Raw genomic sequence first — 57,671 nt, 5'->3', positions numbered from 1 at the left:
TTAAGAAGCTGGGATTTCGCACGGCGGCGATGGCGCTCAGTGACCGTTCCGTGAGTATCGCGGATCCGGCGCTCTCGCAGGAAGAAAAATTAGCGATCATTCTCGGAACCGAGGGTGACGGGTTGGCGGCATCGACGATCGCGGCGTGCGATTACACCGTGAAAATCCCGATGTCACACGGCGTGGATTCGCTCAACGTGGCAGCAGCGAGTGCAGTGGCGTTCTGGCAGCTGGGCATGGGAAACAGGAAATAAAGTTCTGGCTGTGTGAGAAAAAATGGTTACTGTTCACGCATACGTGCCCAGTAATGGAATTTGCCGTGGCTTCGCATTTAAATACGGCAAATTCCTGCTGCCACCACGTTTTCTTACGGCACTTTCGGTTCCAAAAGTGCCTACCCGTGAACAGTTACAAAAAATGTACATTGTTTAAATGTGTTTCAAATGCCAGAAATGAGTGCGGAAATGGATGGAAAGAATCGTTTGGAGGAAGGAGAACATAGAATGAAGTGTCCAAAATGCGGACAGGAAGCAGTTGGAAATTTTTGCAGTAACTGCGGAACTCCGCTTGTAAATGATACAGTACGCCGAGAACAGGAAACGGTGGGAAGAAAGCAGGAAAATAGCTATGACGACGGTGATTCAGAACAGCGGAATCCAGCTCGGATGGAATCGGATGAGAAAAAGGCGGAATCCGGCTCTGGATCGAAACGAAACAGTCAGGAAAAGCGGAGCAGCCAGAGTCAGGACGCACAGAAGCGTGAGGAAGAGCGCCGCGATAATGAACGCTGCCAATCCCAGGCACAGGAGGATGCCCGCCGTGACCGTGAAGCGGCATCGCGCAGACGACAGGACGCGAGACGTTCTTCTTCCAGCGCGAAAGAGGATAAGCGGGATGCAAAACAGCAGAAGCAGATGGAAAAACGCCTTCATGCTCTGGAGTCGGAGCGGGAGCGCTCAGAGCGTCAGAAAAACCGGATGGAGCGCAGCCACCAGCGGGAACTGGAACGCCAGTCCCGGGAGGCAGAGCGCACCAGACGGGCGGCGGAGCGCAGTGAGGCGCATACGCAGAGTGACTCAAATGACGGTCCGTCCGTGCTGGATGTGACGGCAGCCGGAGTAACCGGCGTGGTTGTGCTGATGGCGCGCGTGATGCAGGCAGCCAGCTTTCTTCTGATGGCGGGAATCACCTGGGCGAATGCGAAGGCATTTCGGTATGGCGGCGACGATCTGGGCTATATCGGAACTATGATTACCGAGGAAAATTATGGTTTGGGGCTGTATGTAGGGATTGGCGTATTTCTGGTACTGATGGGCGCGATCTGGTGCCTGTGGATTCTGTCAGGCAAGCACGCGGGTGGTAAAGTACGGCTGCAAAAATACGATACGGGGCGCGGATTTATCCCGTTTATAATCATCCTTGTTCTTGTATTAGTAGCCGGTCCGGCAGCGTACCTGATGCCGAAGAATGCGGGCAGCTTACAGCCGATTGTGGACGGCGGCTATGCGGCGCTGGAGGCGATCAATGCGAACCACGGATTTCTGCTGTTCTGCAGCATCGGAGGCGCGATCCTTTCGTTTATCCGGAAAATGCTGCTGGTATAATTTTATAATTCATCTAATTGCCCGAACTGATAGCCCATTTCCTCCCATTTTGCCAGAAGTTCATCGAGAATCTGAGCGTTGGTCTGAGAAGTGCTGTGCAGAAGGACGATCGCGCCGGGGTGGATGCGCGTCAGAAGCTTGGAAAATGCTTCTTCTTTGGATGGCTGCTGATCCTGCATCCAGTCCACATAGGCGAGACTCCAGAAAAAGGTCTTGTAGCCGAGCTCCTTTGCCATCTGCAGGTTCGATTCACTGTATTTGCCCTGCGGCGGACGGTAATATTTTTTCATTGTCTGCCCGGTGACGGACTGGTAGAGTGTTTCCAGGGCAGTCAGCTCCTTTTCAAATGCTGCTTTGTCGGAAATGCGGGACATATCGGGATGGTGATACGTGTGGTTGGCGACGGTGTGACCCTCTGCGATCATCTGTTTTACCAGTTCAGGACTGGTTTCGAGATAGTTGCCGACGACGAAAAAGGTTGCCGGGACATGGTGTTTTTTCAGTGCTTCCAGAATGGCAGGTGTGCAGCCGTTTTCATATCCGGCGTCGAAGGTCAGATAGATGACGGGCTTGGAGGTATCGCCTACATAGAAAGCGTCAAAATTTTTTAAAGTGTCGGCGGAGGCATTGCCGACCGGTGTCTGCCCTGGACTGGGAAATCCAAGTCCCCAGTTTCCATCTGCGGAAACCGGAATCGAACCGGAATCAAAGGCAGGCGGGAGCGAGCCACAGGCGATAGCAGGCGCTGAAACCGTGTGCCCGGATGGACGGCGCAGGAAATGCGCGGCAGTCTGCCCGGCGAAGAAAGAGATGGCAAACAGGGCGGGAACCAGCAGCGGGGAAATGATGTGCCGGAAACGTGATGGAACAAAATGCATGGGAAAATGAATGAACATGATGTGACCTGAAAGATATATTTTCATAAGTATATGAAAGAAGGGGGAACATCATGTTTTTATTATAATTTGCTGTCCGTGAAATGCACCGAATCGGAAAAACCAAGCGGTACCATATAACAAATTTTATGTGCTGACATAACAAATTAATGCTTGTCATGCCCTTTGTACCTATGTTATTATTATAACGATGCTTAGATGAGATGCTCCGAACCCTTGAACAAGGGGAGCTGGATGAAAAGCAGATTATGAAATTATGATGAAATAAATAAGAGAAACAAGGAGGATGTTGAAGGATGAAGCCTTATAGCGAGATGACGAAAGAAGAACTTCTGGAGCTTAAGCGTGATCTGAGCGATCAGTACCGGGAGTTTCAGGGCAAGAATCTGACGCTGGATATGTCACGCGGTAAGCCAAGTGCAGAGCAGCTTGATTTATCGATGGGAATGATGGACGTACTGAGCAGCGACAGTGATCTGACCTGCGAAGATGGGACAGACTGCCGCAATTACGGCGGCCTGGACGGTATCAGCGAGGCGAAGGAGCTGTTAGCGGATATGATCGAGGTTCCGGCTGACAATATCATTATCTATGGAAACTCCAGCCTGAACGTAATGTACGACACCATCTCCCGTTCTATGACTCATGGCGTTATGGGAAATACCCCGTGGTGCAAGCTTGACAAGGTTAAATTCCTGTGCCCGGTACCGGGATATGACAGACATTTCTCCATTACTGAATATTTTGGTATCGAGATGATCAACATTCCGATGACCGCAGATGGTCCGGATATGGATCTGGTGGAGAAGTATGTGACCACCGACCCGACCGTAAAGGGAATCTGGTGTGTTCCAAAATACTCCAACCCGACCGGTAATTCCTATTCCGATCAGACTGTCCGCCGTCTGGCACGCATGCATCCGGCAGCTCCGGATTTCCGTATTTACTGGGACAATGCTTATGGCATCCACCATTTATACGATGATGAGCAGGATCATGTGCTGGAGATTCTGGCAGAATGTAAGAAAGCCGGCAACCCGGATATGGTTTACAAATTCTCTTCAACCTCCAAGATTACGTTCCCGGGTTCCGGCATTGCGGCAATCGCAACCTCCCACAATAACCTGGATGATATCAAGAAACAGTTAAAGATTCAGACTATCGGTCATGATAAAGTGAATCAGCTCCGCCACGTGCGTTTCTTCAAGGATATCCACGGCATGGTAGAGCACATGAGAAAGCATGCCAACATCCTGCGCCCGAAATTCGAGGCAGTTGAGAATATTCTCGACCGCGAGCTGGGCGGACTGGAGATCGGTACCTGGACAAAACCGCACGGCGGCTACTTCATTTCCTTTGATTCACTGAACGGCTGTGCGAAGGAGATCGTTGCGAAGTGCAAGAAAGCAGGCGTTGTCATGACCGGAGCCGGTGCAACTTATCCATATGGCAAGGATCCGGAGGATCGCAACATCCGTATTGCTCCATCTTATCCGCCGCTGCAGGATCTGATCACTGCAACCGAGCTGTTTGCACTCTGCGTCAAGCTGGTCAGTGTCAACAAGCTGTTAGAGGAAATGTAATATTAAACCAAGAAGTACAGGAATTGTATGGGTATGTCGAAGGACCGCTGCCCATACAATTCTTTTTTCGGAGAAAAAGTGATGATAAAGGAAAAGTTATCCCTGATCTGGGGAAAGTTTGTAAACAGGGAGACGATATCGTATCTGATATTCGGCGTTCTGACGACGCTGGTGGACTGGATTTCCTATGCGGTTTTCCGCCACAACGGCATGAACTACCGTATGGCGACGATCTGCTGTCAGGCGGCGGCGATCCTGTTTGCATATGTGACAAACAAGATCTGGGTATTCCGAAGCTACAATTTCCACCCTGTATATCTTCTTAAGGAAATGGCTTCGTTTTTCTCCTGCCGTATTCTCACATCGGTGTTCACGTATGTGGCGATGATCGTGATGGTAGACGGCATGGGAATCAAACAGGATATGATCTGTAAGATTGTGGTATCAGCGATCTCGCTGGTGCTGAATTATATTTGCAGTAAATTATTTATTTTCAAAAAGAAAGAATCCTCGAAATAGGGCTGTGTGGGGAAATGACAGCGGAAATGGATGCTGAAGACAGACCGGAAAAGCCGGAAAGAGTAGAGAAAACGCCGCCTGAACGGGATTCTGGATGGAGGGAAGATGGAGCAAAGAGAACGAGACGAAAGTTCCAGTAAACTGGAAGAAGCACTCAGGGAGCTTACGGGAGCGGAAACAACGGGGAAAATAGAGGAGTATGAGAACGAGCGGGAAGGTGCGGACGTGGATTCGGAGACTGCCTGTACAGATATGAGACGTGCTGAACGAATGCCGGCCTGGAGACAGGAAGAAGATGCCAGAAAATCTAAACTTTCAGAGTCCAGAGCAGATGTCGTTAATGAGTTGAATGATGATGACTGGGAGCAGGAAGAATTAGATGAATTAGATAAGTGGGATGAACCAGAGAAATCACCCCGCGGAATGGGCCGTCTGGCTGCGGTTTTCCGTCCGTCGGATGATCTCCTGGCGGCATTTTTCCTGCCGGTGGTGATTTTGATCCTGATTTTTGCATACCGCGGTATTTTTCCCTTTGGGCAGGAAAGCTTCCTGCGGACGGATATGTACCACCAGTATGCGCCGTTTTTCTCGGAATTCCGGCATAAGCTTTTAAGTGGCGAGAGCCTGCTTTACAGCTGGGATGTCGGCATGGGCGTAAACTTTGCCGCGCTCTATGCGTACTATCTGGCGAGCCCGTTCAACTGGCTGCTGCTGTTATGCCCGTCGTCCCTGATTATCGAATTTATGACCTACATGATCGTGTTCAAGAGCGGTCTGGCGGGGCTTTCGATGGCGTGGTATCTGAAAAAGCACACGGGTTCACAGAAGTTTGGAGCGTGCTATTTTGGCGTATTCTATGCGCTGTCCGGCTATATGGCGGCGTATAGCTGGAATATCATGTGGCTGGACTGCATCGTGCTGCTGCCGCTGATCCTGCACGGCCTGGAGCGGCTGGTGCGCGAAAAAAAAGGGCTTTTTTACTGCCTGATGCTGGGACTTTCAATCCTGTCCAACTACTATATATCAATTATGATATGCCTCTTCATGGTGATTTACTATGTGGCGCTCCTGTTTCTGGAGAAACGGCCGGGATGGAAAGATTGTCTGCACAGCTTTTTCCTGTTTGGTGTGTATTCGCTTCTGGCGGGTGCGCTGGCGGCTGCGGTGCTTCTTCCGGAGATTGCGGCGCTGCAGAGTACGGCGTCTGGCGATTTTAATTTTCCGACCACACTGGAAATCTACTTCCCGATCTTTGATATGATCGCGCGGCACATCGGAAATGTACAGGTGGAGACGGGACTCGACCATTGGCCGAACCTCTACTGCGGCGTGGCAGTCTACATTTTCATGGGGTTGTATTTTCTGAACCGCCGGATTGCGATCCGGGAAAAGGTTGTGTACGGTGTGCTGCTACTCTTTTTCTATGCCAGCTTTTCGTTCAACGTGCTGAATTTTATCTGGCATGGCTTCCATTACCCGAACAGCCTGCCGTGCCGCCAGTCGTTTATCTATATCGCGCTGGTGCTGACGATGTGTTTCCGGGCGTATCTATATCTGGATGAAATATCCAAACGGCAGTTTGCCGGGGTGACATCCGCCGCGATTGGCTACGTGATTCTGGCAGAAAAGCTGGTGACGGACGATGCGTTTGAACCAGTTGTCTGGTATGTGGCAGTGGTGCTTCTGCTGCTGTATCTGGGCGTCTTTTATTTCTATCAAAATAAAGAACATTTCGCGTTCACGGCGGCGCTTCTGGCGATGGCGCTGGTAAGTGTGGAGGCGCTTGCCAATATGGCGGCAACGAGCATTCCGACGACGAGCCGGACTGATTATGTGGCAGACAATCAGGATGTTGCAGCGGTGACAGAGCCGCTCAAAAAGACGGAATTTTACCGGATTGATAAAACGAATGCGCGCACGAAAAATGATGGCGCGTGGATGCATTTTCCATCCGTATCACTGTTTTCATCGGTGGCAAATGCCGGGGTGACGGATTTCTTCAAACAGATGGGCTGCGAAGGTTCGACGAACGCATACAGCATCGTGGGAAGTACGCCGCTGGTGGATTCGTTATTTTCAATCAAATATGCACTCTATGAGGGCAAGCAGGACAATCCGCGCCTGTCGCTCTATGCATTTTCAGGTGACACGTACCTCTATGAGAATCCGTGGACGCTGCCGCTCGGCTTTATCCTGCCGGACATAGTGGAAACGGGCTGGAAGCGCGATCTTTCTTCGCCGGCGGATGTCCAGAACGATTTATCGGATGTGCTGGGCGTGCCGGAGTGCCTGATTTTCACGGACGGGGAGGAGCAGGGGAATCGTTTTTCCTTTACAGCACCGGAAGATGGGGAGTATTATATAAGTGTCGCAAACCGTCAGATTGATTCGGTTAAACTGGATGTCGGCGGGGAGAGCCGCAGCATTGATACGTTGAAACGCGGGTATCTGGTGGAAACCGGATATGTGAAGGCAGGCACATTGATTCTGCTGGAGAGCAATGACAGTGCCGGAAGCATGGACGCGAGCGCGTACCGCTTTGACGAAGCCGGGCTGCGTGCGCTCTATGAGCGCCTCAACCAGCATCCATTTGAACTGGAAACATCGGGCGAGGAGGCGATGAAGGGCACGATCGACGCGGGCGAGGGCGGAACGCTGTTCCTCACGATCCCGTATGACGAGGGCTGGACGGTCACGGTGGATGGAAAAGAAGCTATCACGCGTCCGGTCTGGAAGGCATTTACCGGCGTGGAACTGACGGCGGGAACCCATACGGTGGAACTCAGATATTATCCGCAGGGACTGCATGAGGGACTGCTGATCAGCGGAGGTGCGCTGTTTGTGTTAGCGGTGATTGTGGCTTCTATGTATATAAGGAAGAAGAAGCAGGGGAAAACTTCTGCAAAAATGAGAAGAACGGTGGAAAAAGAGCCGGATGGCGATTTAAAACTGAGAAATTGAGATACAAAATTTATAGAAAAGAGGTTAAAATCATGAAAAAGCTGGAAGAATATGTAAGAAGCATTCCGGACTTCCCGGAGCCGGGGATCATTTTCCGCGATATTACTACGATTTTACAGGATGCAGACGGACTGCAGCTTGCGATCGACGGAATCCAGAAATCCTTAGAGGGCGTGGATTATGATATCGTGGTTGGTCCGGAGTCCCGCGGGTTTATTTTTGGCGTGCCGGTTGCATATGCGATGCACAAGGGATTCGTGCCGATCCGTAAGAAAGGCAAACTGCCGTGCAAGACGGTATCTGTAAGCTACGATCTGGAGTATGGCAGCGCGGTTCTGGAGATGCATGAGGATGCCATTAAACCGGGACAGAAGGTAGTTATCGTTGACGACCTGATCGCAACCGGCGGAACGACCGAGGCGATTGTCAAGCTCATCGAGAAGATGGGCGGCGAGGTTGTAAAAATCTGCTGCGTGATGGAGCTGGCAGGCTTAAAGGGACGCGAAAAACTGAACGGATATGCGGTGGATGCCCTAATTACCTATGAGGGGAAATAGATAACGGTTCACGGGTAGGCACTTTTGGAACCGAAAGTGCCGTAAGAAAACGTGGTGGCAGCAGGAATTTGCCGTATTGAAATGCGAAGCCACGGCAAATTCCGTTACTGGGCACGTATGCGTGAACAGTAACAAAATAGTTTGCCGTTGCATTTTTTGTCAAATATTCGTATAATAGGGGTATTCTATATAATATTTTATTTCATTTGCGTGAACCGCTTTCCGGATTCCGAACGGCAGGCGTTTCAGTTATCTACGGAAGGGTCAGGAGGCATATATGGGAAATTTGGATAAAATAAAAAAGCTGGATCAGGAAATTGAAGCGCCGGCGGATTTTACGAGTCCGGAGGTACTGTATAATGAGTTGATTGCCGCCATTCGCAAGTACCATCCGTCGGATGACATCAGCATGATTGAGAAAGCGTACCAGATCGCGTATGACGCACACAAGGATCAGAGGCGTAAATCAGGTGAACCGTATATCATCCACCCGCTCTGTGTGGCGATCATTCTGGCGGATCTGGAGCTGGATAAAGAGACTCTGGTGGCAGGTATCCTGCACGATGTCGTGGAAGATACGGTCATGACAGAGGAGGAGATCACGGCGATCTTTGGCGAGGAGGTAGCACTTTTAGTAGACGGCGTTACCAAGCTGACCCAGATCTCGTGGACGATCGATAAAGTAGAGATTCAGGCGGAAAACCTGCGTAAGATGTTCTTAGCGATGGCGAAGGACATCCGGGTTATCCTGATTAAGCTGGCAGACCGTTTGCACAATATGCGGACGCTTCAATATATGAAGCCGGAAAAACAGAAAGAAAAGGCGCGTGAAACGATGGATATCTACGCGCCTATTGCTGATCGTCTCGGTATTTCCAAGATCAAGACCGAGCTGGATGATTTGTCTCTCAAATATCTCCAGCCGGAGGTTTACAAAGAATTGTCCGAAAAACTGGCACTCCGTAAGGACACCAGGGAGGCGTTTATCCATAAGATTATGGATGAAGTCAAGAAACATATGGACGATGCGGGCATCGAAGCCAAGGTAGACGGCCGTGTGAAACATTTCTTCAGCATCTATAAAAAGATGGTAAACCAGGACAAGACGCTGGATCAGATCTATGATATTTTTGCGGTCCGGATTATCGTGGAGAGCGTGAAAGACTGTTATGCGGCGCTCGGTGTCATCCATGAGATGTACAAACCGATTCCGGGACGTTTTAAAGATTATATTGCCATGCCGAAACCGAATATGTACCAGTCGCTGCATACGACTCTGATCGGCAGCAGCGGACAGCCGTTTGAGATTCAGATCCGCACCTATGAGATGCACCGTACCGCTGAGTATGGTATCGCGGCACACTGGAAATATAAGGAGAGCGGCAGCAGCAAGGCGGCGATCGACAGCGCCGAGGCAAAGCTTTCCTGGCTGCGTGAGATCCTGGAATGGCAGCGGGATATGTCCGATAATAAAGAGTTCTTAAGTCTCTTAAAGAGCGATCTGGACCTCTTTACGGATGATGTATACTGCTTTACCCCGACGGGTGATGTCAAGAACCTGCCGAGCGGTTCCACCCCGATCGATTTTGCGTATTCGATCCACAGTGCGGTCGGCAACAAGATGGTTGGTGCCCGTGTCAACGGAAAACTGGTCAACATCGATTATGTCATTAAAAATGGTGACCGTGTCGAGATTATTACCTCCCAGAATTCCAAGGGACCGAGTCGCGACTGGCTGAAACTGGTTAAGAGCACACAGGCGAAGAATAAGATCAATCAGTGGTTCAAGAGCGAGCTGAAAGAGGACAATATCCTGCGCGGCCGTGCGCTTCTGGATAAATATTGTAAGGCGAAGGACATCAATTATTCAGAGTTAAATAAACCGGAATATATGGAAAAGGTCATGAAGCGCTATGCGTACCGTGACTGGGATTCCGTTCTGGCATCGATCGGACATGGCGCCCTCAAAGAGGGACAGGTCATCAACAAGATGCTGGATGAGCGCAACAAGAAGTTAAAGAAGGAAGTAACCGACACGACGATCCTCGATAACATGGCGTCGGATGGAAACAAGGTTCCGGTGATCGCAGCCGGGAAGTCGAAGAGCGGTATCGTTGTCAAGGGAATCCACGATCTGGCGGTTCGTTTTTCGAAGTGCTGCAGCCCGGTTCCGGGCGATGAGATCGTCGGATTTGTCACAAGGGGACGCGGTATCTCGATCCACCGGACAGACTGCATCAATGTGATGAATCTGCCGCAGGAAGAGCGTGAGCGCCTGATTGAAGCCGAGTGGCAACAGCCGGAAGCACAGACGGGCACGGAAAAATACTCCACCGAAATCAAGATCTATGCGAACAACCGCATCGGCATGTTTGTGGATATTTCCAAGGTATTTACCGAGCGCCAGATCGACATTACCTCGATGAATGTGCGTACAAGCAAGCAGGGCAAGGCGACGATCGTCATGACGTTCGATATTCACGGAATTGAGGAATTAAATAAATTATCTGATAAACTCAGACAGATTGAAGGAGTATTAGATATAGAGAGAACTGCCGGATAAGCGGTTCTCTCTATATTTCACAGGTACTTACACCCTGTGAAAGTTTCACATATTATTAGGAGGAAAAGATGGAGATAAAACGGCTGATCGTGGGAATGGTCCAGACGAACTGTTATATTGCGGTGCATCCGGAGACGAAGGAAGCTGTGATTGTTGATCCGGGCGATGAGGCGGCGCGGATTGAGGATGCACTGGCGCAGACCGGAGCGAAGGCCAAGGCGATTCTGCTGACTCATGGACATTTTGACCATGTGACGGCGATGGAAGAGCTGAGACGGGATCTGGGCGTGCCGGTTTATGCCTGTGAGCAGGAGCAGGCGGTCTTGGCGGATCCGGATAAGAACCTGTCCGTCCAGTTTCAGGGCGGCGGTCTGCATCTGAAAGCGGATATGCTTTTGAAGGATGGAGAGACGTTCGAGGCAGCGGGCTACACGTTCCAGATGCTTCATACACCGGGGCATACGGAAGGTTCCTGTTGTTATTATGTAAAATCAGAGAGGGTGCTGTTTTCGGGAGATACCTTATTTGAAGGTTCTTACGGACGCATCGATTTCCCGACTGGAAGCGGACGTCAGATGATTCATTCGGTGGCAGATATCCTTCTGAACCTGCCGGATGATACGAATGTATATCCGGGACACATGGGATATACGACGATCGCCGACGAAAAACAGTACAATCCGCTGGCGGGATACAGGGGGCGCGAAGCATGATAGCGATTTTGTTAAATGACGCGTCCTTTGAACAGGATATCCGTGAGCTCCTGATGGCATTTTATCCGGGCGAGACATTTACGCACAAGGAAGAGGAAGCCGGGGAGGCGGAGCTGATTGTGCGGGGAGTCCGGGACGGAAACTCGTTTTCACTGGATGTGGCGCCGGTGAAGAAAGAAGCCGTTCACTTTGCTTTGATTTATCCGGATTTTTCCAACCGTTTTGAGACGAAAAATGAGATCAAACAGACGTTATACCGTCTTTTGAGTGCCCAGACCGGCAGAGAGCTTCCGTGGGGAACGCTTACCGGCATCCGTCCGACGAAGATTGCGCTCACGAAGCTGTATGATGGATGGACGGACGAGCAGATCGAGACCTATATGCGCGAGACGTATTTCACCAGCAAGGAAAAGATCGATCTGAGCATCGACGTGGCGGAGCGCGAGAGACGCCTGCTGTCCACGATCGATTATGAGAATGGGTACAGCCTGTATGTGGGAATCCCGTTCTGTCCGACGACCTGCCTGTACTGTTCGTTTACGTCGTTTCCGATTGTGAAATGGGAAAAACGGATGGACCTCTACAAAGAGGCGCTTTTTAAGGAAATGGAATATGTGGCGGAGCAGATGAAGGATCGCCCGCTTTCGACCATCTATTTTGGAGGCGGCACACCGACCTCGTTAAATCCGCAGGATCTGGATGAGATCCTGACAAAGGTGGAAGAATTATTCCCGGTGGAACAGGCAGTTGAATTTACCGTTGAGTCGGGACGTCCGGACAGCATCACGCGCGAAAAGCTGCAGGTGCTCCGGAATCACGGCATTTCCCGTATTTCCATCAATCCGCAGACGATGAAGCAGGCGACACTTGACCTCATCGGACGCCGTCATACGGTGGAGGATGTGAAGGAAAAATTCCTGCTGGCGCGGGAGCTGGGATTTGACAATATCAATATGGATCTGATCGTGGGTCTGCCGGAGGAGACGATCGACGATGTCCGCCAGACAATGGAGGAGATCAAGGCACTCAGACCGGACAGCGTGACGGTGCATTCGCTGGCGATCAAGCGCGCGGCGCGCCTGAATATCTATAAGGAGCGCTACGGAAATCTGAAGATTGTCAATACACAGGAGATGATTGACCTGACCGCGCAGTATGCCGAGGAGATGGGGCTGAAACCGTACTATCTCTACCGCCAGAAAAATATGGCGGGCAATTTTGAAAATGTCGGTTATGCGGTTCCGGGCAAGGAATGTCTCTATAATATATTAATTATGGAAGAAAAACAGACGATTGCCGCCTGCGGTGCGGGAACGACCACCAAGGTTTATTTCCCGGCAGAAAACCGGATTGAGAGGGCGGAGAACGTCAAGGAAGTTGAGCAGTATATCGACCGGATCGATGAGATGATCGGGCGGAAAGAGAAGCTGCTTGGACGAAGAGAGTAAAAACGAAAAATTCACAGATACAGGGTGTCAGATGCAGAAAAACACTTTGTAACAGAGAAACATAAAAATCCAGTTTCCAGCATGGAAAAGTGAAGTTTTCTTTGCGCGGGAAATATGGTCGCAGAAAGACATAGAAGGAGTTTGACACATGGCTTTAAAGAAAAAACCAGTTACAGGCATGAAGGACATTCTTCCGGGTGAGATGGAGATCCGGGATTATGTGCTGAATATCATCAAAGATACCTACCGCGGATACGGCTTCTCGGCGATCGAGACTCCGTGCGTGGAGCACATTGAGAACCTGACCAGCAAGCAGGGCGGCGACAATGAGAAGCTGATCTTCAAGATTTTAAAGAGAGGCGAGAAGCTGAACGTCGAGGCAGCACAGACAGAGGCAGATGTCGTAGACGGTGGTCTCCGCTATGACTTAACTCTGCCGCTCAGCCGTTATTATGCAAACAATTCTGCTAATTTATCAGCGCCGTTCAAGGCGCTGCAGGTCGGAAGCGTATGGCGTGCCGATCGTCCGCAGAAGGGACGTTTCCGTCAGTTTGTACAGTGTGATATCGATATTTTAGGTGATGCGACAAACCTGGCTGAGATCGAGGAGATTCTGGCGCTTACCAAGGCGCTGAAGCGCATCTGCCCGGACAAGGCATACACTGTCCGTGTCAATGACCGTGCGATCTTAAAGGGCATGGCAGATTACAGCGGATTCCCGGAAAATGAGACCGATAAGGTATTTATCATTCTCGATAAGATGGATAAGATCGGTCTGGACGGTGTCCGCGAAGAGCTGCTTGCAGAAGGTTATGCGCCAGAGGCGGTTGAGAAATACACCGGACTTCTGGCAGAGATTCAGAACGATGCGGCAGGCGTCCGCGCGCTGGGCGAGAAGCTCTCCGGCGTGATGGATCCGGCAAAGGCAGAGAATCTGGCAACGATCATGGAGACAGTTAAAGCGGTTGCAGACATCGAATTCGGTCTTGAATTTGACCCGACGCTGGTGCGCGGCATGGGCTACTATACCGGAACGATTTTTGAGGTTTCCATGGAAGGCTTCGGCGGCTCCGTTGCAGGCGGCGGACGTTACGACAAGCTGATCGGCAAATTTACCGGCGTCGATACACCGGCGTGCGGATTCTCCATCGGTTTTGAGCGTATCATCACGATCCTGATGGATTCCGGTTTCAAAGTACCGGAGGCAGCCGGCAAGAAAGCATTCCTGTATGAGAAGGGCTTAAGTGCGGACCAGTTCCGTGCAGTTCTTAAGAAGGCACAGGAAGAACGTGCTAACGGCACCCGCGTGGCAGTCGCACAGATGAACAAGAACAAGAAATTCCAGAAGGAGCAGCTGGCGAAGGACGGCTACGAGGAGATCGTGGAATTTTACAAAGACAGTTTGAAGTGATTCAGTTTTTGAATTTTTCAGATAAAACTATAATAAACGGAGGAAATACTATCATGGCAGAATCTATGGCAGGACTGAAACGTTCCCATCGCTGTACCGAGCTGGGAACTGCCAATATCGGTGAGAAAGTAACCGTTATGGGCTGGGTTCAGAAGAGCAGAAATAAAGGCGGCATTATTTTCGTGGATCTGCGGGATCGTTCTGGTATCCTGCAGCTGATCTTCGAGGAAGCTGACTGCGGCGCTGAGAGCTTTGCAAAGGCAGAAAAGCTGAGAAGTGAGTTCGTTATCGCCGTAACCGGACGCGTAGAGGCACGTTCCGGTGCAGTAAATGAAAACTTAAAGACAGGTGCGATTGAGATCCGTGCGGATTACCTCCGCATTCTGGCAGAGTCTGAGACACCGCCGTTCCCGATCGAGGAGAACTCCAAAACCAAAGAGGATCTTCGCCTGAAATACCGTTACCTGGATCTGAGACGTCCGGATATCCAGAGAAACCTGATGACAAGAAGCCGCGTGGCTATCCTGACCCGTGCATTCTTAGCAGAGGAAGGCTTCCTTGAGATTGAGACTCCGACTCTGATTAAAAGTACTCCGGAGGGCGCGAGAGACTACCTGGTACCGAGCCGTGTACATCCGGGCAGCTTCTATGCACTGCCGCAGTCTCCGCAGCTGTTAAAACAGCTTCTGATGTGTTCTGGATATGACCGCTACTTCCAGCTGGCACGCTGCTATCGTGACGAGGACTTAAGAGCCGATCGTCAGCCTGAGTTTACCCAGATCGATATGGAGCTTTCCTTCGTTGACGTTGAGGACGTTCTGGATGTCAATGAGCGTCTGTTAAAGAAGCTCTTCAAGGAGATCTGCAATTACGATCTGCAGCTTCCGATCCAGCGTATGACCTGGCGCGAGGCAATGGATCGTTTCGGTTCAGATAAGCCGGATCTGCGTTTCGGCATGGAGCTGAAAAACGTATCGGATGTAGTAAAAGACTGCGAGTTTGTTGTATTTAAGAGTGCACTGGAAAATGGCGGCTCTGTCCGCGGTATCAACGCAGAAGGACAGGGCGCTATGCCGAGAAAGAAGATAGATGCGCTGGTTGAGTACGCAAAAGGCTTTGGTGCAAAAGGTCTTGCATATCTGGCAATCCATGAGGACGGTACCTACAAGTGCTCCTTCTCCAAGTTCATGAAGCCGGAAGAGCTGGATGCACTGGTGGCTGCTATGGGCGGTAAGCCGGGCGATCTGCTTCTGTTCGCAGCTGACAAGGATAAAGTTGTATTTGATGTACTTGGAAACTTACGTCTGGAGATCGCTAGACAGCTTGACCTCTTAAAGAAGGATGATTTCAAGTTCCTGTGGGTAACCGAGTTCCCGCTGCTTGAATATTCAGAGGAAGAGGATCGCTACGTAGCTATGCACCATCCATTTACCATGCCGATGGAAGAGGATCTTCCGCTGATCGATACCGATCCGGGCAAGGTACGTGCAAAAGCATACGATATCGTCCTGAACGGTACCGAGATGGGCGGCGGTTCTGTCCGTATCCATCAGGCAGACATCCAGGAGAAGATGTTTGAGGTTCTTGGATTCACGAAGGAGAAAGCACAGGAGCAGTTCGGCTTCCTGTTAGACGCATTCAAATACGGAGTACCGCCGCACGCTGGTCTGGCTTACGGTATGGACCGTATGGTTATGCTGATGGTCGGCGCAGACAGCATCCGCGACGTCATCGCATTCCCGAAGGTAAAAGATGCTTCCTGCCTGATGATGGAAGCACCGTCTCAGGTTGATCCGAAACAGCTTGAAGATCTTTCCATTGGTGTGGTCGAGAACAATGAAGCGGAGAAGACCGAAGAATAAAATATAAGATATGGAACAGCCTGGAAAGACTGTGAAATAGAAAGCAAACAGGGCTGGATGAGAAATGCAGAGAAATACTGGATTTTGTCGGACAGTCCTGTTTTGCGTGTGAGATGAAAAAGTTCCATTTGTCTTTGGCAACTGAATATATAAATTGCTTGCATTGGGGAGCCCAGGAGGATGGAAAAGGACTCTCTTTTCTATATGTGGTAGAAACTATGAATCTTTTGTGAACCTATGGAATCTCCCACCCGAATCTGCTAAAATACAGACAGATTGAGAATGTAATCAGGATATGACAGCGTGGAAAAAGGTTCTGTCATACACGGCAGAGTAAAATAAATGAGGTGAAGATTTTATGGATAAGATTAAAATACTGGTCGTGGACGATGAGGCGAGGATGCGGAAGCTGGTGAAGGACTTCCTTTCGATTAAAGGGTATCAGGTGCTGGAAGCCGGGGACGGCGAGGAGGCGGTGGATCTGTTTTTCCAGCAGAAGGACATTGCGCTGATTCTTCTGGATGTGATGATGCCGAAGATGGACGGCTGGGAGGTTGTGAAGACGATCCGCAAGTATTCGCAGGTGCCGATCATCATGCTGACGGCGAGAGGCGAGGAGAGCGACGAGCTGCAGGGCTTTAATCTGGGCGTGGATGAGTATATTTCCAAACCGTTCAGTCCGAAGATCCTGGTCGCACGTGTGGAGGCGATCCTGCGCCGCAGCAACGGCGGCAGCCAGGATGTGATCGATGTGGGCGGCATCCACATTGATAAGACGGCACATCAGGTCAGCGTGGATGGAAAACCGGTGGATTTAAGCTACAAGGAATTTGAGCTGATGACGTATTTTGCAGAGAATCAGGGAATTGCGCTTTCGAGAGAAAAAATTCTGAATAATGTATGGAATTATGATTATTTCGGCGATGCACGGACGATCGATACGCACGTGAAGAAGCTTCGGAGTAAGCTGGGCGAGAAAGGCGAGTACATCAAGACGATCTGGGGCATGGGCTACAAATTTGAGGTAAGCGAATGAAACGTTCGGTCCGATGGAAATTTACAATCATATTTGCCGGGTTGATGACGGTTGCAATCGCGCTTATCTGGTGTATCAATAACTGGTTTCTGTCCGGATATTACCAGAATTATAAGATTCATACGCTGGAAAAGGGATATCGGGCGATTGACGCGATTATCCAGGATGAGGTTCGGAATGGCGAGAGTTCGCTGGAGGACGCACAGGCGGAGCTGAATTCGGGTTGGAAAGAGTACCAGAAGTCGAAAGATGGAAGTCCTGATATGGACAGTGCGGATGGCGGTTCGGCTCAGTCTGGTAAAAATGGAACCGGTGATAGGGCTGGCGATGAGACACAGGATGCGCTGGGTGAATATGCGGAAGGTGACACGGTGGTGCTGGAGGATGACTCGGAGGATGCATCGGCGGATGCACTGGATGGGGAGGAAGCTTCGAGCGGCGGTGTCCGGCTGGCAAATGTGATCCGCGAGCTGCGTGACCGGTCGAATATTTCCCTGCTTTTATATGACAGCGAGAGTGACCAGACACTCGTCTCCTCGGCGCGGGATGTGGAAGTCATGCGTGACCGGGTGCGGCGCTATATCGTCGGTCATGCGGGGGCGAAGCGGGATGTATTGCGGGAATATGACAACTACATGATTCAGAAGACGTTTGACCCGCTCAGCAAGACGTTTTATCTGGAAAGCTGGGGATTTTTCTCGGATAATGCGACCATTTTCATCATGACGATGCCGATGGAGAGCATCCATGAGAGCGCGGCTATCTCAAACCGGTTTCTGATGTTTGTTGGAATCGTGGTAATTCTGGCGGGAAGTATTCTGATTTATTTTATTACCCGGCACATTACGATGCCGATCAAACGGCTGTCGGAGCTGTCGGAAAAGATGTCGAACCTGGATTTTGATGCCCGCTATGAGACAAGCCGCCGCTCGACGGAGGAAATTGATACGCTTGGAAACAGCATGAATGTGCTTTCGGAGCGCCTCAAGACAACGATCGGGGAACTGAAAGAGGCGAATGCACAGCTTAAAAAGGATATTGACGAGAAAGTGCAGATCGATGAGATGCGTAAGGAGTTCATTGCGAATGTGTCGCATGAGTTAAAGACGCCGATCGCGCTGATTCAGGGCTATGCGGAAGGACTCGTCGAGGGCATGGCGGAGGACAAGGAGAACCGCGATTATTACTGCGGCGTTATCATGGACGAGGCTGGGAAAATGAATCGGATGGTGCGCCAGCTTCTGACCTTGACGGCGCTGGAATTTGGGGGAGAACGGCTGTCTGTGGAGCGGTTTGACCTGACGGAGCTGATTGCCAGTGTGATTTCTTCTTCCGGTGTGCTGCTTAAGCAGAATGAGCTGACTGTGGATTTTGACGGGAAAGAACCGGTCTACGTCATGGGCGATGAATTTAAAATAGAGGAAGTCATCACCAATTATCTGACGAACGCGATTCATCATGTGGGCGGCGGGGAGAAGAAGATTCAGATCCGGATTGACCACCGGCGCGATGGAAAAGAGGTCTGCGTGGAAGTGTTTAACACGGGAAATCCGATCCCGGACGAAGCGCTTCCGAACCTCTGGACGAAGTTTTACAAGGTAGATAAAGCGAGAACGCGGGAATATGGCGGCAGCGGCATCGGGCTTTCGATCGTCAAGGCGATCATGGAGATGCACCATAAGGCGTGCGGTGTGAAGAACCATGAGAACGGTGTGGAGTTCTGGTTTACGCTGGACACGGCTGGTGAAAAATGAAAATAAAATTTTGCCAGAGACAGAATCTTAGAATTATGAAATATGTTTCAGAATCGTGATTTGCATTATATATGAGATGATATAAAAAACACTTGAAAATACAGGGCATTTCGGCAGCCTGGGGCAAAAATATTTTGTCCCAATATGGTTGAAATTCCCTGTATTTTTGCGCTTTTTTGTCGGAAATTAAAATCTTAAATAAATATAAAAGATCCGTCATTTCCTTGACAACGAAAAGAAAATATAATAACAATGTAATAAGATTTAATAATTATGTAACATTTCGAACGATAGATAACACCACAGCGATTGGGACTCGATTCTTTTGTTTCAGCAATATCTGCGGGAATCACAAAATCTAATTAAGGAGTTTTGAAGCATGAATTTAAATAGAACAAAGAAACTTTTCAGTATGGTATGCGTGTGCTCAATGCTGACCATTGGCAGCGCGCAGGTAGCTTTTGCGGGGCCGTCTACAGGTTATGAAAGCGACATGGTGGCAACCGTGGCAGCAGACCTTTCGATCTATGCGGATGAGGATGAAAACTCAGAAGTAGTAGCGATGGCTGAAAAGGGCGAGTCCTATGACGTAGTTGGAAAGGCAGATGACAGCTGGATCAAGGTAGCGGCCGGTGAGATGGAAGGCTATTTGAAGGTTCAGAGTAGCGTTATGCTCAGCAAGGCAGAGGAAGCAGCTGCAGTCGCAGATGCATTTGTCGCAGAGCAGAGCAATCTCTCGACCAGAGAGCAGTTAGTCAATTATGCACTGCAGTTTGTAGGTGGACGTTATAAATTTGGCGGCAGCGACCCGCACACAGGTGTTGACTGTTCTGGTTTTACGAAATATGTGATGCAGCACGGTGCCGGTGTGAGCCTGAACCGTTCTTCAGCTTCCCAGTCCAAGCAGGGTACAGCAATCAGCGCTGACCAGATGCAGCCGGGCGACCTGATTTTCTACGGAAGCGGAAGAGGTATCAACCATGTAGCGATGTATATCGGCGACGGCAAAGTGGTACATGCTTCAACTGAAAGGACCGGCATCAAGACTTCCCCATGGAACTACCGCACACCGGTTAAGATTGTGAACGTGCTGGGTTAAGAATGAATTTACGAAACATCTGCATGGAACCTTTTTATGAAAAAAGGGTTGGATGCAGATGTTTTTTGATTTCATAGGAAATTGCGTCCTATGAAACAAAAAATTATTTCTGGCATAAAAAGTAAGAATTACCCTGCATACTTTCGCAGTAAAATTCCATACTAAGACCTGTAACAAGAAAGTGACGGTTAAGCGGCTGTTCACAGGAAGCCGGAACCGACACGTAGAAAACCTGACAGGGCAGGAATTTAGGAGGAATGACTTATGTCAAGCAAAAACAGTTACAGCAACTATGATAACAGTGCCGAGAAAAACAGCACCAAAAATGCATCCAAGAACAGCTCTAATTATGGTTCCAACCAGAGCCAGAACCGCATGCAGAACCAGAGCCAGAACCGTTCCAGGAATAGCTCTAAAAACCAGTATCAGGACAAGACAGAGGATGATTACAGCGATTGTGACTGATGAGACAGGCAGATAAGAGAAAAAATAGTGAATGCCGGGAATGCGGAATATCCACCGTTTCCCGGCATTTGTTCGTTTTCTAGCCAATGGAAGAGGCTGCCGCATCTCCTCTGACACCTGTCCGCCGGACAAAGCATATATTAATATTACATAGAGTTAAAAAAGAAATCGGGTTCTGTCAGAAACCGTTTTTGTATAAAATGAGGAGGGATGACGGATGTATCAGACCATACCGGTGCGGCATCTGGACGCGTGGCTGGAGCAAGGGTACACGGGACGGCTGATTGACCTTCGGACGCCGGAAGAATATAATGTGTCTCACCTCTGCGAGGCGGAAAATATTCCATTTTTATGGCTTCAGGATAACCGGCAGACACTTACAGGTGAACGTCCGCTTCTGTTTTACTGTGCGCGGGGGAGTGAAAGCCTTCTGGTGTGCGGCTGGTATGACCGGATGGGATATGAGGTTTATAATCTGGGCGGCGGTTACCGCTTTTATCAGGGAAAGTATCAGTGCAGCCTGAGATAGACACTTTTGCCGCGGCTTTTCATTGACAGATGCAGACCAGTCAACTAGAATAAAAATGGTGAAGACTGTAATGAAAATAAAAGGGTTCTTTGCATGAAATGATTTGGCAATGAATCCACAGAGAGATAAGAGGAAAAAAGATTGGAACGATATGAACTGATTGCTCCCTGTCATTTTGGACTGGAAGCAGTGTTAAAAAAAGAGGTAGTGGATCTGGGCTATGAGGTTACCGAGGTGGAAAATGGCCGCGTAACCTTTATCGGCGATGCGGAGGCGATCTGCCGTGCGAATATTTTTCTGCGGACGGCGGAGCGCGTCCTTTTAAAAGTGGGAAGCTTCAAGGCAGTGACCTTTGACGAGCTGTTTGAGGCGACCCGTGCGATTCCATGGGAGAAATATCTTCCGAAGGACGGTAAATGCTGGGTTAAAAAGGCGTCGTCTATTTCGAGTAAGCTGTTCAGCCCGTCAGATATCCAGAAAATTATGAAAAAGGCGATTGCCCGTCATATGCAGGAATATTACGATCTGGACCGGATGCCGGAGACGGGCAATGAATATCCGCTGCGCGTCTTTTTCTATAAGGATCAGGTGACAGTCGGTATCGATACGAGCGGCGAGTCGCTGCACAAGCGCGGTTACCGTCAGATGACGAGTAAGGCGCCGATCACGGAAACACTGGCAGCGGCGCTGATTCTTCTGACTCCGTGGAAAGCGGACCGGATTCTGGTCGATCCGTTCTGCGGAAGCGGTACTTTCCCAATCGAGGCGGCGATGATCGCGGCAAATATGGCACCGGGCATGAACCGTTCCTTCCTGTCGGAGAGCTGGACAAACCTGATTCCGAAGAAATGCTGGTACGACGCGATCGATGAAGCGACCGAGATGGTGGATGATACCGTAAAGGTAGACATTCAGGGCTACGATATTGACGGCGAGGTAATCAAGGCGGCGCGGGAAAATGCGGAGAGAGCCGGAGTGGATCACATGATTCATTTCCAGGAGCGCCCGGTGGCGCAGCTGAGCCATCCGAAGAAATATGGCTTTATTATCACAAACCCGCCTTACGGCGAGCGTATCGAGGAGAAAAAGAACCTTCCAGCGCTCTATAAGACGATCGGTGAACGGTTTAAGGCGCTGGATTCCTGGTCGATGTACCTGATTACCGCGTATGAGGACGCAGAGCGCTATATTGGCAGGAAAGCGGACAAGAACCGGAAAATCTACAATGGTATGATGAAGACGTATTATTATCAGTTTATGGGTCCGAAGCCGCCGAGAAGAAAAACGGGGGATCAGGTTGAAGCGTAATGTTTTCTATGGGGCGCTTCTGGTGCTTCTGCTGGGATTTCTGGTACGCGAGAACCGTCTGATTCATATTCCGAAACAGGTGGAAAAGACGGAGGAGAGCGCCGAGTGGCAGCCGGAGTGGTATGAGCAGATGGCCGAGGAGATTAATGACAGCCCGATCACGCTGGAAGTCGATGGAACAATGGTCGATCCGCAGCTTGGAAGCTTGAGAATGTCGCAGGACGGGCAGTTTATGATACCGTATGGGATGCTGCCGGAGGCGCTTTCCTGTGCGGCGCTTCTCTACGATGGAAACCGGCTTGTGATGGAGCGCGGCAATACTCATGCGGAGATGACGGTCGGAAGCCCGGAACTTTTGCTTGGGGAGGAGAGCCAGACGATTGCAGCACCCCCAGAGTGGGAAAATGGAATCCTGTATGTGCCGCTTGAGGCGGTGACGGAGGTATTTTCCTATGAAGAAAATTGGGATGCAGAGAACCGGAAAATGGAACTGACCGGGTCAGAGGATCCAGCCACGTTTTTGCCGGAATCCTATGATTACCGGAAGGCTGGCCGGGCACCGGCGGTTAAAAACCAGGGGAGTCTCGGAACGTGCTGGGCATTTGCATCGGTGATGGCGCTGGAAAGTCGTGTCCGGCCGGAGTGGAATGTCAGCTTTTCGGAGGATCATATGTCCCTCAGGAACAGCTTCCATTTTTCACAGAATGCCGGGGGCGAGTATACGATGTCGATGGCGTATCTGCTGGCGTGGCAGGGGCCGGTGCTGGAAGAAGAGGATCCATACGGCGACGGATATTCGCCTGACGGTTTAAGACCTGCTTGTCATGTGCAGGAGATACAGGTGTTGCCGGAGAAGGATTATGAGGCGGTTAAACGGGCGGTTTATCTGTACGGAGGCGTTCAGAGCTCCCTGTATACGGCGATGGTCAGTGACCGCGACGACACGCATTATTACCGGAAAGAGACAGGGGCGTACTGGTATAATGGCGATGAGAAGCCAAATCATGACGTTGTGATCATCGGCTGGGATGACCACTATTCGAGAGACAATTTTAACCAGCCGCCGGAGGGGGATGGCGCGTTTATCTGTGCCAACAGCTGGGGCGGCGAATTTGGGGACGATGGGTATTTTTACGTGTCCTACTATGATACAAATATTGGGATCCACAACATTCTCTATTCCGGAATCGAGTCGGCAGATAATTACGACCACATTTACCAGGCAGATCTGTGCGGCTGGGTCGGGCAGCTCGGTTACGGAAAAGAATCGGCATTTTTTGCCAATATTTATACGGCAGAGGAGAAAGAAGAGCTGGAGGCAGTCGGCTTCTATGCAACCGGGGAAAATACATCGTATCAGGTATATACCGTGACGGACGCCGAGGGCAGCTCCCAGTTCGGGCGACGCAGAAAGGTGGCTTCCGGGGAGGTTGCGAACGCCGGATATTATACGGTTTTGCTGGATAAGACGATGACGCTGGAGGCAGGCGAACGGTTTGCCGTGATTGTCGAGATCACGACGCCGGGAGCGATTCATCCGGTGGCGATCGAGTACAGTTCGCCGGATAAGGGACTGACGGTCGATTTAAGCGACGGTGAAGGCTATATCAGTTACCGCGGTTCCTCCTGGGAGCGCGTGGAGACGGAGCAAAACTGCAATGTGTGTTTGAAAGCGTATACAAGAAATGTGGATTCCTAGAATTGATTGCTGGTACGGATGTGAAGGTATGGCGGAAGCTGTTTTTGAAGAACGGTGATTCGGAATGGCGGGATATGAAAAGCCATGCTGTTTGAGGATAAAGGAGCGAGGAAAAGTGAGCGAGAAAATTATATTTGCGACGGGAAATGCGGGAAAGCTGAAAGAGATCCGTGAGATTTTAAAGGATTTAAACCGTGAGATTGTTACGATGCGCGAGGCTGGATTTGAAGGCGAGATCGAGGAAAATGGAACCACCTTTCGCGAGAATGCAGAGATCAAGGCGAAGGCAGTCTGGGAGAAGACGGGCGGCATTGTGCTGGCAGATGATTCTGGACTGGTGATCGATTATTTAAACGGCGAGCCGGGCGTTTATTCAGCGCGGTATTTAGGGGACACACCGTATGAGGAAAAGAACCGGATTTTGATTGAGCGCGTGAAGGATGCAAAAGGAAAAGAGCGGAGCGCCCGTTTTATGTGCAATATCGCGGCAGTGCTGCCGGATGGAAGAGTGCTTCACACAGAAGCGGCGATGGAGGGCGAGATTGCAAAGGAAGCGGCTGGAAACGGCGGATTTGGATATGATCCGATTCTCTGGCTGCCGGAGTACGGCAAAACGTCAGCAGAGCTCACGATGGAGGAGAAAAACCGTATCAGCCACCGGGGCAAGGCGCTGGAGCGGATGAAGGATGCGCTGAAGGAGGCGCTTGGCGAGTGATGAAAAAAATATTAATTACAAGCGACACCCACCGTCGGGATGGTAATCTGCTGGAAGTCATCCAGAATGAAGCACCGTTTGACATGTTCATTCATCTGGGTGACGCCGAGGGAAGTGAGGACATGATTACGTCGTGGTGTAAGGAGCAGAACCCGGACTGCGAGGTCTATATGGTGCTGGGAAATAATGATTTTTTCTCCCATCTGGACCGCGAGAAGGAGATTTCGATTGGAAAATACCGCGCATTTCTGACCCACGGTCATTTTTATAGCGTATCGGTTGGGACGGAGCGTCTGATCGATGAGGCACAGGATCGCGGCGTGCAGATTGCGATGTTTGGACATACCCACAAGCCGTATCTGGAGCGGCGCGGGGATCTGACTGTGTTGAATCCGGGCAGTCTTTCGTTTCCGCGCCAGGAGGGCAGACGCCCGAGCTACATGCTCATGGATCTGGATGACGAGGGCGAGGCGCATTTTACGACCTGCTATTTGTAGAGGTCTGTTACTGGGCACATATGCGTGAACAGAAACCGAAAAAGCAAATATCCGCATATTGACGCATTTTCGGTAAATTGTTATAATGAGAGAGATTGTGAAAAAGGTACTTATCAATGATTCAATCGACCCAATAAAGATGCCGGGGACGGAGGTTTCGTTTCCGAGGCAGGAGTATGACATGAAACTGGAAGCTTTAATTCAAAATATGACGGATCAGATCAAAGAGGCGCAGCTAAAACTTGGTTATGCCAGGGAGACGATGCGCCTTTATTATCCGCTTTCTTCCCTGAATGCGATGCTGGAGATGCAGGAGACGGATATCCGGGAGCTGGCGAAGAAGATACGGCATGAGCTGGAGGCGAAGAAGGAGAAAATGGGAGATACCCAGATTCGGATCCACGCCGATCGGATCGTCTTTACGATCCCGCCGGATTTTGTGGAGTATGTCCATGAGCAGGTTCCGGAACCGCCGTTTTTAAAGGAGCTGATCCAGTTGTTTCGGGAAAAGCACGCCTGCACAAAGGAAGAGATTACCGCTGTGTTTGAAAAATTCGGCGCGTATGAGTGTCGGCAGATGCCGGACGGCATGGATTTTGATTATGTCATTTATTTTACAGACAGCAGCATCGATGCATATGATTACTGCATCCGTGAGGAGATGGGGCACACGATTTACCACCGATTTGCACGGGCTGATTTTGAGGCATTGATGACGATTCAATAAAAAGGAGATTAGACGGATGGAAAACGAGACAAAGCAGACAAATACGAATGAACAGGAGCCGGATATCTTCGCACAGAAGTTAAGAGAGGCAGATTCCTTATATGCCATTCTTTCTGGATGTACGAAAGAGCCGTATGTATACTGTGATCCGGAAACAATGGATGATGCCATCCTGCTGTTTACGGACGAAGAGGGCGCAAAGGCAGGCGCACAGAAGCTGGCAGGGCAGCAGATTCCGGTAGGAATCGCGAAGGTAGACAGAAAGAGCCTTCTGCTTTTCTATACCAGCCTTTACACGATGGGTGTCAATGCTATCCAGGTACACGTGGGCGAGGAGCAGAAGATGATTCAGCTGACCGAGTTTGTAAGACGCAAAGACCCGGAGGAGAGCAAGAATGGAAAAGTCTGGGTGGAGAACCCGGAGCTGCACCTGACGATGCTTTACTATATGCAGGATCTGCGCCGTCAGCCAAATCAGGAGATTACGCCGGAATTAAACGATTTACAGGAGGAGATCGGCGCGCACTTCACGAAGGGCCGCTATATCGTGCCGCTTCCAGAGGAAGGAAATGGCATTCCGCTGGTTAAATTAAAGAGCGGAGATATTTTCCAGCCGATCTTTACGGATGTGATCGAGTTCCAGCGTTTCAACCGTGAGAAGAAATTCCGCCCGGTTGTCGTAGATGCGCTCAAGCTGGCTCAGGTACTCCCGGAGGAGGCAAAGGGCATCGTTCTCAATCCGCTGGGCGTTAATATGCCGCTGACCGTACAGAAAGTAAAGAAGCAGCCGGAAGCACCGGTCCAGAAGCCGGTATCCGTAGAGGCACAGATCGACGCAGCTATCCGCGAGGTTCAGGCAGAGGCTGGACGGGAGTAGGAAAGGAAAGAGTATATGTATCAGGCAGCAGACGCAAGATATGATGGAATGACCTACAACCGCTGCGGCAGCAGCGGACTCAGACTCCCGGCAGTTTCGCTGGGATTCTGGCATAATTTTGGCAGCACCGGCGTCTATGAGACAATGCGGAAGCTGTGTTTTACCGCCTTTGACAATGGTGTCACGCACTTTGACCTTGCCAACAATTATGGACCGGAGCCGGGAAGTGCTGAGGAAAATCTGGGACGGATTGTAAAGGAAAATTTCATGCCATATCGAGACGAGCTGATCATCAGCACGAAAGCCGGATACGAGATGTGGAACGGCCCTTATGGAAACTGGGGCAGCCGCAAATACCTGCTCGCAAGCCTCGATCAGAGCCTTACACGCCTGGGACTTCCGTATGTAGACATTTTCTACCATCACCGGATGGACCCGGAGACGCCGCTTGAGGAGACGATGGGAGCACTCGATCAGGCAGTTAAGAGCGGAAAAGCTCTCTATGCAGGACTTTCCAACTACAATGGACAAAAAATGCAGGAGGCCGCTGCGATCCTGCGTGATCTGAAATGCCCGTTCGTCATCAATCAGAACCGCTACAGCATCTTTGACCGCACGATCGAAAACAACGGCTTAAAAGAAGCCGCTGTCAAAGAAAAGAAAGGTCTGATTGCATTCAGCCCGCTTGCACAGGGAACCTTAACCGACCGTTATCTGTACGGCATCCCAGCCGACAGCCGCGTCATGACCGACGGTAGATTTCTCAAAAAAGACCAGCTCACCGAAGAAAAAATCAGCCAGATCCGCGCCCTCAACGAGATGGCCGGACAGAGAGGCGAAAAACTCTCCCAGATGGCGCTCAAATGGGTCATGAAGGATCCTGTGGTAACCAGCGTTCTCATCGGTGCGTCCAAACCGGAGCAGATATTAGATAATCTGAAAATGTTGGATGGGGCACCGTTGAGCGAGGAAGAGCTGCTTAAAATTGATCAAATTTGTGGAATAAAATAAACAGAAAACGCCCAGCGGCGCAATTATGCGTACCCGCTGGGCGTTTCCGTCCGTGTTGGCAAACCATATCTATTTAACCGCCACAACCACCCTATTCGGCAGGCAAACCAGCGACTCCCCACTTTTTGAAACAGTTCCCTGCTTCACACAGAGCTTGTCCGGGCAGTCTGCCTCTTCGATCCGGGCACATCCATCTTGAATCACCAGATGATTTTGTCCCCCCTGATACCCATCGATCCAGGTGTCTATCTCCTCATCCAGCCGGTAGGTGGCGACGGTTGTTCCATCGACACTGACATCGACGGTAAAAGCATCCTTCTGGCGCTGCAAGCGCACAACCAGAAAACCGATGAGTATGACGGCAAGAAGAACCAGAATCAAAACAAAATCATTTCTATTTTTCTTTGATTTCATCAATAAATGCCTCCGCTCCATCCGAGTAAATCAGTTCATAATCATCCGTGATAAAATAAGCATAAATGCCATCCATCGAATTGATGAGTTCCAGACCCTTATCCAGTCCCATCGAGAAACAGGTCGTGCTGAGTACATCGCCGTCCACTGAACGCGGGGAGACGATCGTCACGGCAACCAGTCCGTTCTGGTACGGATAGCCTGTTTTCGGGTTTAACAGGTGATGGTAATTGACACCGTTTTCCTCAAAATGGCGCTCATAGACGCCGGAGGAGACAACGGACATGTCATCAATATTCAGATCGGCAAAGACCGTTGCATAGTCGGCAAACGGTTTCTGCAGCCCGATGCGGAACGGCTGGTGGTTTGTGCGTTCACCGACACAGAGTACGTTGCCGCCCAGGTTGATGATGGCGCTTTCGACGCCGGATTCGGTCAGATAGTCTTTCATGCGGTCGGCAATGTAGCCCTTGGCGATGGAGCCGAGGTCAATCGTCGTGTCCGGGGAGAGGAAGGTTAAAGTGTTTCCGTCAAGTTTCACATTTTTCCAGTTGACGCGTTCTGCCGCCGCTGTTATGTCATCCTCCGCCGGGATCACGTGCTCGTCGCTGGTAAAATTCCAGAGAGAACTGAGCGGTTCGATCGTCAGGTCGTAGGCACCATGGGAAACCTCACTGTAATGCAGTCCTTCAGAAATCATCGCCGCCATATCGTCGGAGACAGTAAAAGTCGTCTCGTCGGTGCTGCGGTGGTTTAACTTGTAAAGCTCGCTGCCCTCGATCGTCTTGCTGAAACGGTTTTCGTACTCCTGGCACATGTCCACACAGTGGTCAAGGATCGCTTCATCCTGCGAATCATAGAGTGTGATATTGACAAATGTATTCAGCAGAAACGCGGAACGGCTGATCGGCTCCCGGCGGGATTTGCTGAAAAGAAGCGCCGCGCCGCAGCCAAAAAATACGACGGCAAGAAGTGTCAGAAGCGCGGATAAATCCTTTTTTTTCATAAAGAGCTCCATTCTTAAAAATATCGAAAATTCGGTTTGAAACTATGTTTGCAAAAATGTCTGCAACTACTCTAACAAAGGTTGATAGGAAAGTCAAGATTACGGCCCAGAAACTAAACGCATCGGCAGCCAGAACGTTACTGGGCACGTATGCGTGAACAGTAACGCCAGAACTGTATCGTACGGAATTTTCAGTTCAGAAAATTCCTATCTGTGAACCGTTACGCGCTTTACAAAACTAAAAATTTTTACTAATATATTATAGAGGTATACAGAGGAGGAAGAAATGCAGAAAAAAGGACGAGCAGGCACATCCAGAGCCGGAAAAATCGCTTTATATGGAATGATGACAGCACTGGCATTTCTGCTGAGCTATGTCGAGACCCTGATACCGATCAACCTGGGCGTTCCGGGAGTCAAGCTGGGACTGGCGAATCTGGCGTCGATCGTGAGCCTGTATCTGCTGGGAGCCGGTGCGGCAGCGGCGATTGCATTGGTGCGTATCGTGTTGGTAGGATTTACGTTTGGAAACCTGTCGATGATGCTGTATAGTCTGGCAGGTGCTGCGGTCAGCCTTCTTCTGATGGTGCTGTTCCGCCGGTTGGACTGGTTCGGCGTGACCGGTGTCAGCATCCTGGGTGGTGCGGGACACAACATCGGGCAGCTTATCGTGGCGGCGCTGGTGGTGGAAAATGCGAGTCTGTTCTACTATCTTCCGGTGCTTCTGGCAGCCGGAACGGCAGCGGGGGCGCTGATTGGGCTTCTCGGAGGAATCCTGGTAAACCGCTTAAAATGTCTGGATTTGACAAAATTTATGTAAATGGCAGCCACAAGAGTAAGAGGATGTACAGTGACTGTTCATATGCAGGCATTTTTGGAACCGAAAATGCCATGAGATAAGGTGGCGCAATGGTATACGGGCAGCTAAAGTTATAATGATAAAAGGATAAGAATGAAACAGCAAGGTTGTTTTTCAGTCAGGAGGATGGGGTATGGCAGTATATGAAGCAATCAGAAATTTAGTACAGTACGGAGTCAATACGGGGCTTCTTCAGGAGTCGGATCGCATTTACGCGACGAATCAGATTCTCGAGGTTCTGGAACTGGATGAATATGAAGAACCACAGGGCGCATGCAGGGAGGTTTCACTGGAAGAAACGTTGGATGCCCTGCTTGATTATGCACATGAGACGGGCGTTTTGAAGGAGGACGGCGTGGTGTACCGCGATCTGTTCGACACGAAGCTGATGAACTGCCTGATGCCGCGCCCGAGCGAGGTGATTGGACAGTTCTGGAAATTGTATGAGGAATCGCCGGAGGCGGCAACCAATTATTATTACAAATTGAGCCAGGATTCCAATTACATCCGCCGTTACCGTGTTTCCAAGGATATGAAATGGAAAACGGATACAAAATACGGGGAGCTGGACATCACGGTTAATTTATCCAAGCCGGAGAAAGATCCGAAGGCAATCGCGGCAGCCAAACTGGCAAAGCAGAGCGGTTATCCGAAATGCCTCTTATGCAAGGAAAATGAAGGCTATGCCGGACGTGTCAACCATCCGGCGCGCAATAACCACCGCATTATCCCGATCACGGTCAATGACAGCCAGTGGGGCTTCCAGTATTCGCCGTATGTGTATTACAATGAGCACTGCATCGTGTTCAACGGTGTGCACACGCCGATGAAGATCGAACGGGCAACGTTTGTCAAATTGTTTGATTTTGTGAAATTGTTCCCGCACTATTTCCTGGGGTCCAATGCGGATCTGCCGATCGTCGGCGGTTCGATTTTAAGTCACGACCATTTCCAGGGCGGACATTACACGTTTGCGATGGCAAAAGCGCCGATTGAACAGAAATTTGAGATGGAAGGCTTCGAGGATGTGGAAGCCGGAATCGTTAAATGGCCGATGTCAGTTCTGCGGACTCGTTCCAAGAATTCGGACCGCCTGATTGATCTTGGCGAAAAAGTGCTGTGTGCATGGCGCAGCTATACGGATGAGGATGCCTTTATTTATGCCGAGACGGACGGAGAACCGCACAACACGATCACGCCGATTGCCAGAAAGAATGGCGATTTCTATGAGCTGGATCTGGTGCTCCGCAATAACATCACGACGGATGAGTATCCGCTTGGTGTTTACCATCCGCACGCGAAGCTGCATCACATCAAGAAAGAAAATATCGGTCTGATCGAGGTCATGGGTCTGGCGGTGCTCCCGTCCAGATTGAAACAGGAGCTTGCCGATCTGGCGGAGGCGATCCTTTCCGGAGGCGATATCCGTTCCAATCCGGAGCTTGAAAAGCATGCGGACTGGGTGGATGAGTTCCTGCCGAAGTATGAGCATATAACAAGTGAAAATATAAACGAAATCCTGCAAAAAGAGGTAGGTCTTGTCTTTGAGCAGGTACTGGAAGACGCGGGTGTATATAAGTGTACGCCGGAAGGCAGGGAGGCATTTGCCCGGTTCCTGCGCTCAGTGGGCTTCCGATAAAGAGGAGATAATGGAGAGAGATTTATTTTTAAGAAAATATCGGATCGAACAGGAAGACTTTGACGCGGCGGGCGTTTCCTGGGAGGAATTGACTGCGATCGCGGATCATTATGCGACGATCGAGGGAAAGCTGCGGGAGATTGGCAAGGATTTTGTAGATAAGTATCTGTATGATATTGAAAAAGCGGGGATCCATTCCTACCGTTACCGTACCAAGGCACCGGGGCATCTGCTGGAGAAGATCATCCGCAAGAAAAAAGAGCAGCCGGAGAAATTTGCCCAGCTGGGAGTTGATAATTACTGGAAATACGTGACGGACCTTATCGGTATCCGTGTATTCTTCCTGTACCGTGAGGATTGGCGTCATTTCCATGAATACATCACATCGGCGTTTGAAAATGCTCCGGAGCAGTATGTGAAAGACCGTGAGCGCGATTTTGACAACGATGAGACACACTGCTATATTGCAGAGCGTCCGAAGGTATACCGCCGAAACGGGGACAGCCGGATCTACGATGAAAATGTGATCGAAATCAAGTCAGGCGGTATCTACCGTTCCCTTCATTACATCATCAAATACCGCGGTTACTACGTCGAGATTCAGGCGAGAACGCTGTTCGAGGAGGGATGGAGTGAGGTTGACCACGACATTGTTTATCCGTACCACAAGGACGACGTGATGCTGCGCGATTTCTCCCGTCTGTTAAACCGGCTCTCCGGCATGGCGGATGAAATGAGCTCGTATTTCCGCCGGATGAAGGTGGAGAAGGAGTTTGAAGAGGTCCTGCTCGGAGAAGATAAGGAAGACAAAGAGGCGAAGCTGCTCGCAAGTATGCGGGAGCTGCTGGGGAAAGAAGAACGATAAGGAATAGGGAAAAGATAACTGGATCAAAAAACAGGCATTGGAATGCTTGCTATCCACACAGTGGTGGATGAAGAGCATTTCAATGCCTGTTTTATGGAGCTATACTTATAGATCCAGCTTCAAATCGCCTTCCTTGATCCATCCAGCTTTCCGGCAAAGTGCGCCGAAGAACAGGGTCAAAACAGCCGGAAGCACGAAGCAGATGAGCAGGATGCCCGGCCACATCATCGAATTTCCACTTCCCTGCATGGCGGTGTAGATGCCGATCGGTCCGACGAGACCGCAGGTTCCCATGCCGGAACCGGCTGGAATATTTTCCAGATGGAAGACCATCGTGGAGAGCGGACCGGTGACCATCGAGGCGAGTGTCGGTGGAATCCAGATTTTCGGGTTCCGGACGATATTTCCCATCTGGAGCATCGAGGTTCCGAGTCCCTGTGCCAGAAGACCACCCCATTTATTTTCACAGAAGCTTAAAACGGCAAATCCGACCATCTGCGCGCAGCAGCCTGCGGTGGCGGCACCGCCTGCCAGACCGTCGAGGCTTAACATGATGCAGATTGCCGCACTGCTGATCGGAAGCGTCAGGGCGATGCCGATCAGGGCAGAAACCAGAATACCCATGAAAAGCGGCTGCATGACGGTCGCTGTCTTCACCAGATTTCCGAAAGCGGTCATGAATGCAGAGACGCCCGGACCGACAAACTGTGCGGCCAGGATACCGGAGATGATGGTGACGCCCGGGGTGACGAGAATATCAACCGGTGTCTCTTTGGAGACGATTTTTCCAAGCTCGGCTGCGATGATGGTGGCAACGAGCGCGCCGACCGGACCGCCGAGTTCATTGCCCGCGATGCCGACGGTAGCGGCGGAGAAAAGGACGAGCGTCGGTGCCTTTAAGGCGTAGGCAATCGAGACGCCGAGCGCCGCACCGGTCGCGCTCTTGGCGTAGCCTGCGATCGTAGTAAAAATTACAACGCCTGTTTTTTCCCCCAGCGTGCCGAAAATGGTACCGATCAGAAGAGAAGCAAACAGACCAAATGCCATCGCGCCCAGCGCATCGATGAGATACGTCTGAACGGAGATGACAACCTGCTTCCGTTTCAGAAAAGCTTTCACACGTTCCATATTGATAGAACCTCCCAGAGTAAAATAATTGTGAACGGAATGAATCGTTTCAGCCATTCCGGTCAAATCCATGACAGTCAAATAAATGGCTTACACCTGTCTTGACAGGTGTAATGGACGTTTGTATTTTAACACGAAATGGAGAAAATACAAGAGAAAATATAGAAAAAAGTAAAAAAGTTATGGTACAATAAAAAATAATTGACGAGGTGTTTTCGAAAAAGTATGTTCGATCCGAGGGGAGGTATTTCATGCAGAGACGAATTTGTCCGATTTGCGACCATCCGATCAAGTATGGTCATTATTGTTCTTTTTGTAAACAGTGGATCCGGAATCCTAACTATGTCAATGCAACTTATTATCTGAATGAGCGCCACCCGGCGCATGAGACGGACTGTGAGTACCACAATGCGGGATCTGCCTCGTGGGAAACGAGTGCAAGGGCAGGCACAGATGCCATCCGCACGCTTGCGGACCGGGCGAAGGCATATTCCCAGACGCAGAAAGCAGCAGGCGCAGGCAGACAGGCATCTGTCCGGACACAGAACCAGAACAGTATGTCGTATCAGACAACGCAGAGACGAAGCGCGGTGCAGCAAGGGAAAAATCAGAAAAAGAAGGGGAAAATGAGCCTTGTGCTGGTGATTTTACTGATTTTGTTTGCTTTGTCTGGAATTAATTATCTGTATCGTATGTTTATGTATTTTATTTGGTTCCTATAGATTTTACCTATGACAAGGTATAGAAAATCAATCCAGAAGATAGCTGCCGGAAGTCTGGCGTTCATTGGGAAAATATGGTATACTGGGCAAAAATCATATAGAATACATAGGCAATAGAGGTCCGGGGCGGAACCGGACGAAATGATGAGAACAGGAGATAAATACGATGAAGATTAAGGATATTTTAGCCAAAGGACAGCCGACGCTTTCGTTTGAAGTGTTCCCGCCGAAGGAGGAGAGCAACTTCGCTTCCGTTGAGAAAGCGGCGCTTGAGATTGCAAAGTTAAATCCGTCATTTATGAGCGTGACCTACGGAGCAGGCGGCGGCACAAGCCAGTATACGGTCCAGATCGCATCGGATATCCAGAGCACCTGCCAGGTGCCGGCGCTGTCACATCTGACCTGTGTCTCCTCGACCCGTGAGAAGGTGCACAGTGTCCTGCGCGAGATTCAGGCACACGGAATTGAGAATGTCCTGGCACTTCGCGGCGATATTCCGAAAGACGGCAAGGTAGAAAAAGATTATCAGTATGCATCCCAGCTGATCCGCGAGATCCGTGAGACCTGCCCGGATCTGTGCATCGGCGCAGCCTGCTATCCGGAGGGACATGTGGAATCGGTCAACAAGACGGTGGATATCGGGCATCTGAAAGAAAAAGTGGAAGCGGGCTGTGATTTTGTGACGACCCAGATGTTCTTTGACAATAATATCCTTTATAATTACCTGTACCGTATCCGAGAAAAAGGAATCACGGTTCCGGTTGTCGCAGGCATCATGCCGGTGACAAACATAAGTCAGATCAAGCGCATCTGCAGCATGTCCGGCACCTACCTTCCGGCACGCTTCAAGGCGATCGTAGATCGTTTTGGTGATAACCCGGCAGCGATGAAGCAGGCAGGTATCGCCTATGCAACTGAGCAGATCATCGATCTGATTGCGAACCATGTAAATGGAATCCATGTATATTCGATGAATAAACCGGATGTAGCGGCGCAGATTAAGAACAACCTGTCGGAGATTCTGTAATGGCGGAAGTCAATCGAAGAGAAATATATCGGTATTTAGGAATTAAAGGGCAGCAGGAGCCGGATCTGCAGACGAAAGCTCTGGTGGAGGACTGTCTGGAAGAATTAGAGCGGTCCGTCAACTGCCGGAGCTTTTACAGACGATATCCGCTGACGCTGCTGCCAGATTCAGAACTTGATTTTACGTGTTTTAAAGTAAAAAGCCGGGCGCTCAGCCGCAATTTAAAGGACTGCCAGGAGGTCATCCTTTTTGCGGCGACGCTGGGTGCTGGTGTGGATCTGCTTCTGCGCCGATACAGCCGTCTTTCGATGAGCCGGGCGGTTGTCCTGCAGGCGTGCGCGGCGGCACGGATTGAGAGTTACTGCAATGAAATCAATGACAAATTAAAAGCGGAGGCAGCAGAAGAAGGACTCTATCTGCGTCCCCGCTTTTCGCCAGGTTATGGAGATCTGCCGCTTTCGTGCCAGCCGGATTTCTGCCGGGTACTGGAAGCGGAAAAGACGGTGGGGATCACATTGACGGAAAGTTTTTTGATGATGCCGTCTAAGTCGGTGACGGCGGTCATCGGAGTATCGAAGATAGCGGCGGGCTGTGTGAGAGAGGGCTGTGAGGTCTGTTCAAACAAAAACTGCCTGTACCGGAGAGATAAATAAGTAAGAAACCAAAAACAGAGAGGAAGCTGACATGGGTATACGGGAAGATTGGAACGATAAAATACTGATATTTGACGGAGGAATGGGAAGTCTTTTGCAGGGAGCCGGGCTGAAACCGGGCGAACTGCCGGAAACCTGGAATATCAAGCATCCGGAGGTTCTGGTAAAGATCCATGAGGATTATCTGAACGCGGGCGCAAATATTATTTTATCGAATACATTCGGCGCGAACCGCCTGAAATACAATGAGACAGCCGAGTTTAATCTGGATGAGATCGTGGATGCGGCGATGAAAAATGCCCGGACAGCGGTAGAACACTGCGGCCGTGGTTATGTAGCGCTGGATCTGGGACCGACCGGACGCCTTTTAAAGCCAATGGGCGATCTGGACTTTGAGGAGGCGGTCTCCATCTATACCGAGGTGGTAAAGGCAGGCGTGCGCGGTGGCGCGGATCTGATTCTGATCGAGACGATGAGCGACACGTATGAACTCAAGGCAGCGGTTCTGGCGGCAAAGGAAAATTCCGATCTTCCAATCTTTGCAACCACAATTTTCGATGGAAAAGGCAAACTTTTAACCGGCGGAACACCGAAGTCCGTTGTGGCACTTTTGGAAGGTCTGGGCGTGGATGCGCTCGGAATCAATTGTGGATTAGGTCCGGTTCAGATGAAGCCGATTGTGGAAGAACTCCTTCGGTATGCGTCGATCCCGGTGGTTGTCAATCCAAATGCGGGACTTCCGCGAAGCGAGGGAGGAAAGACCGTATATGATATTGATCCGCCAGAATTTGTCGAGGAAATGAAAGGAATGCTGGAGATGGGCGTTTCGGCAGTCGGGGGCTGCTGTGGTACGACCCCGGAGCACATCCGTCTGCTGGCAGAGATGTGTAAGGGCAGAACGAGAAAGCCGATCGAGCCGAAAAATGACACTCTCATCACTTCCTACGCGTCGGTAGTTGAGATGGGAACCGATCCGGTCATTATTGGCGAGCGCATCAATCCGACCGGAAAATCAAAATTCAAACAGGCGCTGCGCGATCACAACCTGGAATATATCCTGCGCGAGGCGATCACCCAGCAGGAAAATGGCGCTGCAGTGCTTGACGTCAACGTGGGACTGCCGGAGATCGATGAAGTGGCGATGATGCGCGAGGTCGTACAGGAATTGCAGGCGGTGACCGAGCTTCCGCTGCAGATTGATACGACTGACACAGAGGCGATGGAACAGGCGCTGCGTATTTACAATGGAAAGGCACTGATTAACTCTGTCAATGGCAAACAGGAGGTCATGGACGCTGTATTTCCGCTGGTAAAACATTACGGCGGCACGGTGGTTGCGCTGACGATCGACGAGGAAGGCATTCCGGCGACGGCGGACGGACGTATGGCGATTGCGCGGAAAATCTGTGCGGAGGCGGAAAAGTATGGCATCCAGAAAAAAGACATCGTGATCGATGCGCTCTGTATGACGATCAGCTCCGAGCCGACCGGCGCGCTGGTGACACTGGAGACGGTGCGCCGTGTCCGCCAGGAACTTGGCTGCAATACGATTCTCGGTGTTTCCAATATTTCCTTCGGATTACCGCAGCGTGAGATTGTCAACTCCAATTTCTTTACGATGGCGATGCAGAGCGGTCTGACCGCGGCGATCATCAATCCAAATTCGGCGGCAATGATGCGTTCTTATTATAGTTACCGGGCTCTGGCAGCACTGGATGAACACTGCGGCGATTATATTGAGCAGGCAGCGCGGCTGGCGATTCCAAAGGCAGGTGTGGGCGGAGCTTCCGGCGCAGGTGCAGCAGGCAGCGCAGGTTCGGGTGCCCCGGCGGCAGGTGCAGCTGGAGCTTCCGGCAGTGCGGACACTGGCAGCCAGGCATCCGGTCCGGAGCATCAGCTTACGGTCAGTGTGGAGAGAGGTTTAAAAGAGCAGGCGGCATCGGCAGCCGGGGAACTCTTAAAGACCATGGATTCCCTGACCGTCATCAATTCCTGCATGATCCCGGCACTCGATAAGGTCGGAAAGGGTTTTGAGGCAGGCACCGTCTTTCTGCCGCAGCTTCTGATGAGTGCGGAGGCGGCAAAATCGGCGTTTGAGGTCATCAAAAACCAGATGGAGTCCTCCGGGGAAGCAGGAGAGAAGAAGGACAAGATCGTGCTGGCGACCGTCAAGGGCGATATTCATGACATTGGAAAAAATATCGTAAAAGTATTATTGGAGAATTACAGCTATGATGTGCTGGATTTAGGTAAGGACGTAGCTCCGGAGTCGATCGTGGAAGAGACGATCAAGAACCATGTAAGACTGGTCGGTCTGTCCGCCCTGATGACGACCACCGTGCCGAGCATGGAGGAGACGATCAAGCAGCTCCGCAAGGAAGCACCGTGGGCGAAAGTCATGGTCGGCGGCGCGGTTCTGACCCAGGAATACGCGGATATGATCGGAGCAGATGCGTATTGCCGCGATGCGATGGCGTCTGTTAATTATGCGCAGCAGGTGCTGGTCTAACGCTTGACAGTCTGCCTTACTTAGACTAAAATTAGGGTAATTAAAACTAAGAATGGACGAGGGAGGGACAGCTATGGTATCGAAGAAAGTGAAAGTGGTTAATCCATCGGGACTTCACCTGCGGCCGGCTGGCGTGCTTTCGCAGACCGCGATGAAATTTAAGAGCCGGACTCTAATTGAGTGCGGGGAGAAACATATTGTGGCAAAGAGCGTGCTGAACGTGATGGCAGCGGGTATCAAGTGCGGCACCGAGATCACGGTTGCCTGCGACGGACCGGATGAGGAAGAAGCGCTGAAGACGATTACCGAGGCGATCGAGAGCGGACTCGGAGAAGAACTGGAACAGTAAGGTATCAGCCATTGCCTGCACAGTGTGCGGACGGTGACACACATATCAGAACCAGAGGGGGATATCGCAGAACCGCAGAAATTGCAGTTGTGCAGGTATCCCTTTTTAGATGGAAAAGAGGGGTTTTTATGGAACTGAAAATTTACGAGCACAAAGCGCAGTATTATGAAACCGACCAGATGGGAATCATTCATCATGCAAATTACCTACACTGGTTTGAGGAAGCGCGGATCGACATGATGGAGCAGATGGGAATGGGATATGACATCATGGAAAAACAGGGGATCATAAGCCCGGTGCTGTCGGTTCACTGCGATTATAAGAGCATGGCGCGGTTTGGCGAGACGGTGCAGGTGCTGGTTCAGATGAAGGAGTACAACGGCATCCGCATGACGCTGGAATACACGGTTCTTGACAAGGAAACGGGCGCAATCCGCTGCGTGGGCGAGAGCCGCCATTGTTTCCTGACCCGCGACGGAAAGCCGGTTTCCCTGAAACGCAACTATATCGAGATGGATCGTGCGTTTAGGGAATACAGCGAACAGAGCCAAAAAGAAGAGTAAATGCTGACTGGTTCGAACATGGACTGCCAGAGGAGTCTTGGTGTAACTGTTCACGGGTAGGCACTTTTGGAACCGAAAGTGCCGTAAGAAAACGTGGTGGCAGCAGGAATTTGCCGTATTTAAATGCGAAGCCACGGCAAATTCCGTTACTGGGCACGTATGCGTGAACAGTAACGTCCTGGTGCGGAAATGACAGATGCGTTTATAAAGTGCTTGAAAAGCGGGAAAATTGTGGTATGATGTAAAAGATAAAAAAAGAAACGCAGAGTAGGAATACAGGCGTTAAGTGCCGGTTGAACAGGGAGTTGTCAGCCGGACGAAGAGACCCTCCGGGGTTTCGCGGTCAGTATTCCGCATCCCGCTGCATCGTTGATACAATCTATCTCCTGATGTGGTTCGAGAGATCTGCAGAAAAGGAGGTATTTTTTTATGAAAAAATTTGCAGTATGTTATCAGGCATCCTTTCAGGAACTGAAACACGTGAAAACACTCACGACTGCCGCCATGCTGATGGCTGTCTCCGTTGTTCTGGGATACTTCACGATTGAGGCTGGTCCGTATTTGAAAATCGGATTCGGCGGTGTGGTCAACCAGTTTGTCTACTACCTCTTCGGTCCGGTGGCTGGAGCGGTCTATGGCGGAGTCCTGGACCTGGTCAAATATGTCGTAAAGCCGACGGGGGCATTTTTTCCAGGATTTACGCTGAATGCGATGCTGGGCGGCGTGCTGTATGGCACAATTCTGTATCGGAAACCGCTTACCTTCCGCCGGGCGCTCTGGGCGGATCTGGTGGTGGCGCTGATCTGCAACATATTTTTGAACACACTCTGGCTTAGCATGATGTCTGGAAAAGCAATGATGGTGCTTCTGCCGATGCGTGTGCTTAAGAATCTCATCAAGTGGCCGGTGGATGCAGCACTCTTTTATCTGATTGCAAAACGGATGGAGAGTCTTGGGCTTGTGCGGATGATCCGTAAATTCCAGGCGGAGTGATGCTGGAGGATTCGTTTTGAGCAAAAGGAAACATACATGGACAGCGAAAGTCTGCGGGCACGGTGGCTGCATGCCATGAAAGGAACCGTTTATGAAAAAATGCATCATGCATGATGGAGGAAAACAGATGAGAGAAAAAGCAGTTTCGCGGAGCCGGGAACATTCGAAGGATGTGGCGCTTTGCGGTTTGTTTGCGGCGCTGGTCGCCGTGGGGGCATTTATCAAGGTTGTCATTCCGACCGGCGCAGATACCATGAACTTCACCTTGCAGTGGTTTTTCGTGATGCTGGCAGCATTTCTGCTGGGCTCTAGACGGGCATTTACCAGTGTGGGTGTCTATTTGCTGATTGGACTTGCGGGCGTCCCGATCTTTGCACGCGGCGGCGGTCCGGCGTATCTGCTGCGCCCGACCTTTGGTTTTCTGCTGGGATTTCTCCTTGCGGCGTGGGTCATGGGAAAGGTCTGTGAATGTTTGAATTCCTGGAAAATGGGAGCGCTGATGACGGCGGCGACGGCTGGATATGTGGTATATTATGGAATGGGAATGGTTTATTTCTATCTGATTACCCATCTCGTAACCCTGCAGCCGATCGGCTGGAAAGCGATTGTGCTGGTTTACTGCCTGCCGGAGATGCCGGCGGATTATATTCTCTGCATTCTGGCGGCGATCATGGCAAGACGGCTGCGCCCGATGGTACAGGCGTATCTGTAGAGAGAAACGAATAGGATATAAAAAAAGACAGACAGTCTGAATGCGGTGTAGCAAACGGGCTGTCTGTTTTTGTCTCATAGAAAACGTTACTGTTCACGCATACGTGCCCAGTAACGGCACATTCTTTTGTAACGCTGCCAGTTGTGTTTGCCTCTATCATTTTTGCAGAAAATATGATAAGATGTACGGAGATTACGACAGGGGAAGGTTTGAGCGTTACAGGTTTTGGTTTTGGAAACCGTCTGAGAGGATGCAAAAACGAAAACCAGCGAACTGTCAGAATCCAACCTGATAAAAAGGAGAAGTATGTATGAGTGAGAATTGCAGTCATAATTGTTCAAGCTGCGGCGAAACGTGTGCCAGCCGGACGATGGAGAGTTTCCGGGTGCCGTTAAATCCGCAGAGTTCAGTTAAAAAAGTAATTGGTGTAGTCAGCGGCAAGGGCGGCGTCGGAAAATCCCTGGTGACATCCCTGATGGCATGTAAGATGCGTGCGAGAAACAACCGCGTTGGCATTCTCGATGCAGATATTACCGGACCGTCGATCCCGAAGGCATTTGGCATTCACGGCATGGTAGGTGTGACAGGGGATCAGCTGATGCTGCCGCGCACGACCTCGACGGGGATAGAGATCCTTTCTTCGAACCTGATTCTGGAGCATGAGACGGATCCGGTAATTTGGCGTGGACCGGTTGTGGGCGGCGTGATTAAGCAGTTCTGGAGCGAGGCACTCTGGAAGGACATTGATTATATGTTTGTCGATATGCCTCCGGGAACCGGCGATGTGCCGCTGACTGTATTTCAGTCCCTGCCGCTGGCAGGTATTATCATTGTGACTTCCCCGCAGGAGCTGGTTTCGATGATCGTGGCAAAAGCGGTCAACATGGCGAAGAAGATGGATATTCCGATTCTGGGACTGGTTGAAAACATGAGTTATCTGGAATGTCCGGACTGCGGAAAGAAGATTTCTGTGTTCGGTGAAAGCCATATCGAGGAGACGGCAGACGAGTATGAGATTCCGGTGCTTGCGAAGATTCCGATCGATCCGTCGATTGCGTCCAAGGTGGACGAGGGGCTGGTTGAGTATGTGGAATCCCCATGGCTGGATGCGGCGGCTGACGCAGTTGAGAAGGCATAAAAGAATTATATAGAAGAGGTGGAAGAATACAAATGAATATTGCTCAGAATCCTAACAGCGAGCTGAGCCATTTCGCGGTCAATACGCCTCAGGTATTTGAGATTCCTGAGACATTCCGGGAGACGGCAAGGCAGTTTCAGGAAGCGATGATGCAGTACAGCTGCGCGATTCGAGAGTTTAAGACGAAGCTGGAAGTGCTCAACGATGAGCTTTCCATGCGGAATGCAAGAAACCCGATCGAGATGATCAAGGCGAGAGTGAAGAAGCCGAAGAGTATTGTAGAAAAACTGCAGCGGCGCGGACTTCCGCTTTCGATCGAATCGATGGAGTCCAACCTGGATGATATAGCGGGTGTCCGTGTGATATGTTCGTTTGTGGACGATATTTACGAGATCAGCCGGATGCTGGAACGCCAGGATGATGTGACCATCATTGCGATCAAGGATTATATCAAGGCGCCGAAGGAAAACGGCTACCGCAGCTACCACATGATCGTGGAAGTACCGGTATTCTTTTCAAGCAGTAAGAAAAATATCCGTGTGGAAGTCCAGATCCGCACGATCGCCATGGATTTCTGGGCGAGTCTGGATCACCAGCTCAAGTATAAAAAGCAGCTGGATGCCCAGGAAGCCGCAGAGATCGGTGCGGAGCTGAAAAAGTGTGCGGATGTCATCGCGGAGACGGATTGCAAGATGTTAAGCATCCGTCAGAAGATTGAGGAAAAACATCCGACGCAGGAAGAATAGTTGTGATGTAAACGAATAGCCTATGTATCAGGGGATTTTTGCCTGCTGGCTCATGTTTTCGTACGGTCAGCGCAGTAAATGCGCAGACCTGCTGAACAGTTACCTTTAATACATAAAATAGGACAGGGTTTCGGTAATTCGGAATCCTGCTTTTTTATAGATCGAGAGTGCCGGATAATTGTCACTGCTGACGTGAAGAACAATTCGGGTGCAGCCGCGCGCGATCAGATCGTTTAAGACCAGATAGAAAGCAGCTTCACCGATTCCCAGCCCGCGGCAGAGGTCATGGACCCGGAAACCATAGAAACAGGTATGAAATGTGCCGGGAACGTCCGGGACGGGCTGCATACGCGCCATGCACACGGCAGCCGGAGAGCACATCGGATCCGGCGGAGTCTCTAAAAATTCATAGGTCAGAATTGTAACGGCCGGATCTGGATCATCGGCGCTGTGGAAGCAGTCCCAGCAACTGTCGGGATCAACACTTTCGTTGACGTCGCCTTCCGGTGCAGAAGTGCAGGTAAAGGTAAGCGGGCGTTTTTCAATCATGGGAGAGTCAAAGCGATCGGTCGCCGGGTCAAAGTCCCATTTCATCTGATATTCCTGATCGACGCGGTCAGCGTGAATGGCTTTCATCGTGGCAGCCGTATCAGTGGATTCCGGGTCAACCGGAAATAGAATATCGTGCTCACCGGAGATGTCGCAGGCTTTTTCTAAGAGTGCGGAAAAATATCCGCGTCGGCGCAGGGATGGATGGGTGAAGGCGATGCATTCGACAGGTTCCTCGTCCGAAGAGCCATCCGGTGGAAGGATCATTCCCATGACGGCTGCAAGTGTTTCTGATTCATCCAGAAGAAGCAGGAAACAATTTCCGTCTTCAAATGGAAAAGAAATGTGGATCGGCTGCGTCTTCTGGCATTCATTCAACAGTGCCAGGATCTGTTCTGCCTGTCTGGCAGATAGTGAGTTTGTCTGAATTAAATTCATAACTTCTAATCCTTCCTTTCTTGCGATACAAAGTGTACCAGCCACAAAAAGCAGCTGAGAAGATAAGTCTTTCATAGAGATAAACGTATTTGCGGATAAAAGCTTCACGTTTTTTGGATCGAAAATATCTGGATTTTACGAATCGGAAAAGCTTACCTGTATCGTATAAAAAAGACGCAAAAAATTCAAGGAAATTGACAGAATTTATGCTAATTTTCATATTGTCCTATAAATTTGAGAGTGATAGAATAGAGGCATTAATACGAAAGGTGAAGACATCATGAAGTACTTGAAAGAAGTGACAATTATTTTTGGCATCACAATGCTGGGAGAGTTTTTGAACTATCTGCTTCCGTTTCCGGTTCCGTCCGGCGTATATGGATTGTTCATTCTTCTGCTTCTGCTTTGCACAGGAGCATTACATACAGAAGATGTGGCGGAAGTGGGAGATTTCTTCCTGGATACGATGCCGATTATGTTTATACCGGCAGGTGTGGGTCTGCTTGACAGCGTGCAGGAGGCGGAGTCCATCCTGGTGCCGCTGACAGTGATTACTGTGATTTCGACGGTATTTGTTATGGTTGCGACCGGGTGCGTGGCGCAGAGCATCATCCGCAGAAAGAATAAAGGAGGCGCGAAAGCATGAATGGACTGATTCATTCTTCTCTTTATTTTGGAATGCTGGTCAGCGTCGGCGCGTATATGTTGGGCGTTTGGCTGAAAAAGAAGACCGGCTGGGCAATTTTAAATCCGCTGCTGGTTGCAATTATAGTTGTGATTGCATTTTTATCTGTTTTTCATATAGAATATAAGGAGTATAACCGCGGTGCGGTGTATCTGAGCTATTTCCTGACACCGGCAACGGTCTGTCTGGCGATTCCGCTGTATAAGCAGCTGGAGCTTTTGCGCCAGCACCTGATTGCGGTTGCTTCTGCAATCGTGGCAGGGGTAGCGGGAAGTGTCGGCAGTATCTATGTGATGTGCCGTTTCTTTCGACTGGAGCATACGCACTATGTGACATTGCTTCCAAAGTCCATTACGACGGCGATTGGCATGGGCGTCAGCGAGGAAGCGGGAGGTATCGTGACGCTGACGGTTATCAGCATTATAATTACAGGAATTTTGGGAAATATTATAGCCGACTGGCTGTTTCAGATATTTAAAATTGAAGAGCCCATCGCGAAAGGTCTGGCACTTGGAACGGCAGCCCATGCGATTGGAACGGCAAAGGCGCTGGAATTAGGCGAGATCGAGGGTGCGATGAGCAGCTTGTCAATTGCGGTCGCCGGTCTTTTGACCGTAGTGGTAGTACCACTGATGTCGGGACTGATTTAAAGGTGGTGCTGAAACGGTCGGAATTTGCTGCGTGTGACTGTGAAGGTACTGAATTTTTAATGGATTTTTGCGTGTGACTGTGAAGGTACTGAACAGTTACGAAATTGGAATGTACGTAGAGAGGCAGAGAAAAAGATACTGCGGGTCATGCGCATGATAACGGTAGCAAAAAGATAGGAGGGGAGCAGGTATGATGAATTTGTATGAGGCGATAGGATGTCGCCATTCAGTTCGAAAATACACCGATCGGGAGGTCACGGAGAAGCTGCGTGGGCAGATCCTGTCCTATTTTGATAAGACCTCCCGGTTAAATGACCGGATCCGGGTTGAGGCAGTGATATTCGACAATACAAAGAAAAAAGCCGATGTCCACGGACTCTGGAAGGTGGATGCTCCCTACTATCTGGCGATCTATTCGGACCAGGAGGAAGGCTGCGAGCGCAATGCCGGTTATCTGATGGAGCAGATGGTGCTCTATATGACGGCAAAAGGGCTTGGAACCTGCTATTTGGGCAGCGTGCAGCCGGCGCAGAAGGTGCGCGGCGGCAAACGTTGCCTGATGATGGTCGCATTCGGCTACCCGGAGGGCAAGCTCTACCGTGAAAGCCCGCTGGCAAAGCGCCTCCCGCTCAATGAACTCTGTATTTTCAAGGAAGAAGCCGGAGAGCAGATGAAGACGATTCTCCGTGCGGCGCGTCTCGCACCGTCCGCGATGAACACCCAGCCGTGGCGCTTCATCGTCTATTCCGACCGAATCTATGTGTTCGCCCTAAAAACCCGCTTTCCGGGCAAGAGCTTCCATGCGATGCGCGAATTCAGCATCGGCATCATGCTCTCCCACATTATGCTCGCCGCCGAAGAACTATGGATGGAACTTCAGACGGAGACGGAGGAACATTTTGCGGCTAAAAGTTACAAAAATGGAGATTATGTGGCGACGTTGACGCTGCATTAGATGCATTGATTCATTGTATTAAATGTTGAAATAGTTTATATTTAAGCAAGAAAAACTAATTTTACAATTTTAAAACCAATTATTCAAAGAAACGATACACTCAAGAAAAAAGCGCGCCAGCCGTCCGATGCCGTGACAGCTGGCGCGCTTCTTTCGGGGCAATCAAAAGGGCATAAGCAAAAACCCTTTTTTCCTTGCTCCGTGCCCTTGAAAGCGCCCTCTACTTATGATAAAATAAGTTGATTATTTATGAGAGATACTCTGGAGGAGAACGTGATGGTTAGTAAATTGATTGAGAAGATTCAGAAGACAAAGGCACCGATCTGTGTAGGACTGGATCCGATGCTTGGATATATTCCGGAGCACGTGAAGGAAAAAGCATTTGCGGAGTTCGGAGAGACCCTGGAAGGAGCGGCAGAGGCGATCTGGCAGTTTAACTGTGCGATCGTGGATGCGACGGCTGATCTGATTCCGGCGGTCAAACCGCAGATTGCGATGTATGAGCAGTTTGGCATCGAAGGCCTGAAAGCGTATGACCGGACTGTCAAATACTGCCAGCAGAAGGGCTTAATTGTCATTGGAGACATCAAGCGCGGCGACATCGGTTCCACATCGGCTGCCTACGCAACCGGTCATCTCGGCAGCGTGAAGGTTGGAAATACGACCTGTTCCGCGTTCAATACCGAGTATGTGACGGTCAATCCGTATCTGGGAACCGACGGCGTGAAACCATTTGTGGACGAGTGCAACGCATCCGACCGCGGTATCTTTGTACTGGTAAAGACTTCTAACCCATCCAGCGGCGAGTTCCAGGATCGTCTGGTGGACGGTCGCCCGCTTTATGAGCTGGTAGCGGAGAAGGTCGTTGAGTGGGGGGAGGCTTCCATGGATGGCGACTACAGTAATGTAGGCGCAGTTGTGGGCGCAACTTACCCGGAGATGAGCAAGATTCTGCGTAAGCTGATGCCGAAGACTTACTTTCTGGTTCCGGGTTATGGCGCACAGGGCGGTACGGCAGAAGACTTAAAATACTGCTTCAACGAGGATGGACTGGGCGCGATCGTCAATTCTTCCCGCGGTATCATCGCGGCATACAAGAAAGACGCATACGCCAAATTCGGTCCGGAGCATTTTGCGGACGCATCGAGACAGGCTGTCATCGATATGATTGCGGACATCGGACGTGTACTGTAAGGAGGAGCTCATGGCACAGAAGAAAGAGACAGCAGTTGTATATAGTCAGGAAGAACTGGCACCTGGCATTTTCAGTATGTGGATCGTGACGGACATAGCGGACGAGGCAAGACCGGGACAGTTTATCTCGGTCTACAGCCAGGACGGTTCCAGACTTCTTCCGCGCCCGATCAGTATCTGCGAGGCAGATCCGGATGAAGGACGCCTGCGGATCGTATACCGGATTTCCGGTAAAGGAACGGATGAATTTTCCAAATATGTTTCCGGAGACCCGATCGACATCATGGGACCTCTGGGAAATGGTTTCCCGCAGGAGGGCGAAAATGTATTTCTGATCGGCGGCGGTATCGGTGTTCCGCCGATGCTTGAGATGGCGAAACAGTTAAACTGCGAAAAACAGATCATTTTAGGATACCGGGATGAAAATCTCTTCCTCCGGGATGAATTTGAGGCATATGGAGAAGTCTTTGTGGCGACCGAGGACGGAAGCGTCGGCACGAAGGGCAATGTCCTGGACGCGATCCGGGAGCAGAACCTGACGGCGGATGTGATCTACGCCTGCGGACCAACCCCGATGCTGCGCGCCATCAAGGAGTATGCGGCAGAAAAGGGAATCAAGTGCTATATTTCCCTGGAGGAGAAGATGGCATGTGGAATCGGCGCCTGTCTGGCATGTGTCTGCCAGTCGAAGGATGTAGACCACCACAGCAATGTACACAACAAGCGGATCTGCAAGGATGGTCCCGTATTTTTAGCCGAGGAGGTAGAATTATGAGACAGATGGCAGTCAATCTTGCGGGTGTAGAGCTTAAAAACCCGGTCATGACGGCATCCGGAACCTTTGGTTCAGGGGCAGAGTACGGCGAGATGGTTGATCTGAACAAGCTCGGCGCGGTTGTGACCAAGGGTGTGGCAAATGTGCCGTGGCCAGGCAATCCGACCCCGCGTATTGCGGAGGTGTACGGCGGCATGATCAACGCGATCGGCTTACAGAATCCGGGGTATGATTTATTTGCATCGAGGGATATCCCGTTTTTACGTCAGTATGATACGAAGATTATCGTCAATGTATGTGGAAAAACGACGGAAGATTACGTCGATGTAGTGGAAAAACTGGCGAGCCAGCCGGTCGATATGCTGGAGATCAACATTTCCTGCCCGAACGTCAAGGAGGGCGGCATCGCATTTGGACAGGATCCGAAAGCAGTGGAGACGATCACCCGCGAGGTAAAACGCCATGCGAAACAGCCGATTATCATGAAGCTCAGCCCGAATGTTACCGACATCACGGAGATGGCGAAGGCAGCCGAGGCAGGCGGTGCGGATGTGCTGTCCCTGATCAACACACTGACTGGCATGAAGATCGATATCAACCGGAGAACCTTTGCGGTAGCCAACCGTACCGGCGGTCTGTCCGGCCCGGCAGTGAAACCAGTGGCAGTCCGCATGGTTTACCAGGTGGCGCAGGCGGTCAAGCTTCCGATCATCGGCATGGGCGGTATCATGAATGCGGACGATGCGATCGAATTTATTCTGGCAGGCGCAAGCGCGGTGGCAGTCGGTACGGCGAATTTCCATAATCCGTATGCGACGGAGGAGATCGTGAAGGGCATCGACGCCTACATGGAAAAATATGGCATTGAAGATATACATGAACTGATTGGTGCGGTTCGGTAAGATAGGAGAGTATGATGGAACAGTATAAGCAGGAATTTATCAATTTCATGGTAGAGAGCGAAGTGCTCAAGTTTGGCGAATTTACCTTAAAGAGCGGACGTAAATCTCCGTTCTTCATGAACGCGGGTGCATATGTAACCGGTACGCAGCTGCGCCGTCTGGGCGAGTATTACGCCAAGGCGATTCATGACAACTATGGTCTGGATTTCGATGTCCTGTTTGGACCGGCTTATAAGGGAATCCCGCTGGCAGTTGCCACCTCGATGGCGATCAGTGAGCTGTACGGCAAAGAAGTACGTTACTGCTCCAACCGGAAAGAGGTCAAGGATCACGGCGATACCGGCATCCTTCTGGGAAGCAAGTTAAAGGATGGCGACCGCGTCGTTATCATCGAGGATGTAACCACTTCCGGTAAATCCATCGAGGAGACCTTCCCGATCCTCAAATCCCAGGCAGATGTGGAGATCAAAGGCCTGATGGTATCTTTAAACCGTATGGAGCGCGGCAAGGGAGAAAAGTGTGCGCTGGATGAGATCAAGGAACTGTACGGCTTCCCGACCGCAGCGATCGTATCGATGTCAGATGTCGTAGAGTGCCTGTACAACAAGGAGTGCCAGGGAAAGGTCGTGATCGATGATACACTGAAAGCAGCGATCGACGCATATTATGAGCAGTACGGTGCAAAATAGAGATTTGGTTCACGGAGCGGCATGCTTGAAATGGGAAATGCCATGCGACGGAGTGTAAGAAGGAGCGGATCGATATGGAAAAGATCTACAAAACGATGCAGGGAACCGGTGTGATTAATATCGTGATTGGAAGTGTGATCATCACGGTAGGGCTGGCAGCCGGTGTGATGGCGATCGTCAGCGGTGCGTTTTTACTGAAACGCAAATCAGATATTACATTCTAAAAATTGGATTTGAAACAGGGCAGATATGCCCAGTCGAAAGAGAAAAACCGTATGACCGGGGACGGTGTACGGTTTTTCTCATTTCTGGCAGTTTATGTGGGGAATTATGTGGAAACGGACAAAAACGCATCAGAAGGTGTGCTGGATATTCTTTGTCGCATACCTGGTGCTTCTTATATATTTTATGTTTTTTTCGGACGGATTCGGGCGCGCGCCGCATGTGGAGTATGCCTATAATCTCGTTTTATTTAAGGAAATCAAACGGTTTTATATTTATCGTGATATAGTGGGGACGGAAGCGTTCCTGTTAAATACGGCTGGCAACGTGGTGTGCTTCATGCCGTTTGGATTTTTCCTGCCGATCATCAGTTCGAGATTTGGAAAATGGTACCTGATGTTGATTCTGAGCTTCCTTCTGACTTTGAGCATCGAGACGATTCAGCTCGTATTCAAGGTGGGAAGTTTTGATGTGGATGATATGTTTTTAAATACGTTAGGTGGAATTGCTGGCTACCTCTGCCAGTGGATTACACGTGCAATTGGGAGGTGTCTGCATGGGACGTCAAACAGATAACCGGATTTCTTATATCCGCAAGCCGATGGCAGAACACGGCTATCTCTGCCTGGGACTGGCGGGAGTCGGTCTGCTGCTGTGCGTGGCAGGGATGGCATTCAGTGTCCGCAGCCAGGGCAATACGCCGGTCGGCGCGCTGTCGATGTGCTTTTCGAGCATATTATTTTCCGTGGCGTCGCTGATGTACGGATGGAAATCATTTAAAGAAGAAGAAAAAAATTATATATTCGCGAAAATTGGTACGATTTTGTCGGGGCTTCTGGTCATCTGGTGGATTGTGACGATTTTGATTGGCATCCGGGGCTAAGAATGAATGGTTTTTATGCGTGGCTTGCCTGGAATGCCGGACCAATGGAACGCCGGTAAGAGCCTTTGCGGCGGGCGTGGTTTGAAAGTGAAATTTGGCGATGGCAGAAGGAGGGAAATATCTGAACATGAAATATTGGGAACTTTTGAAAGAAGAAAATGAGGCGGTTGCGGAGCGCCATGAACTCGCGATGGAGCGCATCGGCCATATGAAAGAAGAAGCGACGGTTGGTGAGCCATACCGGGCATTTTTTGAGCGCACCGTCCAGTTTATCGAGCTGATAGAAGAAACCTTCCAGAAACAGATGGATGGGACGCTGGCGGCAATGAGCCAGAAAGAGGCAGCAGAATTTAACCGGACGCTTTATGCGGATATACTTCCAGGGGCGTATGGGAAGAGCTTTGCGAACCCGGACTATGCGGCAAAAGAGCTGGGAGAGAACTATGGTCCGTGGCTGTCATTTCTCTATACGGAGATCCGCAGTGCGATCGTTTACGCCTATGAGAGCCGTCTGGTGGATGTGACGGTGTTGGAGGAACTGTTTATTGAGGTTTACAACCTGTTTGAGGGCGGTACTCCGGAGGTGGCGGAGCTTCGCGAGCCGCTCTACTATTTTGTCAGTGATTATTGTGACAGGATGCTTCCGTGGAGGGTGCGTGAGACGCTGGATCCGTCGCTGGATTTTGGAAAATCGATCATCATGGACAGTGATTTAAACGATCTGCGTTATCTGTACCGGTTTGGCGAATATATCTCGGAGACAGAGCTTGCGACGGCACGTTTTATGAATGAGCTGCCGGAGGAGACGGTACGCCGGATGGCAGATACCTACACAGAAGGCTACCGTAAGGGATTTGCGGCGACCGGACGCAGCTATGAGGGCAAGAAAACGGTGCAGATCCGTTACCACATCGGATTTGAGCGCATGATCCGGATGGCAGTGGAAAATTTCCGCGAACTCGGTCTGGAGCCGATCATTGCCCGCGCCTCCATCGGCACGGTGAACCGGATGGCGGCGCGCACGAACGGTTACTATGGCACACCGGCGAACCGCCAGTACGAGTATGATCACCGCTACGACAATGCGGTTTACCTGGACAAGGCCTTTCGTGAGCGGAAACTGTCTATTTTGAAGGTGGCATATGAGACATACAAGGATCTGGCGTCGGTATATGCCGGTCCGGCAGTTGTGGAAACCTTCGGCGAGGCTGGATTTGAGCCGGTCAATGCAGCAGCAGCCTTTTCTTTAAGTGAAAAACAGGAGAAACTGCTGTTATCCTACAGCAATGAGGCGATGCAGATTGTGGACGCGTATATTCCGGGAACGGAGACGAGCTTCACAATCATTGCATTCCCGCTTCCGGAGATCGGAGCGGAGTTTGAGGCGGTTTTCAAGGAGACGATCCGCATCAATACGCTGGACTATGAGCTGTACCGCGACATCCAGCAGATCATGATCAACGAACTGGATCAGGCATCGCAAGTCCACATCAGCGGACGCGGCGGCAACCGCACCGATCTGACCGTACAGCTTCACACGCTTGCTGAGCCGACGAAACAGTCGAATTTCGAAAACTGCGTGGCGGATGTAAATATTCCGGTTGGAGAAGTCTTTACCTCCCCGCAGCTTGCTGGGACAAACGGGCTTCTGCATGTCGGCAGCGTCTATATCGGGGAATTTCAGTTCAAAGATCTGGAAATCCGGTTTGAAAATGGTATCGCTGTCTCCTATACCTGCAAAAACTTTGAGACGGAAGAGGAAAATAAGGCGTTAGTGAAACAGATGATCCTAAAAAACCATGAGACGCTGCCGATGGGCGAGTTTGCGATTGGCACCAACACAACTGCGTATGAGGTAGCGCTGCGCTATGGCATTCTCGACAAATTCCCGATTCTGATTGCCGAGAAGATGGGACCGCACTTTGCGGTAGGCGATACCTGCTACAGCTGGATGGAGGACTGCCCGGTCTTCAACCCGGATGGACGCGAGATGGTGGCGCGTGAGAATGAGATTTCAGCAAAACGCAAAGAAAACCCGCAGGAGGCATATTTTGGCTGCCATACGGACATTACAATCCCGTACTCCGAGCTGGATACGATCGAGGCGATTCATCCAGATGGAACGAGTGTAAAGATCATCGCGGGCGGACGGTTTGCGCTGCCGGGGACGGAGAAGCTGAATGAGCCGCTGGAAAAATAGAAAGAAAAAGTCATAGAAAACAGGTTTATTCTCATATAATCTCCTGAAAAGGGATTCCGGAGCAGCCGGATGGGAGATAGAATCAGAAAATGGATAGCCGTTCTGCTGGCAGGAAGTATACTGGCGATGATTCAGTTGGTTCCGGCCGGCGGGGCGGTTTTTGTTCGTGGAAACATAGAAAATAAAGAGATTCTGGGAGAGAAAGAGACTTCTCTACAACAGACCCTTCACGCCCGCGCCTGGGTTCTCATGGATGCGGACAGTGGGCGTATTCTGGCGGGGAAAGATGCGGATACCGCTTATCCGATGGCAAGCACGACGAAGATTCTGACCTGCATTCTCGCACTGGAACAGGGAAATCCCGATGACTGGGTCGAGGTATCAGAGAAAGCGGCCTCCATGCCGGATGTCCAGCTCAATATGCGGGCGGGGGAGCGGTACCGCCTATCGGATCTACTCTATTCCCTGATGCTGGAATCCCACAACGACAGCGCCGTGGCGGTGGCGGAGCACATCGGGGGAAGTGTGGAAGAATTTGCGGAGAAAATGAACCGGAAAGCGTGGGAGATAGGATGTAAGAATGTTTGTTTCGTGACACCGAACGGTCTGGACGTTGCGGATGCGGATGGAAACGAACACAGCGCTTCGGCGGCGGATATGGCGCGGATCATGCGCTACTGCGCGTTCCAGTCGCCGTGCCGCGAAACATTTCTGGAAATTACCCGTACGGCATCACGGACGATTCAGGATGAGTCGGGAAACCGTTCATTTTACCTGGCAAACCACAACGCGCTTTTAAGCCAGTGCGCGGAGGTGCTGTCGGGCAAGACAGGATTTACCGGGAAAGCCGGGTACTGTTATGTGGCGGCGTTAAAAAAAGAGGGAAAAGCATTTACGGTGGCGCTTCTCGGCTGCGGGTGGCCGCCGCACAAGACGTACAAATGGGCGGATATGCGGAAACTCGATCAGTATGCATTTGATACATATAACTGGTATGATATATTTGACCGGGAGAAAACATTTCCGGAGGTGGAGGTGAGGCGGGGTGTGAAAGGAACGACGGCGCTCACACTGAATCTGCCATCGGAAAAACAGACGTTTCTGATGCTTCTGCGCGCGGACGAGAAGCCAGACATCCGTTATGAGTACCCGACCGAGCTGGAAGCACCGGTTCATGAAGGACAGGAGGTCGGGCAGGCATCCTATTATATTAATGACGAGCAGGTGGCTGCTTATCCGATCTATGCGGCAGAAACAGTGGAGAAGATTGATTATGGGTGGTGTTTAAGAAGATGCGTAACTTATTTTGAAAGAGAATTTCAGTCAATGTGGCAGACGTGGGGAGTTTGAGTTGTTATTACTGGGCACGTATGCGTGAACAGCAACGACTTGTTCACAATACTTTTATAAAAATCTGCTTTATTTTGCTGGTTAATTTTGTTATAACTATAGATAGTGTGAATTACTGAGAATCAAGGATCCGGACACGGAAACGTGGAAAGAGAAAGAGAGGCACGGAGGATGAAACAGACATCACTGAGCAGGGAACAGGGGCTTGCGCTCCTTCGCAAGTATAATAAAGAACCATTTCATATTTTACATGGACTGACCGTGGAGGGCGTCATGGAGTGGTATGCCGAGCAGCTGGGATATGGGGACGAAAAAGCATTCTGGGGCATGGCAGGACTGCTGCATGACATTGATTTTGAACTTTATCCGGAAGAACACTGCGAGCGGGCACCGGAGCTTCTGCGCGACGGAGGCGCAGAGGAAGATTTAGTCCATGCGGTTGTCAGCCACGGCTACGGCATACGGGTGGATGTGGCTCCGGAACATGAGATGGAAAAGGTGTTGTTTGCAGCCGATGAGCTGACAGGGCTTATCTGGGCGGCGGCGAAGATGCGCCCGTCCAAGAGCACCAAGGACATGGAGCTTTCAAGTCTTAAGAAGAAATTTAAGGACAAGAAATTTGCGGCTGGATGTTCCAGAGACGTGATCCGACGCGGGGCTGATCAGCTTGGCTGGGAATTAGACAAACTGATGGAACAGACGATTCTCGCCATGCGCTCCTGTGAGGATCGGGTCAACAAAGAGATGGAGGAACTGGAGTTTTGAGAGAAAATAAACCAATGAAACTGTTGTCGGTAGCGATTCCGTGCTACAATTCGGCGGCATATATGCGTAACTGCATCGAATCCCTGCTGCCGGGCGGCGATGAGGTGGAGATCCTGATCGTGGATGACGGTTCCACAAAAGATAATACGGCGGAGATTGCCGATGAGTATGAGAGAAATTATCCGGGGATTTGCCGGGCGATTCATCAGGAAAACGGTGGTCACGGCGAGGCCGTCAATGCGGGACTGCGCAATGCGACGGGCGTCTATTATAAGGTCGTGGACAGCGATGACTGGGTCAACGAAGAGGCGTATATGGAGGTTCTGGATACGCTGCGCAAATTTGTCCATGACAATGTGACGCTGGATATGCTGATTACCAACTTCGTTTATGAGAAACAGGGCGCAAAACACAAAAAGGTCATGAACTACAACATGGCGCTCCCAAAACGTCAGCTCATCGACTGGAACGGTGCAAGAGGCTTCCGCCTGGGACAGTATATCCTGATGCATTCAGTCATTTACCGTGTGGAAATGCTTCGGAACTGCGGGTTGGAACTGCCAAAGCATACGTTCTACGTGGATAATATTTTTGTATATCAGCCGCTTCCACACGTAAAATCCATGTACTACCTGGATGTGAATTTCTACCGCTATTTCATCGGACGCGACGATCAGTCGGTCAATGAAAAAGTCATGATCAGCCGTATTGATCAGCAGATACTCGTCACGAAGCTGATGCTGGGATATTACGATGTGACCAAGATCAAGAATCCAAAGCTGCGCCACTACATGGTCCGCTATCTGGAGATCATGATGACAGTTACTTCAATTCTGGCGATCCGCTCGGAGACAGAGGAAAATCTGAAGAAGAAAAAAGAACTGTGGCAGTATCTGAAACAGCAGAATTTCACGCTGTATATGCGCCTGCGCTGGGGCTTCCTCGGACAGGGCGTAAACCTGCCGGGAAAAGGCGGACGGAAGGTGTCGATCGCCTGCTATAAGATTTCGCAGAAGTTTTATGGGTTTAACTAAAAATAGGGCGGATTAGAAAAGAAAATCAAATCTGTCAAAAATGCAAATTAAAAATCCGACGTCTGGAAAATGGATTGTTTCCAGATGGTCGGATTTTCTGATTCTATGTCAATCACTTAGATATGATTCGATAAGGGATTACCACGTGATGAATGTTAGAGACCTAGTTTTCGTAATGGCTGCGGCAGGGGGATTTATCGCAGATAAAAAGCTGGCACCTGTCATACTTTGGCGCCAGCTTATGTTTACTTGTCTTGAGAAATCCTTTAGCGAATATATTCTGGTTCGTTCTCTGTCTCTTCCTGCGTGCTTCCCGCATATACTAACGGATAGATAGCTGCGCTTAAAAGAATCGCGCCTGCGACGTCCAGAACCGAGTGCTGCTTCAGCGAGACAGTTGCCATGCAGATAGCGACCATCAGGATACCGGAAAGAATCCGGATTACTTTGTGCTTTTTCAGAGACTCACTCTTCATGACCGCGATGTGGGTTCCGATGGAATTGTACACGTGGATGCTTGGAAATACATTCGTGTTCGTGTCAGCCTGGTGGAGCATATAGACCAGACGGGAACAGAGGTTCTTGTCCGGGTTTACGGCGGTCCGCAGGTCAGTTCCATTCGGGAACAGGGTGCAGATTAAGAGTGACAGCGTCATGCCGGTAAATAAAAATGCACATAACCGGTAATATTCTTCTTTATTCTTGAAGAACAGGTATGCAATCGCAGCGGTCACATAGGCGAACCACAGTAAATATGGGATGACGAAGTATTCATTAAACGGAATCATATCATCCAGCGATGAGTGCATGATATGGTAATTGGAAGTCACGGTTTTTTCCAGATGCATAAACCACGGAAGATAGATAAATCCGTATCCCAGAATCCATATATGCCCGTATTTCTTCAGGAGTTCCTTCAGAAAATGTTTCATATCAATCAACCTCGATTTTCTTTTTATCATAAATAAATTAACATTATTTTAACATCTCTCCAGGTTCGTCTGATTATAGCACACTCACCCGCCAACTTCAAGGCTAAATAGGGATTGTTATAAATATTAAGAAAAAGGTTATGGAATGTGAAATTTGTTAAACAAAAATTTTATGGATGGACAGGGACTTTAAGTAAAATAAAAACAGCTTGCTCAACTGCAAGCTGCTTCATCAATAGCGAGAGGGGGATTCGAACCCTCGACACCGCGGGTATGAACCGCGTGCTCTAG

At 50.3% G+C, this 57,671-nt stretch carries 56 protein-coding genes and 1 riboswitch (1 of these 57 running past the window's edge); of the genes, 50 read left to right on the top strand and 6 right to left on the bottom strand.

All coding sequences use genetic code 11. The features are described from left to right. Window positions 1–254: the 3' portion of an RNA methyltransferase gene (locus PUQ60_RS02090; protein WP_118524525.1), read on the top strand. 580 nt of this gene lie to the left of the window's left edge; 254 of the gene's 834 nt are visible here — the last part of the coding sequence; its start codon lies off the left edge, out of view; its stop codon occupies window positions 252–254. A gap of 249 nt (window positions 255–503) precedes the next feature. After that, window positions 504–1,604, top strand: coding sequence for a hypothetical protein (locus tag PUQ60_RS02085; RefSeq protein WP_273379314.1), 1,101 nt, complete (start codon window positions 504–506; stop codon window positions 1,602–1,604). 2 nt (window positions 1,605–1,606) lie between these two features. On the opposite strand, the gene PUQ60_RS02080 is transcribed toward PUQ60_RS02085, so the two are convergent. Further along, the gene (locus PUQ60_RS02080; RefSeq protein WP_273379312.1) at window positions 1,607–2,500 is read right to left on the bottom strand and encodes a polysaccharide deacetylase family protein; all 894 of its coding nucleotides are present in this window, start codon (window positions 2,498–2,500) and stop codon (window positions 1,607–1,609) included. Window positions 2,501–2,796: 296 nt separating this feature from the next. Between PUQ60_RS02080 and PUQ60_RS02075 the strand changes: the two genes are divergently transcribed. The 21 genes from PUQ60_RS02075 to PUQ60_RS01975 all read left to right on the top strand — a co-directional run bounded on the left by PUQ60_RS02075 (window position 2,797) and on the right by PUQ60_RS01975 (window position 27,834). Further along, window positions 2,797–4,083, top strand: coding sequence for an aminotransferase class I/II-fold pyridoxal phosphate-dependent enzyme (locus PUQ60_RS02075; protein WP_022358449.1), 1,287 nt, complete (start codon window positions 2,797–2,799; stop codon window positions 4,081–4,083). A gap of 81 nt (window positions 4,084–4,164) precedes the next feature. Further along, window positions 4,165–4,602 carry a GtrA family protein gene (locus PUQ60_RS02070; protein ID WP_118468332.1) on the top strand — a complete coding sequence of 146 codons (438 nt, stop codon included), beginning with the start codon at window positions 4,165–4,167 and terminating at the stop codon, window positions 4,600–4,602. Between the two features lie 105 nt (window positions 4,603–4,707). Further along, on the top strand, window positions 4,708–7,563 hold the full coding sequence (locus tag PUQ60_RS02065; RefSeq protein ID WP_273401190.1) for a YfhO family protein: 2,856 nt from the start codon (window positions 4,708–4,710) through the stop codon (window positions 7,561–7,563). Window positions 7,564–7,595: 32 nt separating this feature from the next. Further along, window positions 7,596–8,120, top strand: a complete 525-nt coding sequence (locus PUQ60_RS02060) for an adenine phosphoribosyltransferase (RefSeq protein WP_022359322.1) — start codon at window positions 7,596–7,598, stop codon at window positions 8,118–8,120. A 277-nt stretch (window positions 8,121–8,397) separates the two neighbouring features. Then, complete coding sequence (locus PUQ60_RS02055; RefSeq protein WP_022359323.1) at window positions 8,398–10,683, top strand: bifunctional (p)ppGpp synthetase/guanosine-3',5'-bis(diphosphate) 3'-pyrophosphohydrolase; 2,286 nt, start codon at window positions 8,398–8,400, stop codon at window positions 10,681–10,683. Window positions 10,684–10,751: 68 nt separating this feature from the next. Beyond that, on the top strand, window positions 10,752–11,396 hold the full coding sequence (locus PUQ60_RS02050; protein ID WP_118628927.1) for an MBL fold metallo-hydrolase: 645 nt from the start codon (window positions 10,752–10,754) through the stop codon (window positions 11,394–11,396). Beyond that, the gene (gene hemZ / locus PUQ60_RS02045; RefSeq protein ID WP_273380098.1) at window positions 11,393–12,844 is read left to right on the top strand and encodes a coproporphyrinogen dehydrogenase HemZ; all 1,452 of its coding nucleotides are present in this window, start codon (window positions 11,393–11,395) and stop codon (window positions 12,842–12,844) included. Before PUQ60_RS02050 ends, hemZ begins: the two co-directional genes overlap by 4 nt. 148 nt (window positions 12,845–12,992) lie before the next feature. Beyond that, complete coding sequence (hisS, locus tag PUQ60_RS02040; RefSeq protein WP_273380096.1) at window positions 12,993–14,255, top strand: histidine--tRNA ligase; 1,263 nt, start codon at window positions 12,993–12,995, stop codon at window positions 14,253–14,255. Between the two features lie 53 nt (window positions 14,256–14,308). Continuing rightward, window positions 14,309–16,117 (top strand): aspartate--tRNA ligase, encoded by a 1,809-nt coding sequence (aspS, locus tag PUQ60_RS02035; RefSeq protein ID WP_118524531.1) that lies wholly within the window; start codon window positions 14,309–14,311, stop codon window positions 16,115–16,117. Window positions 16,118–16,475: 358 nt separating this feature from the next. Further along, on the top strand, window positions 16,476–17,153 hold the full coding sequence (locus PUQ60_RS02030) for a response regulator transcription factor (RefSeq protein ID WP_022359328.1): 678 nt from the start codon (window positions 16,476–16,478) through the stop codon (window positions 17,151–17,153). Further along, a complete protein-coding gene (locus tag PUQ60_RS02025) occupies window positions 17,150–18,907 on the top strand; it encodes a HAMP domain-containing sensor histidine kinase (protein WP_273380094.1) in 1,758 nt (585 codons plus the stop codon). Before PUQ60_RS02030 ends, PUQ60_RS02025 begins: the two co-directional genes overlap by 4 nt. Before the next feature lie 379 nt (window positions 18,908–19,286). After that, window positions 19,287–20,006, top strand: coding sequence for a C40 family peptidase (locus PUQ60_RS02020; protein ID WP_273380093.1), 720 nt, complete (start codon window positions 19,287–19,289; stop codon window positions 20,004–20,006). 264 nt (window positions 20,007–20,270) lie between these two features. Next, window positions 20,271–20,471: a hypothetical protein gene (locus PUQ60_RS02015; protein ID WP_107000506.1), complete on the top strand. Its 201-nt coding sequence runs from the start codon at window positions 20,271–20,273 to the stop codon at window positions 20,469–20,471. A 217-nt stretch (window positions 20,472–20,688) separates the two neighbouring features. Continuing rightward, window positions 20,689–21,000, top strand: a complete 312-nt coding sequence (locus tag PUQ60_RS02010; protein ID WP_273380091.1) for a rhodanese-like domain-containing protein — start codon at window positions 20,689–20,691, stop codon at window positions 20,998–21,000. 141 nt (window positions 21,001–21,141) lie between these two features. After that, window positions 21,142–22,308 carry a class I SAM-dependent RNA methyltransferase gene (locus PUQ60_RS02005; RefSeq protein WP_273380089.1) on the top strand — a complete coding sequence of 389 codons (1,167 nt, stop codon included), beginning with the start codon at window positions 21,142–21,144 and terminating at the stop codon, window positions 22,306–22,308. Beyond that, window positions 22,298–24,007 carry a lectin like domain-containing protein gene (locus tag PUQ60_RS02000; protein WP_337538669.1) on the top strand — a complete coding sequence of 570 codons (1,710 nt, stop codon included), beginning with the start codon at window positions 22,298–22,300 and terminating at the stop codon, window positions 24,005–24,007. The genes PUQ60_RS02005 and PUQ60_RS02000 overlap by 11 nt, the downstream gene beginning before the upstream one ends. A gap of 115 nt (window positions 24,008–24,122) precedes the next feature. Next, a complete protein-coding gene (gene rdgB / locus PUQ60_RS01995) occupies window positions 24,123–24,722 on the top strand; it encodes an RdgB/HAM1 family non-canonical purine NTP pyrophosphatase (RefSeq protein WP_117796170.1) in 600 nt (199 codons plus the stop codon). Next, window positions 24,722–25,219 (top strand): metallophosphoesterase, encoded by a 498-nt coding sequence (locus PUQ60_RS01990; RefSeq protein ID WP_107000502.1) that lies wholly within the window; start codon window positions 24,722–24,724, stop codon window positions 25,217–25,219. Before rdgB ends, PUQ60_RS01990 begins: the two co-directional genes overlap by 1 nt. Window positions 25,220–25,316: 97 nt before the next feature. After that, a complete protein-coding gene (locus PUQ60_RS01985; RefSeq protein WP_182427961.1) occupies window positions 25,317–25,946 on the top strand; it encodes a DUF3877 family protein in 630 nt (209 codons plus the stop codon). 16 nt (window positions 25,947–25,962) lie between these two features. After that, window positions 25,963–26,823: an SseB family protein gene (locus tag PUQ60_RS01980; RefSeq protein ID WP_273380071.1), complete on the top strand. Its 861-nt coding sequence runs from the start codon at window positions 25,963–25,965 to the stop codon at window positions 26,821–26,823. Window positions 26,824–26,838: 15 nt separating this feature from the next. Next, on the top strand, window positions 26,839–27,834 hold the full coding sequence (locus PUQ60_RS01975) for an aldo/keto reductase (protein WP_107000500.1): 996 nt from the start codon (window positions 26,839–26,841) through the stop codon (window positions 27,832–27,834). Between the two features lie 69 nt (window positions 27,835–27,903). Here PUQ60_RS01975 and PUQ60_RS01970 read toward each other — a convergent pair whose 3' ends face one another. Further along, a complete protein-coding gene (locus tag PUQ60_RS01970) occupies window positions 27,904–28,248 on the bottom strand; it encodes a NusG domain II-containing protein (RefSeq protein ID WP_022359341.1) in 345 nt (114 codons plus the stop codon). Then, window positions 28,229–29,254, bottom strand: coding sequence for an FAD:protein FMN transferase (locus PUQ60_RS01965; RefSeq protein WP_273380069.1), 1,026 nt, complete (start codon window positions 29,252–29,254; stop codon window positions 28,229–28,231). The genes PUQ60_RS01970 and PUQ60_RS01965 overlap by 20 nt, the downstream gene beginning before the upstream one ends. Before the next feature lie 286 nt (window positions 29,255–29,540). Here PUQ60_RS01965 and PUQ60_RS01960 point away from each other — a divergent pair, with 286 nt between their 5' ends. The 3 genes from PUQ60_RS01960 to PUQ60_RS01950 all read left to right on the top strand — a co-directional run bounded on the left by PUQ60_RS01960 (window position 29,541) and on the right by PUQ60_RS01950 (window position 32,617). Next, window positions 29,541–30,074, top strand: a complete 534-nt coding sequence (locus tag PUQ60_RS01960; protein WP_273380068.1) for a Gx transporter family protein — start codon at window positions 29,541–29,543, stop codon at window positions 30,072–30,074. Between the two features lie 172 nt (window positions 30,075–30,246). Further along, window positions 30,247–31,752, top strand: a complete 1,506-nt coding sequence (gene galT, locus PUQ60_RS01955) for a UDP-glucose--hexose-1-phosphate uridylyltransferase (protein WP_273380067.1) — start codon at window positions 30,247–30,249, stop codon at window positions 31,750–31,752. A 10-nt stretch (window positions 31,753–31,762) separates the two neighbouring features. Then, a complete protein-coding gene (locus PUQ60_RS01950) occupies window positions 31,763–32,617 on the top strand; it encodes a RelA/SpoT domain-containing protein (protein WP_022359345.1) in 855 nt (284 codons plus the stop codon). 105 nt (window positions 32,618–32,722) lie between these two features. On the opposite strand, the gene PUQ60_RS01945 is transcribed toward PUQ60_RS01950, so the two are convergent. After that, window positions 32,723–33,745, bottom strand: a complete 1,023-nt coding sequence (locus PUQ60_RS01945) for a PTS sugar transporter subunit IIC (protein ID WP_022359346.1) — start codon at window positions 33,743–33,745, stop codon at window positions 32,723–32,725. Between the two features lie 251 nt (window positions 33,746–33,996). On the opposite strand from PUQ60_RS01945, the gene PUQ60_RS01940 reads away from it, so the two are divergent. From PUQ60_RS01940 to PUQ60_RS01895, 10 genes are all read left to right on the top strand, one after another. Continuing rightward, complete coding sequence (locus PUQ60_RS01940; RefSeq protein ID WP_118293476.1) at window positions 33,997–34,467, top strand: hypothetical protein; 471 nt, start codon at window positions 33,997–33,999, stop codon at window positions 34,465–34,467. Between the two features lie 166 nt (window positions 34,468–34,633). Beyond that, window positions 34,634–35,494 carry a methylenetetrahydrofolate reductase [NAD(P)H] gene (gene metF, locus PUQ60_RS01935; RefSeq protein ID WP_022359348.1) on the top strand — a complete coding sequence of 287 codons (861 nt, stop codon included), beginning with the start codon at window positions 34,634–34,636 and terminating at the stop codon, window positions 35,492–35,494. Further along, window positions 35,494–36,147, top strand: a complete 654-nt coding sequence (locus PUQ60_RS01930) for a vitamin B12 dependent-methionine synthase activation domain-containing protein (RefSeq protein ID WP_273380066.1) — start codon at window positions 35,494–35,496, stop codon at window positions 36,145–36,147. The genes metF and PUQ60_RS01930 overlap by 1 nt, the downstream gene beginning before the upstream one ends. A gap of 31 nt (window positions 36,148–36,178) precedes the next feature. Continuing rightward, a complete protein-coding gene (locus PUQ60_RS01925; protein ID WP_273380065.1) occupies window positions 36,179–38,656 on the top strand; it encodes a homocysteine S-methyltransferase family protein in 2,478 nt (825 codons plus the stop codon). A 73-nt stretch (window positions 38,657–38,729) separates the two neighbouring features. Further along, window positions 38,730–39,005, top strand: coding sequence for an HPr family phosphocarrier protein (locus tag PUQ60_RS01920; protein WP_022359351.1), 276 nt, complete (start codon window positions 38,730–38,732; stop codon window positions 39,003–39,005). Window positions 39,006–39,133: 128 nt separating this feature from the next. Continuing rightward, complete coding sequence (locus PUQ60_RS01915) at window positions 39,134–39,568, top strand: acyl-CoA thioesterase (protein ID WP_022359352.1); 435 nt, start codon at window positions 39,134–39,136, stop codon at window positions 39,566–39,568. 261 nt (window positions 39,569–39,829) lie between these two features. Beyond that, window positions 39,830–39,934: riboswitch (THF riboswitch) on the top strand. A 63-nt stretch (window positions 39,935–39,997) separates the two neighbouring features. Continuing rightward, window positions 39,998–40,561: a folate family ECF transporter S component gene (locus PUQ60_RS01910; RefSeq protein WP_022359353.1), complete on the top strand. Its 564-nt coding sequence runs from the start codon at window positions 39,998–40,000 to the stop codon at window positions 40,559–40,561. Between the two features lie 127 nt (window positions 40,562–40,688). After that, entirely contained in the window at window positions 40,689–41,273 is a 585-nt protein-coding gene (locus PUQ60_RS01905; protein WP_022359354.1) for a biotin transporter BioY, read from the top strand. Window positions 41,274–41,583: 310 nt separating this feature from the next. Next, window positions 41,584–42,411 carry an Mrp/NBP35 family ATP-binding protein gene (locus tag PUQ60_RS01900; protein WP_273400840.1) on the top strand — a complete coding sequence of 276 codons (828 nt, stop codon included), beginning with the start codon at window positions 41,584–41,586 and terminating at the stop codon, window positions 42,409–42,411. A gap of 32 nt (window positions 42,412–42,443) precedes the next feature. Then, window positions 42,444–43,157 carry a GTP pyrophosphokinase family protein gene (locus PUQ60_RS01895; protein WP_107000490.1) on the top strand — a complete coding sequence of 238 codons (714 nt, stop codon included), beginning with the start codon at window positions 42,444–42,446 and terminating at the stop codon, window positions 43,155–43,157. Window positions 43,158–43,262: 105 nt separating this feature from the next. Here the strand turns inward: PUQ60_RS01895 and PUQ60_RS01890 are convergent, their stop codons facing one another. Continuing rightward, window positions 43,263–44,144 carry a GNAT family N-acetyltransferase gene (locus tag PUQ60_RS01890; protein WP_273381463.1) on the bottom strand — a complete coding sequence of 294 codons (882 nt, stop codon included), beginning with the start codon at window positions 44,142–44,144 and terminating at the stop codon, window positions 43,263–43,265. Between the two features lie 280 nt (window positions 44,145–44,424). On the opposite strand from PUQ60_RS01890, the gene PUQ60_RS01885 reads away from it, so the two are divergent. The 14 genes from PUQ60_RS01885 (at window position 44,425) to PUQ60_RS01820 (ending at window position 56,448) form a co-directional block, all read left to right on the top strand. Beyond that, the gene (locus PUQ60_RS01885; protein WP_107000488.1) at window positions 44,425–44,790 is read left to right on the top strand and encodes a CidA/LrgA family protein; all 366 of its coding nucleotides are present in this window, start codon (window positions 44,425–44,427) and stop codon (window positions 44,788–44,790) included. Further along, window positions 44,787–45,479 carry an LrgB family protein gene (locus PUQ60_RS01880; RefSeq protein ID WP_022359359.1) on the top strand — a complete coding sequence of 231 codons (693 nt, stop codon included), beginning with the start codon at window positions 44,787–44,789 and terminating at the stop codon, window positions 45,477–45,479. The genes PUQ60_RS01885 and PUQ60_RS01880 overlap by 4 nt, the downstream gene beginning before the upstream one ends. 190 nt (window positions 45,480–45,669) lie before the next feature. Beyond that, complete coding sequence (locus PUQ60_RS01875) at window positions 45,670–46,434, top strand: nitroreductase family protein (protein WP_333489839.1); 765 nt, start codon at window positions 45,670–45,672, stop codon at window positions 46,432–46,434. Window positions 46,435–46,710: 276 nt separating this feature from the next. Beyond that, window positions 46,711–47,628 carry an orotidine-5'-phosphate decarboxylase gene (gene pyrF / locus PUQ60_RS01870; protein WP_022359361.1) on the top strand — a complete coding sequence of 306 codons (918 nt, stop codon included), beginning with the start codon at window positions 46,711–46,713 and terminating at the stop codon, window positions 47,626–47,628. A gap of 10 nt (window positions 47,629–47,638) precedes the next feature. Continuing rightward, window positions 47,639–48,403 carry a dihydroorotate dehydrogenase electron transfer subunit gene (locus tag PUQ60_RS01865; RefSeq protein WP_273381070.1) on the top strand — a complete coding sequence of 255 codons (765 nt, stop codon included), beginning with the start codon at window positions 47,639–47,641 and terminating at the stop codon, window positions 48,401–48,403. Continuing rightward, on the top strand, window positions 48,400–49,305 hold the full coding sequence (locus tag PUQ60_RS01860; RefSeq protein ID WP_273381072.1) for a dihydroorotate dehydrogenase: 906 nt from the start codon (window positions 48,400–48,402) through the stop codon (window positions 49,303–49,305). The genes PUQ60_RS01865 and PUQ60_RS01860 overlap by 4 nt, the downstream gene beginning before the upstream one ends. Before the next feature lie 14 nt (window positions 49,306–49,319). Further along, window positions 49,320–49,994, top strand: a complete 675-nt coding sequence (pyrE, locus tag PUQ60_RS01855) for an orotate phosphoribosyltransferase (protein WP_107000484.1) — start codon at window positions 49,320–49,322, stop codon at window positions 49,992–49,994. Window positions 49,995–50,068: 74 nt separating this feature from the next. Further along, entirely contained in the window at window positions 50,069–50,218 is a 150-nt protein-coding gene (locus PUQ60_RS01850; protein ID WP_022359365.1) for a hypothetical protein, read from the top strand. A 106-nt stretch (window positions 50,219–50,324) separates the two neighbouring features. Beyond that, window positions 50,325–50,792: a VanZ family protein gene (locus PUQ60_RS01845; protein ID WP_118538196.1), complete on the top strand. Its 468-nt coding sequence runs from the start codon at window positions 50,325–50,327 to the stop codon at window positions 50,790–50,792. Then, complete coding sequence (locus PUQ60_RS01840; RefSeq protein ID WP_107000483.1) at window positions 50,773–51,099, top strand: hypothetical protein; 327 nt, start codon at window positions 50,773–50,775, stop codon at window positions 51,097–51,099. Before PUQ60_RS01845 ends, PUQ60_RS01840 begins: the two co-directional genes overlap by 20 nt. 127 nt (window positions 51,100–51,226) lie before the next feature. After that, the gene (locus PUQ60_RS01835) at window positions 51,227–53,299 is read left to right on the top strand and encodes an aminopeptidase (protein WP_273381076.1); all 2,073 of its coding nucleotides are present in this window, start codon (window positions 51,227–51,229) and stop codon (window positions 53,297–53,299) included. 69 nt (window positions 53,300–53,368) lie between these two features. Then, window positions 53,369–54,649, top strand: a complete 1,281-nt coding sequence (locus tag PUQ60_RS01830; RefSeq protein WP_273381078.1) for a D-alanyl-D-alanine carboxypeptidase family protein — start codon at window positions 53,369–53,371, stop codon at window positions 54,647–54,649. A 171-nt stretch (window positions 54,650–54,820) separates the two neighbouring features. Continuing rightward, on the top strand, window positions 54,821–55,414 hold the full coding sequence (locus PUQ60_RS01825; protein ID WP_022359370.1) for a hypothetical protein: 594 nt from the start codon (window positions 54,821–54,823) through the stop codon (window positions 55,412–55,414). Window positions 55,415–55,428: 14 nt separating this feature from the next. Next, window positions 55,429–56,448 (top strand): glycosyltransferase family 2 protein, encoded by a 1,020-nt coding sequence (locus PUQ60_RS01820; RefSeq protein ID WP_107000480.1) that lies wholly within the window; start codon window positions 55,429–55,431, stop codon window positions 56,446–56,448. 266 nt (window positions 56,449–56,714) lie between these two features. On the opposite strand, the gene PUQ60_RS01815 is transcribed toward PUQ60_RS01820, so the two are convergent. Then, window positions 56,715–57,380, bottom strand: coding sequence for a phosphatase PAP2 family protein (locus tag PUQ60_RS01815; RefSeq protein ID WP_107000973.1), 666 nt, complete (start codon window positions 57,378–57,380; stop codon window positions 56,715–56,717). Window positions 57,381–57,671: the final 291 nt, after the last annotated feature.

Origin of the sequence: Clostridium sp. AF02-29, assembly GCF_934835585.1 — a bacterium.
Taxonomy (GTDB): Bacteria; Bacillota; Clostridia; order Lachnospirales; family Lachnospiraceae; genus Otoolea; species Otoolea fessa.
Note: the sequence above shows the minus strand (reverse complement) of the source record. Positions and strands in the feature narration are given on the sequence as shown.

What these genes read in the sequence shown, in the direction of transcription:
- PUQ60_RS02085 (WP_273379314.1), top strand. Translation starts at nt 504, where the DNA reads ATGAAGTGTCCAAAATGCGGACAGGAAGCAGTTGGAAATTTTTGCAGT.
- PUQ60_RS02080 (WP_273379312.1), bottom strand. Translation starts at nt 2,500, where the DNA reads ATGTTCATTCATTTTCCCATGCATTTTGTTCCATCACGTTTCCGGCAC.
- PUQ60_RS02075 (WP_022358449.1), top strand. Translation starts at nt 2,797, where the DNA reads ATGAAGCCTTATAGCGAGATGACGAAAGAAGAACTTCTGGAGCTTAAG.
- PUQ60_RS02070 (WP_118468332.1), top strand. Translation starts at nt 4,165, where the DNA reads ATGATAAAGGAAAAGTTATCCCTGATCTGGGGAAAGTTTGTAAACAGG.
- PUQ60_RS02065 (WP_273401190.1), top strand. Translation starts at nt 4,708, where the DNA reads ATGGAGCAAAGAGAACGAGACGAAAGTTCCAGTAAACTGGAAGAAGCA.
- PUQ60_RS02060 (WP_022359322.1), top strand. Translation starts at nt 7,596, where the DNA reads ATGAAAAAGCTGGAAGAATATGTAAGAAGCATTCCGGACTTCCCGGAG.
- PUQ60_RS02055 (WP_022359323.1), top strand. Translation starts at nt 8,398, where the DNA reads ATGGGAAATTTGGATAAAATAAAAAAGCTGGATCAGGAAATTGAAGCG.
- PUQ60_RS02050 (WP_118628927.1), top strand. Translation starts at nt 10,752, where the DNA reads ATGGAGATAAAACGGCTGATCGTGGGAATGGTCCAGACGAACTGTTAT.
- hemZ (WP_273380098.1), top strand. Translation starts at nt 11,393, where the DNA reads ATGATAGCGATTTTGTTAAATGACGCGTCCTTTGAACAGGATATCCGT.
- hisS (WP_273380096.1), top strand. Translation starts at nt 12,993, where the DNA reads ATGGCTTTAAAGAAAAAACCAGTTACAGGCATGAAGGACATTCTTCCG.
- aspS (WP_118524531.1), top strand. Translation starts at nt 14,309, where the DNA reads ATGGCAGAATCTATGGCAGGACTGAAACGTTCCCATCGCTGTACCGAG.
- PUQ60_RS02030 (WP_022359328.1), top strand. Translation starts at nt 16,476, where the DNA reads ATGGATAAGATTAAAATACTGGTCGTGGACGATGAGGCGAGGATGCGG.
- PUQ60_RS02025 (WP_273380094.1), top strand. Translation starts at nt 17,150, where the DNA reads ATGAAACGTTCGGTCCGATGGAAATTTACAATCATATTTGCCGGGTTG.
- PUQ60_RS02020 (WP_273380093.1), top strand. Translation starts at nt 19,287, where the DNA reads ATGAATTTAAATAGAACAAAGAAACTTTTCAGTATGGTATGCGTGTGC.
- PUQ60_RS02015 (WP_107000506.1), top strand. Translation starts at nt 20,271, where the DNA reads ATGTCAAGCAAAAACAGTTACAGCAACTATGATAACAGTGCCGAGAAA.
- PUQ60_RS02010 (WP_273380091.1), top strand. Translation starts at nt 20,689, where the DNA reads ATGTATCAGACCATACCGGTGCGGCATCTGGACGCGTGGCTGGAGCAA.
- PUQ60_RS01990 (WP_107000502.1), top strand. Translation starts at nt 24,722, where the DNA reads ATGAAAAAAATATTAATTACAAGCGACACCCACCGTCGGGATGGTAAT.
- PUQ60_RS01980 (WP_273380071.1), top strand. Translation starts at nt 25,963, where the DNA reads ATGGAAAACGAGACAAAGCAGACAAATACGAATGAACAGGAGCCGGAT.
- PUQ60_RS01975 (WP_107000500.1), top strand. Translation starts at nt 26,839, where the DNA reads ATGTATCAGGCAGCAGACGCAAGATATGATGGAATGACCTACAACCGC.
- PUQ60_RS01970 (WP_022359341.1), bottom strand. Translation starts at nt 28,248, where the DNA reads ATGAAATCAAAGAAAAATAGAAATGATTTTGTTTTGATTCTGGTTCTT.
- PUQ60_RS01965 (WP_273380069.1), bottom strand. Translation starts at nt 29,254, where the DNA reads ATGAAAAAAAAGGATTTATCCGCGCTTCTGACACTTCTTGCCGTCGTA.
- PUQ60_RS01960 (WP_273380068.1), top strand. Translation starts at nt 29,541, where the DNA reads ATGCAGAAAAAAGGACGAGCAGGCACATCCAGAGCCGGAAAAATCGCT.
- galT (WP_273380067.1), top strand. Translation starts at nt 30,247, where the DNA reads ATGGCAGTATATGAAGCAATCAGAAATTTAGTACAGTACGGAGTCAAT.
- PUQ60_RS01950 (WP_022359345.1), top strand. Translation starts at nt 31,763, where the DNA reads ATGGAGAGAGATTTATTTTTAAGAAAATATCGGATCGAACAGGAAGAC.
- PUQ60_RS01945 (WP_022359346.1), bottom strand. Translation starts at nt 33,745, where the DNA reads ATGGAACGTGTGAAAGCTTTTCTGAAACGGAAGCAGGTTGTCATCTCC.
- PUQ60_RS01940 (WP_118293476.1), top strand. Translation starts at nt 33,997, where the DNA reads ATGCAGAGACGAATTTGTCCGATTTGCGACCATCCGATCAAGTATGGT.
- metF (WP_022359348.1), top strand. Translation starts at nt 34,634, where the DNA reads ATGAAGATTAAGGATATTTTAGCCAAAGGACAGCCGACGCTTTCGTTT.
- PUQ60_RS01930 (WP_273380066.1), top strand. Translation starts at nt 35,494, where the DNA reads ATGGCGGAAGTCAATCGAAGAGAAATATATCGGTATTTAGGAATTAAA.
- PUQ60_RS01925 (WP_273380065.1), top strand. Translation starts at nt 36,179, where the DNA reads ATGGGTATACGGGAAGATTGGAACGATAAAATACTGATATTTGACGGA.
- PUQ60_RS01920 (WP_022359351.1), top strand. Translation starts at nt 38,730, where the DNA reads ATGGTATCGAAGAAAGTGAAAGTGGTTAATCCATCGGGACTTCACCTG.
- PUQ60_RS01915 (WP_022359352.1), top strand. Translation starts at nt 39,134, where the DNA reads ATGGAACTGAAAATTTACGAGCACAAAGCGCAGTATTATGAAACCGAC.
- PUQ60_RS01910 (WP_022359353.1), top strand. Translation starts at nt 39,998, where the DNA reads ATGAAAAAATTTGCAGTATGTTATCAGGCATCCTTTCAGGAACTGAAA.
- PUQ60_RS01905 (WP_022359354.1), top strand. Translation starts at nt 40,689, where the DNA reads ATGAGAGAAAAAGCAGTTTCGCGGAGCCGGGAACATTCGAAGGATGTG.
- PUQ60_RS01900 (WP_273400840.1), top strand. Translation starts at nt 41,584, where the DNA reads ATGAGTGAGAATTGCAGTCATAATTGTTCAAGCTGCGGCGAAACGTGT.
- PUQ60_RS01895 (WP_107000490.1), top strand. Translation starts at nt 42,444, where the DNA reads ATGAATATTGCTCAGAATCCTAACAGCGAGCTGAGCCATTTCGCGGTC.
- PUQ60_RS01890 (WP_273381463.1), bottom strand. Translation starts at nt 44,144, where the DNA reads ATGAATTTAATTCAGACAAACTCACTATCTGCCAGACAGGCAGAACAG.
- PUQ60_RS01885 (WP_107000488.1), top strand. Translation starts at nt 44,425, where the DNA reads ATGAAGTACTTGAAAGAAGTGACAATTATTTTTGGCATCACAATGCTG.
- PUQ60_RS01880 (WP_022359359.1), top strand. Translation starts at nt 44,787, where the DNA reads ATGAATGGACTGATTCATTCTTCTCTTTATTTTGGAATGCTGGTCAGC.
- PUQ60_RS01875 (WP_333489839.1), top strand. Translation starts at nt 45,670, where the DNA reads ATGATGAATTTGTATGAGGCGATAGGATGTCGCCATTCAGTTCGAAAA.
- pyrF (WP_022359361.1), top strand. Translation starts at nt 46,711, where the DNA reads ATGGTTAGTAAATTGATTGAGAAGATTCAGAAGACAAAGGCACCGATC.
- PUQ60_RS01865 (WP_273381070.1), top strand. Translation starts at nt 47,639, where the DNA reads ATGGCACAGAAGAAAGAGACAGCAGTTGTATATAGTCAGGAAGAACTG.
- PUQ60_RS01860 (WP_273381072.1), top strand. Translation starts at nt 48,400, where the DNA reads ATGAGACAGATGGCAGTCAATCTTGCGGGTGTAGAGCTTAAAAACCCG.
- pyrE (WP_107000484.1), top strand. Translation starts at nt 49,320, where the DNA reads ATGGAACAGTATAAGCAGGAATTTATCAATTTCATGGTAGAGAGCGAA.
- PUQ60_RS01850 (WP_022359365.1), top strand. Translation starts at nt 50,069, where the DNA reads ATGGAAAAGATCTACAAAACGATGCAGGGAACCGGTGTGATTAATATC.
- PUQ60_RS01845 (WP_118538196.1), top strand. Translation starts at nt 50,325, where the DNA reads ATGTGGAAACGGACAAAAACGCATCAGAAGGTGTGCTGGATATTCTTT.
- PUQ60_RS01840 (WP_107000483.1), top strand. Translation starts at nt 50,773, where the DNA reads ATGGGACGTCAAACAGATAACCGGATTTCTTATATCCGCAAGCCGATG.
- PUQ60_RS01835 (WP_273381076.1), top strand. Translation starts at nt 51,227, where the DNA reads ATGAAATATTGGGAACTTTTGAAAGAAGAAAATGAGGCGGTTGCGGAG.
- PUQ60_RS01830 (WP_273381078.1), top strand. Translation starts at nt 53,369, where the DNA reads ATGGGAGATAGAATCAGAAAATGGATAGCCGTTCTGCTGGCAGGAAGT.
- PUQ60_RS01825 (WP_022359370.1), top strand. Translation starts at nt 54,821, where the DNA reads ATGAAACAGACATCACTGAGCAGGGAACAGGGGCTTGCGCTCCTTCGC.
- PUQ60_RS01820 (WP_107000480.1), top strand. Translation starts at nt 55,429, where the DNA reads ATGAAACTGTTGTCGGTAGCGATTCCGTGCTACAATTCGGCGGCATAT.
- PUQ60_RS01815 (WP_107000973.1), bottom strand. Translation starts at nt 57,380, where the DNA reads ATGAAACATTTTCTGAAGGAACTCCTGAAGAAATACGGGCATATATGG.